This window comes from Legionella sp. (assembly GCF_049790535.1).
In the GTDB taxonomy this organism is placed as follows: Bacteria; Pseudomonadota; Gammaproteobacteria; order Legionellales; family Legionellaceae; genus Legionella.
In genome coordinates, this window is sequence record NZ_JBAQZB010000133.1 from 1 (window position 1) to 46,734 (window position 46,734).

Sequence of the window (46,734 nt, forward strand, 5' to 3'; positions counted from 1 at the left end):
ACTGGAGACACTGGTCCAACTGGAGACACTGGTCCAACTGGAGACACTGGTCCAACTGGAGACACTGGTCCAACTGGAGACACTGGTCCAACTGGAGACACTGGTCCAACTGGTCCAACTGGAGATACTGGTCCAACTGGTCCAACTGGAGATACTGGTCCAACTGGTCCAACTGGAGATACTGGTCCAACTGGGGGCACAGGCGCTCTTCGGATTGGTAGTCTAACAGAAGCTGATTGGAATGCTTTATGTACTACAGGAAACATCAAAGATAATTCTGGGTGTTTGACCACTCCTTCTGGTACAGCATGGAATAATATAAATGAAGTTTTAAATTTTTCTACAAATGCAGGACTTGATTTTATTTCCAATACTCCAGACTCTCTGTGGCTCAAGGAAATATTAGTTTCAGGAATGACAAATCAAGTAATTATAAGCATACCAGGTGCAATAAACGCAAAATGTACTTTTGTGTATATAAATGGAAGACCTATTGAACCGGATGTATCTGTAACTACCGGTCATAAAATGAGTTACGCAAATGGTATACCTAATTTCAGTGCGTTTAATATTTCAAGTGGTGATAGTGTAAATATTCAGGTAACGGAAGAAATGTCTAGTGAAATTAAGCCCTTGCCTTTGCCAGTTGTAGTGATGTGTGCTGGTCAAGCTAACGTGAACAACCAATGGAGTGCATTCACTTCTCCGGCTGATATAACTGTTTACTGGGATTAAAGACAAACATTTAGTATAAACCCTATAACAATAGGGTTTATACTTTAACCCTACTCAGTCATTTATAATGATGATATGTTTTAATGATTAAAATGAACTATTTTTTCCTATTATCCAAATTCAAGAACAAATACAAATTTCTAATTAAGTGCTTTATTTTAAATCAAGAGAATCCCGCAAATGAAGAACTCTAAAAACTTACCTGGCAAACCATTATTAGCTATTGCTTTAATGATTAAAAATGAATCTGTTTCGATTGAAGCTACTTTATTTTCTTTACTTCAAAATAATATTTCTCATATTTTCATTTTAGATACAGGTTCAACTGACGATACAGTAGAGCGCGTGCAAGCATTTTTCAAAAAGCATGACCTCCATGCTTATCTTGAGCAAGAACCCTTTATTGATTTTTCAACATCACGTAATCGTACTCTTGCACTGGCAAAACAAAAATTTCCCAATATTCCATTTTTTTTAATGCCCGATGCAGAATGGTATCTGTATAATGCAGTTGCACTATTAGATTTCTGTGCACAAGAAGTTCACACCACTACACCTCTTTATTTGATTGATATTAAAATGAATCATTCACATTTCTCCACAGCCCGATTATTTCGCGCTTCGAGTAATGTACAGTTTAAAGGAGTAGTTCATGAAGCTCCTGAAGCCCATACCTCAGCCAAAGTACCACACTTGACTTATTTTGAGGTTAAAGCTTCACCACAAGGTGTAGAAAAAAGTAATAAACGTTGGTTTAGAGACTTAGAGCTGTTGTCCGCAGAGCATAAAAAGAATCCTAATGATCCACGTACAGCATTTTATTTAGCGCAAACGTACGAGTGTTTAGGAGATTTTCAAAATGCTTATCGAATGTACCAACATAGAGAACAATTAAATGGTTGGGATGAAGAAAATTTTATGACTTTATATCGTCTAGGCTATTTAGCACAAAAAACTAATCACACTGACTCAATAATTAGTTGGGCTACCGCAATGAACTATTTTTTGAAAGCATTTGCACTAAGGCCTCATCGAATAGAACCTTTAGTTAAAATAGCTGAATATTACTGGCCGAGTAATATTCAAACATGTTATTTATTTATAAATTATGCATACAATATTCCTTACCCAAAAAATGATGTACTTTTTATAAATCGTGAAATGTATCAATACACACGCTATGAAATCATGAGCCGTTGTGCTTGGTATATGAAAGAATATAATTTAGGTGAACAGGCCACTCGACTAGCTCTTGATGTCCACCCCGATACAGCACACCTGCATAATAACTTAAAGCTGTACAAGCAAAAATTAGCTCTAAATCTAGAACCTATAAGCAATTCTACTCTCTTAGAACCAATAAACTGATTTTCTGTATCCGATGCTTATTTATTAATAAATAGCCCTTCGGGGCATCGAAGATGCAGAGTCACCACTTCAGGTAATTTATTGCAATTATGAATAAGCTGTAGTTGTAGCTGCTGATGGTTATGCAAGAGCGCTGAATTATAAAATACCTGGCCTTGCAATTGTAACATCTGGCCCTGGTGTGACTAATACCATAACCGCCACAGCATCGGCCTATTATGATTCAGTGCCACTGTATATTCTTGCCGGTCAAGTCAAAACCGCAGACATCAATAAATTTGGTATGCGCAGCTATGGGGCTCAAGAAGTTCCTCAGCTTAAGCTCATGGAAAACATCACTAAATGTGCATTTAGGTACAATGAAGATGAGATTAGTGACAGTAGTCTTGCCATAAATCTAGCCCAAGCGATAATAGATAGGAAAGGCCCAGTTTTTGTTGAGATACCATTAGATGTGCTACCAAGAAGCATTCTTAAATGAACGCACAGTAGGATGTATATCGTTAGATAATTAAACGTCCTCAAAAAGAACGCACTTAATCCAGATAAATATATAAAAAATTTCGACAAAACTGATAATTTACTGATAAAGTATGGGCTCTCATACTTGAAGGATCGTACGTAATGAACTCCTATTTAAAAGGCAATACTTATACAGTATATTGGCACTTCATACTATTTCTTTTTGCAATGGGTGTTGCTATTGCCTTCTTTTTCTATGGGAGTAGTATCCCTTATAATTTTAGGGTCAGGGGTGATGCAAATGAATATCTACGAATTGCCAGTAGATTTAGTTCATTAAAAGATGCGCTACATTATATAGCAGGATTTCCACTGGTTGATTTTTTATTTATCCATTATGGGCACACAAACTCTGCTATTACTTTAGTTAATCGCATCTGCTGGACATTATTCTTAGTTCACGAACTCACTATTGGATTATTGTGCTGGATTTTCTCGAAATTAAAACTTTTTCCCAAACACTCTCTGTATTATATGGTACTTTTTTTTCTTCTTGCTGCCTACCCTGCTTTGGTGATGCATACCACAACCCCACTGACTGATACATTTGGAATGGATCTACTATTACTTGTATTTATCGCGTTTGCTTTGATTGAATGTGGAACGATAAATCGATTTTTTATGATTGTTCTTTCGGGACTGATCGGTGGTTTATTACTAGGCTATGCAGTCTTAGTACGTCCAGTTTATTTGGTTGCGGCTATCAGCTTCCTTATAGCTTACTTTCTTATAATGTTAATGAATCGACATACATCAAGCGAATGTACTTTTTCCAATCGATTCCTCTTTGTTACAGTAGTTACCATAGCATTTAGTACCTTGCTTCTAACGATTCAATTCAATTGCCAGTCACAAAATAGCTCCTTATGTCAGGAGCATACTAAGGTGTTCCATTTGATAAACGATATTCAAGATGGCTTAGTAGGCTCACGTGTTTTATGGAATCTACAGGTACCCTCTCCTTCAACTGGGGTCCCAGTTCTTCCTGATCCATTTATGATTAAATATTTTTATTCCCGTTGTTCAATAGTTTCCGTGGTTGGGATAAGTGAACAAAGCTTAGTGGGCTGTTTGTTACATAATCCGTTTGCAAGCGTCGTATACCTGCTTAAAAAAAGCATTGGATTGTTTGATGCCTTTCGTTTGACACCTTATACTGAGTCAATGACCCCTAGTTCATATGTGGTAATTAGTCGTATATTTTCAAGTCTTACATTTGTTGGATTTCTACTTGCTCTCTTTAAAGGGCTGTACTCAGGTTGGCGATTGATTTTTTATCGTCAAACTGTATCCACTTTATTTGCCTCCGCCTGGATTTTTTGTCTGACTTTTTTCTCAATACATGTATTATTGCATATTGAAGAACGTTATATATTTCCCTGTATACCACTTTGTTTAACTGTATTACTTCTTCAAATACACTATTTGACTAACGCATCAATTAGTACCCGCCAGCGTTGGGGGCATTGCATTCTAGCCGCCTTACTTAGTTCGTTATTCTTTATGCAAATATTAAATTGGGACTCATTGTCTCGTTTTTATTAGGCCTTGCAGTATAGACAGCAATTGAAGAGAGTCTGCCCTAAATAAAAAAGCAGTTAATAAAGATTGTACCCAGTATCATGTGGTTGCTCGCCTGCGAATGTGATACTGATGTACAATCAATTTTTATAAAAATTTACCTCTGGTTACAGTGAATCTATTCCTCTTCAGAATCAGTAGTACCTAGCTCAACTGTTTTAGAGTGCTCTTCAGAAGTATCAACCGTGGCTGCAGTTTGTGGCTTATCTTTCCACTCTAACTTCACTCGACCTTGCTTATCAATACCAGCAACAAATACCTCAATTTCTTGACCTTCTTTTAAAACATCTTCTACTTTTTGTGCTCTATCATTACAAATTTGCGAGATATGCAGTAAGCCATCTTTTCCAGGTAACAAATTAATAAAAGCTCCAAAATCAACAATCTTACTAATTTTTCCTTGATAAGTTTGTCCCACTTCTAGCTCAGCAATTAATGCTTTAATTTGTTTTTGTGCCTCCTCCAAAGCTTCTATGTCAGGAGAGAATAATTGAACCACACCCGTATCATCGATATCTATAGAAACACCAGTACTTTCAATGAGTCCCTTAATAGTAGCACCACCTTTGCCAATGATTGTACGGATTTTATCTTCTGCAACCTTCATTTTAGTAATTCTTGGCGCATGTTTCGATAGCTCCTCTCGATGTTCAGCTAAAGCATTATTCATCACATCGAGAATATGAACACGTCCTGCTAAAGCTTGCTCCAAAGCTTGTTCCATAATTTCATTGGTGATGCCTGTGATCTTAATATCCATCTGTAATGCAGTAATACCCTGTTCCGTACCAGCAACTTTGAAATCCATATCACCTAAATGATCTTCATCACCTAAGATATCAGTCAATACTGAAAAACGATCACCTTCCTTAATCAAACCCATGGCAACACCGGCAACAGGTGCTTTTAAAGGAACGCCAGCATCCATCAGTGCTAAGCTGGTGCCGCAAACCGTTGCCATAGAACTGGAACCATTAGATTCAGTAATTTCAGACACTATACGCAATACATAAGGAAATTCTGTTACTTCAGGCAATACAGCAACTAAAGCTCGCTTCGCTAAACGACCATGACCTATTTCACGACGCTTTGGACTACCAACCATACCTGTTTCCCCAACAGAGTAAGGAGGAAAGTTATAATGCAACATAAAACGATCTTTGCTCTCACCATTAATACCATCCAGTATTTGTGCATCTCGTTCATTACCTAAGGTAGCAACCACAATAGCTTGGGTTTCGCCACGAGTAAACAAGCATGAGCCGTGAGTTCTTTCCAAAAATTTAGTCCGAATAGCAATAGGACGAACCGTTTTATGATCACGACCATCAATACGTGGTTCTCCATCAAGAATACGATTTCTAACTGTAGCGCGTTCTAAATCAACAAACATAGTATCAATAACTTCAGCTTTTAACTCATCATTTTCGACCAATAATGCAGCAATTGTTTGTTCTTTTAATTCACCCAGGCGTTGGTAACGCTTTTGTTTGTCTTTAATAAGATAAGCCGCTTCAATATCTTGTTTTGCACTATCAGCAACTCGCGCCTGTAATTGTGTATCCACCTCAGGTGCAGTCCACTCCCAACGAGTTTTACCTGCTGTCTCAGCTAATTCTTCAATGGCTTTAATTACGCTTTTCATCATTTCATGACCATACATAATGGCACCACGCATAATGTCCTCACTTAATTCCTTAGCTTCAGACTCAACCATTAAAATTGCATCTTTAGTCCCAGCAACAACTAAATCAAGCTTAGACTCTTCTAATGTCTTACGACTTGGATTTAATAAATAGACCCCTTCTTTATAACCAACACGGGCAGCACCAATTGGACCATTAAAAGGGACGCCCGAAATAGCCAAAGCAGCAGAAGCCCCGATCATTGCAATAATGTCTGGAGAAACCTCTGGGTTTAAAGAAAGAACAGTGGCAATAATTTGTACTTCATTTTTAAAATTGTCTGGAAATAAAGGGCGAATAGGACGGTCAATTAAACGAGAAATTAATGTTTCATTATCACTTGGTCTGCCTTCACGCTTGTTAAATCCACCTGGGATTTTACCTACGGCGTAAAACTTTTCCTGATAGTTTACAGTAAGCGGAAAAAATCCATTCTCTTCACCGCCATCTTTTTTACCAACTACAGTGACTAATACTTGGGTGCCATTCATACTTGCAAGTACTGCACCATCAGCTTGACGTGCAACTTCACCGGTTTCTAGGATTAGGGGATGGTCACCAAATGCTATTTCTTTTGTAATTTTAGCCACGAAATATTCCTCTTTATAATAATTATAACGAAAAAAAGGCGCAGAAAAGTGCGCCTTTTTTAAATATGGTCTGTATTAACACACCTTCAATAAGGTGCTTTAGCTCAACAATCAATAAGAATCTCTCAATTCTAACTTTTGAATTAAGGTTTGGTAGCGAGCATGATCTTTACTTTTTAAATATTTTAAAAGCTTACGACGCTTATTTACTAATTTTTGCAAACCAAGACGAGAGTGAAAATCTTTCTTGTGCTCTTTAAAGTGCTCAGTCAAATATTTGATACGACCAGTAATTAAAGAAACTTGAACTTCAGCTGACCCAGTATCTTTATCGGCACATTTGAATTCATTAACGATTGCTGCTTTATCTGCGCTATTTAGCGACATTGTACACTCCTGGAACTACTAAGTATTCATTTAAAGGCGGATATTCTACCAAGCCATAGTAAACGAAACAAGTGTTGTAAATTAAATTTGTGCAAAATAGTTGATATTTAAGCCGAACAATTACTCATTCTATCTAGAAGGCTCTGAATTAAAAGCTAATAATCTTTTTGCTTTTAAATCACCATTAGCATTAAGCACACCTAATCCAATAAATTGTGACCTCTCATCATAAAGACGTACGCAATCTAGCTTCTCTCCATTTACTTTATTACTAATTATTCTCCCTTGCCGAATAGTTAAAATTTCATCCTCTGTAAGAATTACTTGTTTTAAATAATTAACCACTCCATCCATAGGAATAAGACAGGCAATACGCTCCTCTAACGACATATTTTCTAACTCATTTAAAGTATACATCGGCATTTCATCTAATCCTGCAGTATAAAGTCGATGCAGACGAGAAACATGAGCACCTACTCCCAACGCTTTGCCAATATCTTCAACTAAATTGCGAATGTATGTTCCTTTACTGCAAGTCACTGTTAATGAAACCTGTATCCCGTCAAATGAATTTAATTGCAAATCTTTGATAACTATTTCACGCGCTGTGCGCTCAATTTCAATGCCTTCTCTTGCTAATCGATACAAAGGTATACCTTTGTATTTTAAGGCAGAAAACATCGATGGAATTTGTTTTATGTGACCTTTATAATTAACTAATACATCAGCTAATTGTAATGCAGAAATATTAAAGGTATCTGCATAAGCAATGACCTTTCCTGTTGAGTCTGAAGTATTTGTTTTAATACCTAATCTTCCTATGGTTTCATAACATTTATCCGCATCAAGCAAAAATTGACAAATCTTAGTTGCTTCACCAAAGCAAAGAGGTAACATTCCCGTAGCTAATGGGTCCAAACTACCTGTATGACCTGCTTTTTTGGCACCTAGCAAATTTTTTGCTTTTTGAAGTGCTTTATTGGAAGTCATCCCTTCAGATTTATTCAGTAATAAAACCCCATTGATTATTAGAGGTAACTGAGTTTTTTTCATTATCAAAAGAAGTTATTTAGAGGTTGGAGGATTAACCTCATTGATTAAACGACTTAAACGCTGACCGTATTCAATTGATTCATCATAAACAAAATGAAGTTGGGGTACAGTACGTAACGTAATACTGCGTGCCAAAACACTGCGTAAATAACTGGCTGCTGCATTTAAAATAGATGCAGCTTCTCTTTTATCGTCATTCAGTACTGTAAAATATATTTTTGCATGACCTAAGTCTGCAGCAACCTTCACTGCAGATAGAGTAACCAATCCATTTAAGCGCGGATCTTTAACTTCCTGAGGAATGATCTGAGCTAACTTTCGCTGAATCATTTCAGCAATTCTATCGGTACGTTTAAAATTTTGGCTCATATTATAAATCACGCTTTATTTCAACAATTTCATAGACTTCAATCAGATCACCAGGTTTCACATCATTGTAATTTTTTACTCCAATACCGCACTCAAAACCCTGACGTACCTCAACCACATCATCTTTGAATCGCCTTAATGACTCTAAAGTTCCTTCGTAGATAACAACATGCGCACGAAGTACACGAATTGGATTATTACGTTTAATTACGCCTTCAATTACCATGCACCCTGCAATAGCACCAATCTTAGGTGATTTGAATACGTCACGAACTTCAGCAATACCCACAATGTCTTCTTTAAATTGGGGGGTAAGCATGCCTGTTAATGCGCCTTTAATTTGATCCACAATATCATAAATAACACTGAAATAATGAAGCGCTACAGATTCTTGTTCGGCCAATCTCTTCGCACTTGCATCGGCTCTGACGTTAAAACCAATTAAAATCGCATTAGAAGCAATTGCTAAGTGAACATCTGATTCAGTGATACCACCAACGCCGTTGGAAATAACAACTACTTTAACTTCTTCATTAGAAAGTTTCACCAAGGCATCAGAAATTGCTTCAACAGAACCTTGTACATCTGCTTTAAGAACAATATTCAATACTTTAGATTCAGCAGCAGTCATATTTTCCATAATACCTTCCAATGAAGATTTTTGGCGTCTGGCCAGCTTCACATCACGGAATTTACCTTGGCGAAACAAAGCTACTTCACGTGCTTTTTTCTCATCTGGCACCACAACGGCATCGTCTCCTGCATGAGGGATTGCCGATAAACCAAGTACTTCTACAGGGATGGAAGGACCTGCACTGTCAACTAAATTGCCATTATCACCAACTAAGGCACGCACACGACCATACTGGAAACCAACCAGAATAATATCACCCTTATGTAAGGTTCCACTTTGAACTAATACAGTTGCAACTGGGCCCCGACCTTTATCTAGCCGCGACTCAATAACTACACCTTTAGCAGCACCATCAGTTAAAGCAGTTAATTCTAAAACTTCAGATTGTAATAATATGGCATCAAGGAGATCATCAACACCCAATCCTGATTTAGCAGAGATATTGATAAACATGGTGTCGCCACCCCATGCTTCAGGAATTACTTCGTGAACTGATAATTCGTTCATAACACGTTCTGGATCGGCATCAGGTTTATCTATTTTGTTAATTGCAACAATAATAGGCACACTTGCTGCTTTAGCATGTTGTATTGCTTCTATAGTTTGTGGTTTAACGCCATCATCTGCTGCGACAATCAAAATAACCAAATCGGTTACCTGAGCACCACGTGCTCGCATTGCTGTAAATGCTGCGTGGCCTGGAGTATCCAGGAATGTAATATCGCCTTTAGGTGTACTTACATGATAGGCACCAATATGCTGTGTAATACCGCCCGCTTCACTAGAAGCAACTTTAGTGCGGCGAATATAATCAAGCAAAGAAGTTTTACCATGATCTACATGGCCCATAATTGTTACTACAGGCGCACGTGATTCTGTATGAGTCCCTTTAGAAATTGCCTCACCCAATCCAACTTCAATGGCATCCTCTTTGATTATACGAGCTTTATGACCCATCTCTTCAACAACAATTACAGCTGTTTCCTGATCAATTACCTGATTAATAGTTGCCATAGCACCTAGGGTCATCATCATTTTAATGACTTCAGCAACCTTAACAGACATTCGTTTTGCCAATTCAGCAACGGTAATTGTTTCAGGAATTAATACTTCTCGAACGACCGGAGTTGTAGGTAATGCAAAACCATGTGTTAATGTTTCTTCTGCTTCTTTATACTTTTCTGATTTTTCTGAACCACGTCGTTTTTTAAATTTATTACGAGTGCCACGCCTATGCCCGTCTTGATCATCCTCTTCGCGATCATAATTAGATTGATATTTGGGTTTTTTCTTACCTTTTTTAAATTCTGATGATTCAGATTCTTTATTTACTTGTTCTACATTTTTCTTTTTACTTGGTTTTTCAGTTTTAGCTTCTTCTTTAACTGGGGGCACTGGAATTTCTTCAGAAGATGCAACATCATTTTTTTCAGTGTCTGTATCCTTAGTTTCTGCTGCTTCGCTTTCAATTTGAGAAGTTGCCTCCACATCAGCCAATTGCTGGGTTTCTGCACCTTCAGCAACAACCTCATTAGACTCAGGCATTGAGGGTTCTACTACGGGAATAACTGGCTCTTCAACCTCTGATTTTTCTGTAATGCTACTGCGTTTTACAAAAACTTTCTTTTTACGTACTTCAATATTAACTGTCTTGCCGCTGTAAACATCATTACCAACAGTCACCCGAGACAAACTTTTACGTCTTAAAGTTATTCTTTCAGGTGTAGCATGCACATCGCGCAAGGAGCTACCCTTTAAATGATTAAGTAAGATACGCTTTTGCTCTTCATTCACAGTCTGTTGATCATCAGTAAAAGATAATCCTGCTTCCTGTAACTGGTTCAATAAGCGTTCAACCGGAATACCAACGACCTGTGCTAATTGTTTAACCGTCACATCCGCCATATTTTAATCCCCTTTCAGCAGCCAATGATCTATTCATTACGAATGAACATAACTGCGTTTTGCAACATGTTATAATTTTATGTATCCATGGTTTTATAAAAACCATGGCTCTCTGGCTTTCATAATTAAAATGCCAGCTTTTTCTTTGGACATACCCTCAATTTCCAATAATTCATCCACAGATTGCTCAGCTAAATCTTCCATAGATGTAATCCCTTTTTCAGCTAATTTATTAGCCAATTCATTGGTCATGCCCTCCATACCTAATAAAGACTCATCCGGTGTACCGGACAATTCTTTTCCAGAAGATAAAGCCATAGTAAGTAAATTATCATTTACCCTATTTCTTAATTCTTCAACGATTTCATCGTCGAATTCTTCAATAGCTAATAACTCTTCTTTAGGTACATAAGCTATTTCTTCAAGAGAAGAAAAACCATGTGCTACAAGTAATGTAGCAATTTCTTCGTCTATTTCCAGTGCTGAGGTAAATAACTTAATAATTTTGCTTGATTCTTCTAAGTTCTTATTTTCGAACTCATCTTTAGTCATAACATTTAAAGTCCAGCCAGTTAATTGACTGGCTAAACGAACATTTTGTCCATTTCGGCCAATAGCTTGTGATAATTGATCTTTTTCGACAGCCAAGTCCATAGTATGCGTATCTTCATCAACAACAATCGAAGAAATATCAGCAGGAGCCATAGCATTAATTACTAATTGCGCAGGATTATCATCCCATAGAATAATATCAACACGCTCACCACCAAGCTCGCTTGACACAGCCTGAACTCGAGCACCGCGCATCCCCACACAAGCTCCTACTGGATCAATTCGGCCATCATTAGTTTTAACTGCAATTTTCGCTCTGTTTCCAGGCTCTCTAGCTGCTGCTTTAACGTCAATCACATTTTCGCCAATCTCTGGCACTTCAATACGAAATAGCTCAATAAGCATTTCATTGCGAATACGGCTAACAAATAATTGCGGGCCCCGCGCTTGAGGTGTTAATTCATACAAATAAGCACGAACCCTATCATTAGGTCGAAACATTTCATGAGGCAACATTTCTGTTTTTGGTAAAAATGCTTCTGCTTTTCCACCTAAATCAATAATTATATTATCGCGAGTAACTTTCTTAACAGTTCCATAAATTAATTGACCCAACTTATTTCTAAATTGATCAATAACTAATTCACGCTCTGCTTCTCTAACCTTTTGCATAATTACTTGGCGTGCAGCTTGTGCTTCTATTCGACCAAATTCAATAGACGGAACAGATTCTTCAAAACGCTCTCCTACAGTAATTGATGGATTACGTTCTTGCGCTTGTGCCAAAGTTAATTGGCGATCGGGGAACTCTACTTCATCATCATTCACTACTTCCCAGTATCTAAAGGTTTCATATTCACCTGTACGGGGATCTAATTTAATTCTTACACCAGTATCTAATCCGAAAATCTTGCGAGTAGCAGACTCCAATGCGGCCTGAATGGCAAGTATGATAACCTCTTTACTTACACCCCTTTCGTTTGATAACGCCTCAGCAACTAATAACAATTCTTTGCTCATTGTTCGCCTCTCTATACTGTCAAATATGCTTTCACAATATTTGAAAAAAGTAGTTCATGATCTTCGCCATTTATATTTAGTACAATAGAATTCTCGGATACTGAGACCATGGTACCTAACAACTTGCGTTTATTACTAACCGGCTTAAACGTTTTTACCTGGATAGATTGTCCAATATAACGCTCATATTGCCATCTTTTAAACAATGGCCTGGGTATACCAGGTGATGATACCTCTAAACTATAATTGCCAGGAATTGGGTCATCCACATCCAGCAACGCGCTAACTTGGTGACTTACTGCCTGACAGTCCTCAATTCCAATTCCTTCTGTTTTATCTATGTATATACGTAATAAAGAATGCTTACCTTGAGCAAGGTATTCACACCCCCATAGTTCATATCCCATATCATTAACAGTGGGAGATAACAGTTGTTCCAGTTCATCTTGAATCATAGTATTAGTAAGTAGTAATAAACGAAAAAAGGGCGCATACGCCCAAGTCAGTTAACTACACTTTGCGCAAAGTACCCTAAGTTAAACATAACCTAAGTCAAAACTGTTCAATCTATGCGAATCTCTATGCACTAAACTTCAAAGCTTTTCCAAGGTAATAAAAAACCCCATAAATGGGGTTTAAAAAAGTGGTAGCGGGGGCAGGATTTGAACCTACGACCTTCGGGTTATGAGCCCGACGAGCTACCAGGCTGCTCCACCCCGCGTCAACTGAAAGGAAGTATACTGATAGCCATCCAATTTAGCAAGCCTTTTCCCCAAAGTTTATTAATTAATTAGCAAATGCATCGATACAGCTCACAATCAAGGCTGCGGGAAAAATACCCAAATAAAGTAACGACAGACAATTCAATGATAATACTAAGGTATTTCCTTTGCTGATAATAACTGGCTCTGTCTGTATTGGTTTATCAAAGTACATTATTTTAACAATACGTAAATAATAGTAGGCACCAATAACGGTAAAAATTAAACCAAGTATGGCAACCCAGGTCATATGTACATCGACTAAAGATTTTAATACCATTAATTTAGTAAAGAAACCTACAGTGGGTGGGACCCCTGCCATAGAAAACATAATAATCAACATCATAAAAGCCAACCAAGGATTTCTTTTATTTAATCCTTTTAAATCCTCAACATTGTCAATTTCCATGCCATGACTTGATATTAAAACAATTAAGCCAAATGCAGCCGCTGAAGTAATTGAATACACTAAAATATAATATAATGCTGCGGAATAGCCGGCAGCATTTGCTGCCAAAATACCAAACAATGCATAACCAATGTGCGAGATTGCAGAATAAGCCAGTAAACGTTTAATGCTGGTTTGTACTAGTGCAAACAGATTACCTAAACCAGTGGAAAGGAGCGTAACAACCAAGAGAATTTGTTGCCATTGTGCACTGAGATCGACAAAACTAATGGTAAGAAATCTAAATGCCATCGCCAATGCAGCAATTTTTGGGGCAGCACTAATAAATAAAGTTACTGAAGTTGGAGCACCCTGATACACATCTGGGGCCCACATATGGAATGGCACAGCAGCTATTTTGAAGCAAACGCCCGCTAAAATAAAGACTAAAGCAAAAGCCAATAATGTACTTTCCTGTTGCCAGCTTGCAGCAATAGTGTTGCCCACTTCCAATAAGTCTAATTTTCCGGTAGCCCCATAAATCAGAGAAATACCATATAACAACATCGCTGTGGCAATTGAACCCATTACAAAATACTTCATTGCTGCTTCAGAGGCATCACTATCGGTGCGACGAATTGCAGTCATTGCATATACAGGTAATGACATTAACTCCACCCCCAGAAAAATCGTCAATAAAGAATGCGCTGAAACAAGGATCATCATACCTAAGGTAGAAAATAAGCCTAAGACATAATAATCACCTGAAGACATTTGACGCTCCTCAATGTAATTACGTGAATAAATAAAACTAAGTAACACGGTCAAATAAATAAAAAATTTCATTAAATGTGCCATATCATCGCTAATAAACAGTCCATTCAGCGTAATTACTTTATACATACCAATGTATAAGAAACTAGCGCAAGCAGCTAAAATCAAACCGACACAAGAGATGATAAAAACAATCAATTTATAGCGATGGGCCAAAAATAAATCAGCAAGCAATGCAAGGCTCACTGTGGCCAATATAACCATCTCTGGTAGCGCTACATGGATATTTTCAAATAATGCGATCATATTGATAAACCTTGCTCTATTACAATTTTGTTTGGCTGGCTAATGCCAGAGTATGACTTACTGTTTGATGAATATACTCTAGCAATGGATCCGGATAAACACCCATAGCAATCACCATCAACGCAAGTAAAACGTAGGCGCTCAATTCAAAAGCAGATAAATCCTTTAGTGCCGCAATTTTATCATTAGCTATTTTGCCGAAAATTACACGTTTGTACATCCAAAGGTTATAAACAGCTGCCGTAATTAAAGTACTTGCAGCCCAGAAGGTTACCCAGAAACCCGCCTTTATAGATCCCACAATTACCATGAACTCCCCGACAAAACCTGAGGTACCGGGGAGACCTGCGTTGGCCATACAAAACAGCATAAAAAACGAAGCAAATACAGGCATTGTATTTACTATACCGCCTAAATCTACCAAACGACGTGTGTGCATTCGATCATAAATGTAACCTACACCAGCAAACATCGCACTGGAAATAAACGCATGCGAAATCATCACCACAATCGCACCTTCCAAAATCAAACCGGCATTACTTAAACCCGTTTGCTGGGCTATAGCGAATAAGGCAAAACAACCTAGGGTAACAAACCCCATATGAGAAATTGATGAATAAGCAATTAAACGCTTCATATCCTTTTGAATAATCGCGACTAAAGCAATATAAACAACAGCGATCAAAGATAAGGCAATCATCACTCCTGCATATTGATTGCACGCATCAGGAACAATGGGTAAAGAAAAACGAATAAATCCATACGCACCAAGCTTTAATAAGATCGCTGCCAGAATAATTGAGCCTCCCGCTGGGGCTTCTGTATGAGCATCTGGTAACCATGTATGCACTGGAAACATGGGAATTTTAATTGCAAAACCAAGAAAAAAAGCAATAAAAATTAAGGTTTGTGCCGTCATGTTTAATTTAATCGCGTAAAAGGCTTCGATAGTAAATGTACCTGCGATATATCCCATGTACAAAAAGCTTGCCAGCATGAGTACTGAGCCTAAAAATGTGTACAAGAAAAATTTAATCGCAGCATAAACACGATTATCAGATCCCCAAATCCCAATAATCAGATACATTGGAATTAATGTTGCTTCCCAGAAAATGTAGAATAGAATTGCATCAAGAGCGGCAAACACACCAACTAATAATCCCTGCATAATCAGAAATGCAGCCAGGTATTGGGAAACTCTTTTTGTAATGCTGTTCCAGGTAGCCAATATCACTATTAAATTAGTGAAAATACTTAAAACAATTAATAGTAAAGACAATCCATCGATACCCAGACTGTAGCTGATACCTAGAGCCGGCATCCAAGAAAATTCCTCAAGGTACTGCATTCCTAATACCTTAGTATCAAAACCTGCAACCAATGGTACACAAAGTAGTAAACTAAGTATTACTGTAAATAAAGCCAAATAACGCGAAGTATTTGGGCTACGGTCATCTCCCGATAAAAGGACAAAAATACTACCTAATATCGGCAACCAAATTAGTAAATTGAGCAAATAATGCATACCCTCACCTTATATCAGCCTAGTACCAACCAGCATAAAAATCCTAGTAATCCAAACACCATTACTGCTGCATAATGATACAGATAACCACTTTGTAGGAGGCGACCTTTCATGGAAAACCATCGAATCAATCGACTACCACCATTAACTATCAACCCATCAATTAACATTTGATCGCCAACACCATAAAAAATCCTGCCAATACCTTTAGCACCCCTTGTAATGACAAAATTATTAAAGGCATCAAATCCATATTTATTAAGAAGTATCCTATAAATAATGGAACAATGATGTGCAAGGTACTGCGGAATTGATGGGATGGCAATATAGCAAATCCAGGCTATAAATACACCAACTAAGGTGAGCCAAAATGTCAACGAATAAAGCACATTAACCATACTTGCTAAAGGCGAAGTAATTTCATGCGCAAGCTCTGCTAGAACATTATGTTGCGGAAGAATAAATAGCGAAGAGCTTAATATCGTTGGCTTGGCAAACAACATGGGCATGTAGAGCACATAACCTAACATGAATGAAGGAATTGCTAGAAGTACCAATGGCAACCACACAACCCAAGGAGACTCATGAACGTGATCAAAGGTATGTTTATCCATACGTGGTGCGCCATGGAACGTCATAAAGAAGGATCGGAAGGTATACATTGCCGTAACCATTGCTCCAGTAACAACACAAAAATAGGCATAGCTGCTACCAGGAATTTCTGATAGATGCGCAGCTTCAATAATGGTGTCTTTTGAATAAAATCCAGCAAAGGGAGGAATAGCGCATAAGGCTAGACTTCCAATAATATAGGTGACATAAGTAATTGGCATTTTACTCCATAAACCACCCATTTTACGCATGTCTTGCTCATGATGCATCCCAATAATTACTGATCCTGCTCCAAGAAACAGTAATGCTTTAAAGCATGCGTGAGTCAAAAGGTGAAACATCCCTGCGCTGTAAGCGGACACACCCATTCCTACCATCATATACCCCAGTTGGGATAAGGTAGAATAGGCAATAACTCGTTTAATATCATTCATTACCAAAGCCAGAATGCCCGTAAAGAGTGCCCCAGTAGCGCCAATAACCAAAACCACGCTTAATGCAGGTGTAGATAATTCAATTAAAGGAGAAATCCTGGCAATCATAAACACCCCAGCAGTAACCATGGTTGCCGCATGGATTAATGCTGAAATTGGTGTAGGACCTTCCATTGATTCAGGTAACCATACATGCAAAGGAACCTGTGCTGATTTACCCATAGCACCCACATACAATGCCAAACAAATAACAGTCATCAGAGACCAGGGATGTCCATTGAATAATTCAATAGATTGACTACTTAAGTAGCTCGCGCTGTGAAATACCGAAGCGTAATCAAGACTTCCTGTATAGGAAAAAATTAAAGCTATACCAATAACAAAACCAAAATCTCCTACACGGTTAACAACAAAGGCTTTAAGGCTTCCTTCAATAGCAGATTCCTTTTGATACCAAAAACCAATTAATAAATATGAAACTAGACCCACTCCCTCCCAACCAAAAAACAATTGCAGGAAGTTGTTCGAACTAACCAGCATGAGCATCATGAAGGTAAATAAAGAAATATAACTAAAAAAACGTTGATAACCATCATCATCAGACATATAGCCAATACTGTAAATATGAACCAGTAACGACACGAAATTAACTACGAGCAGCATAACAACACTAAGCGGGTCAATTAAAAATCCCAGATTAAATTCATAAGGAATTAATGCACCACCAGTTGCCCAGTGATAAAGAACTGTACTTTCTGATGAGATTGAACCAGAAAAAAGCTGATAGGCAATATATATTGATGCAATAAAGGAGCTACTGACTCCCAAAATAGTAATGGTATGCGCGCCAACACGACCTATTTGATTGCGAAATAAGCCAGCAATTATAGAACCTGCAAGCGGAGCTAAAACTATTATAAGACAAAGTTGTTGTATACTCACAATGTTAACCTTTTAAATGATTCATTTTATCTACATCGATGTTGCCACGATTTCTGTAAAGCAACATGACTATGGCTAAGCCAATCGCCGCTTCCGCAGCAGCAACTGTTAAAATAAAAAAGACAAAAATCTGACCAGAAATTTCATTATAATAACGTGAAAATGCAATAAAATTAGTGTTAACTGCAAGTAACATTAATTCAATGCATACAAGGAGCAAAATGATATTTCTACGATTCAGCATCACTCCTATAAGGCCAAAGCCAAATAAAATCGCACCCAATATCAGGTAATTAGTAACTGGTATCATAGAATATTCCTCTATACTTATTTTTCTGCTTTCATACTGATTAATTCAACTCGATCACCACGACGAGTCATAATTTGTTGCTTAATATTTTGTCTCTTAGAATGCCTTGGAGCTCGATGTACTAAAGTAATTGCCGCAACAATAGCAACTAACAGTAGCACTGCTGCAAGCTCAAAAGCCAAGAAATAATCAGTATAAAGAACCCTACCCAATGCTTCTGTGTTTGATGGACCAACCATGATAGGTTCTGATTTAAGTGCAGAAATTGTTCCTTGCGTAAGCGAAGCGGATACAGAAGAATTTTTCATCTCAATATTGGCTTTAAACGTGCCAGATGGGATGGCAACCATTAAAAGTCCGGTAAGTAAAGCAACCAGAATTAAACCAAATGGTAAATAGCGTTTGAAATGGCTTTTCATTGATTCAGTATCAATATTGAGCATCATCACCACGAACAAAAACAAGGTCATCACTGCACCGACATAAACCAAAATCAGTATCAGTGCAAGAAATTCTGCTTCAGCTAAGATCCATAGTATGGAACTGGTAAAAAATGTAAATACAAGAAATAAAACGCAACGCACTGGATTATTTTGAGTAATAACCATTAATGCAGAGCCTACAGTCAAAACTGCAAAAACATAAAAAATAGTTTGAATTAATAAGTTATGCATCTCTTACCCCATTATCGATACTGTTTATCAGCAGCTCTATCTGCTGCAAGTCGTGGTTCCATTAAATCACCAAGAGCCAACAGCTTTTCTTTAGTCATAATGTTTTGGCCGCGCTGGCTGATATGATAATGCTGGATTGGGGTCACTACTATTGAGTCAACTGGACAAGATTCTTCACACAAACCACAATTAATGCATTTAAACACATCAATATCATAGCGTGTTGTACGTCGAGAGCCATCTTCGCATTGTGCTGATTCAATAGTAATCGCTAATGCAGGACAGACTGCTTCACATAACTTGCATGCAATACAACGCTCTTCACCATTAGGATAACGACGCAGCGCTAACAATCCTCTAAACCGAGGAGAAATAGGTGTCTGCTCTTCAGGGAATTGCACCGTTATTTTTTTCTTAAAGAAATACCTACCTGTTAACTTTAAACCTGATAATAATTCCAGTAACAAGAAACTTCGGACATAATATTTTATATTTTGATATACTTTTTTCATCGGCTTCTCTTTATAACCATCAAAACCAAGGTTTAACTTGAGCAACAACCATTAAAGCTGTCACTATAATCCAAACGATGGTCACCGGGATGAGTACTTTCCAACCTAAACGCATCAGCTGGTCATAACGATAACGTGGAAAAGTCGCTCTTACCCATAAATAAACAAAGAGGAAAAAGCTGATTTTCACGAGTAACCAAACAAAACCAGGTACTACAAAGAATATGTCTTCTAAAACAGGGAGCCCTTCAAATGGTGACATCCAACCGCCTAAGAACATAATACTAAGCATTACTGAAATAAGAATCATGCTTGCATATTCTGACAAGAAAAATAATGCGAAACCTATTCCGGAATATTCTACGTGAAATCCTGCTACAATCTCGGATTCACCTTCAGCCAAATCAAAGGGAGCTCTGTTTGTTTCAGCAATTCCAGCAATCCAAAACACTAAAAACAATGGAAGTAAAGGAAAAAACCACCAATGGATAATTCCACCTTTTTGCGAATTAACAATATCGGTAAGATTCATACTGCCTGCTGCTAATAAAACCCCTACTAAAGCAAACCCCATAGCAATTTCATAAGATACAGTTTGTGCCGTACTCCTTAATGCACCCAGCATGGCATATTTAGAGTTCGATGCCCAACCAGCAATGAGTACTCCATAAACACCTAAGGAACTCATCGCAAAAATGTAAAGAATACCCGCATTAATATTTGCCAATACAATCCCTTCTTGAAAAGGAATAACCGCCCAACCAGCTAGAGCCGGCACTAAAGCAAAAAGCGGTGCAACTATAAAAAGATATTTATTTGATCGCGTAGGAATAATAATTTCCTTGGTAATCAATTTAATCAAATCAGCAATGGGTTGCAGTAAACCCTTCACTCCGACCCGGTTAGGACCGATACGTACCTGAATGTAACCAATAACTTTACGCTCTGCATAAATTAAATAAGCAACACATAACAGTAACGGAACTACGATTACCAGTATTTTAAGAACAACCCAAATCAGTATACTAATATCATGCAGCATTTTTCTTACCTGCCTAGCGCTTAATAGTTATTGCAGCAAATGAATGGCCTAAATCAACTGTCTCAGGCATCGCGTTTGCTACCCATACAACATCTACCACAATGCGCTCATCACGTTTAATCGGCAATGTTATCTCAATATCTCCCTGAGATACAGTGGCAACTTCGTCTAATTGCAATCTATCTGCAGTTATTGGATTAATACGTATGCATGCTGAATCGGCTGCTGCGCACAGTTGTAACTCTTTAGCATTTCTGACAATTGCATCAATACGATAAAGCGGCCATTCACCTACCCTAATTAATGATTGCTTAATCTCAGGTAAACATTCAGGGTAGTAGGGGACATAACTTTGCTCCATTGCAATGGCCGTTATGTCTTTGATTTGCGAAAGAATATCTTCTGTTGACGTATACTCAAAATCTTTGCAATGAAACAAATTAGCAAGCACGCGTATCACTTTCCATGCAGGTCGTGATTCACCATAGGGCTTTAAAGCACCCTTCACTGTTTGCCAAGTATTATCCACATTAATATAAGTCCCCGAAGTTTCTGCATAAGGAGCAATAGGCAAAATCACATCTGCATAATCATGCATTGACTTATGCTGATAAGCAGACAGTAAGACAACAAATTCAGCTCCTAACATTGATTGTCTTGCTCCATAAGGATTAGCAAAATCAAAATTTGGCTCTACACCCATTAAAAAATAAGCTTTTAATTTGGCATTTAATGCAGCATGTACATCCAAACCTGGTTGAGGATCAGCCTTACCGGCAGTTGTTCTATGAGGTAGCATTCCTGCCATCCAGGCTCCAGCAGTATTTGCACCATGAGTGAGTCTAAGTACGTGAGCACCACTAAGTTTTTTAATTAAATAAATTAAAGTACGCATTAAGGAAGCATTGGGATGATTCTCACACAGAGCACCAGTAATTAGGCTAACATTTTTTTCCTTTAATGCTTTAGCAACCCTTTTTGTCTTTTGATCTACCTTTAGACCAATAAGTAATTTTTGTACCTCTTCTGGCAACAAAGTTATATTATCAGCCAAAGCCAACGTAAGTTTGGCTAATTGTATCGGCATTTCCAATGGAGAAATAATAAAACGTTCTTGCAAATCAAAATTATACTTATAGTCTACTGGATTAATTGCATAAATTTTTGCGCCATTACGAAATGCTTTGCGCACACGCACACCAGCTAAGGGTACTTCTCTATCGAGATTACAGCCAATCAGAATTATAGAATTTTGATTTTCTATCTCGGCATAACGCAATGAGCTTTGGGGCGTCGTTGTTTGATTCACCTGATCTTTGAAATCTGTCTGATGTAAGCGGTGATCCAAGTTATGTACGCCAATTTCACGCATCAATTTTTGCAATAAATACAATTCTTCTAAAGTGGAAGAGCTGGATGCAAAAGCAGCTACTTGTTCTCCCCCATGTTGCTTAATGACACGGCTTAAACCGGCAGCAGTAAATTTTAGTGCTGTTTCCCAGTCAACAATTTCCCACTGCCCATTACGTTTAATTTGTGGTTTATTCGCACGTGCATGACTTTTTAATCCTAAATAACTAAAACGATCTCTATCAGATAACCAGGTTTCGTTGATTGATTCATTCTCTTTAGGAACTGCGCGCATTAATTCATTGGTACGTGTATGCAAATAAACATTTGAGCCTAAACAATCATGAGGTGCTATGCTGTCATATTGCATCAATTCCCATGCCCTGGCAGTAAAGCGATAAGGTTTAGACGTTAAAGCACCTACTGGACATAAATCAATAATATTTCCTGAAACTTCTGATTTCATACTGTGCTGTACATAAGTTCCAATTTGCATGTCTTCACCACGACCTGTTGAACCTAACTCTCTTAGACCAGCAATTTCATCGCCAAAGCGTACGCATCGAGTACAATGAATACAACGGGTCATTTCAGTAGAAATAAGTACCCCTAGATCATCATCATTTACTGAACGCTTGGTTTCAGTATATTCAGAGTTACCCTCGCCAAAGCCCATAGAAACATCTTGCAGCTCACACTCGCCTCCTTGATCGCATATAGGACAATCTAATGGGTGATTAATCAGCAGAAACTCCATAACTACTTTTTGCGAATAAATTGCCTGTTCTGATTTAGTAAATACTTTCATCCCATTAGTAATAGGGGTAGCACAAGCGGGAACTGGCTTTCGACCATTTTCGACTTCAACCAAGCACATACGGCAATTAGCAGCTACAGAAAGTTTCTTGTGATAGCAAAAACGTGGGATGTGAATACCTGCGTCATCGGCAACTTCAATGATCATCTTACCGTTTTCTGCTTCAAATGTTTTACCGTCGATTTCAATAGTAGTTGTCATGGTTAGAACCTTCTAATTATGCTGCGACGATCGAGCGTTTATGCTTAATAAAGTAGTCAAATTCATTATAGAAATGCTTGACAAAGCTTTGTACAGGCCAAGCTGCTGCTTCACCTAATGCACAAATGGTACGCCCTTCAATTTTATCCGCCACATGGACTAATTTTTCTATATCGCCTGGCTCCCCGTGGCCCTCTTTAATTCGATGTAATAGTCGAACCAGCCATCCAGTACCTTCACGACAAGGAGTACATTGACCACAGGATTCATCCATATAAAATTCTGAAATTCGATATAAAGCGTCAACCATACACGTCGTTTCATCCATAATAATTACGGCACCAGATCCTAATCCTGAACCTGCTTTTTGAATACTGTCATAATCCATATCCAGTTCCATCATTACATCACCTGGGAGAACGGGCATGGAGGTGCCTCCAGGAATTACTGCTTTTATTTTGCGCCCTGCTAAAACGCCTCCAGCTAATTCAAGTAATGTCTTAAATGGTGTTCCAAGTGGAATTTCAAAATTACCCGGTGTGTTTACATGGCCACTCACGCTAAAACACTTGGTACCCCCATTATTTGGTTTACCTAGTTTTAAGAACCATTCCCCACCTTTTTCCATAATTACAGGCACAGAAGCAAACGTTTCCGTATTATTGATCGTTGTTGGCTTACCGTATAATCCATAGTTGGCGGGAAAGGGGGGTTTAAACCGTGGTTGACCTTTTTTTCCCTCTAAAGAATTAAGTAAAGCGGTTTCTTCACCGCAAATGTAGGCACCAGCACCCAGATGATTGTATAGATCAAAATCGATGCCAGAGTCTAAAATATTCTTGCCAAGAAAACCCGCAGCATAAGCTTCTTTTATTGCTGCCTCAGTACGTTCATAAGGCAACCAAAATTCACCGCGGATATAGTTGTAACCCACTGTTGAACCCATAACATAACCTGCAATAGCCATACCTTCGATCAGCTGATGAGGATTTAAAGCCAATATTTCTCTATCTTTACACGTTCCTGGTTCACCTTCATCTGAATTACATACCACGTATTTTTGCCCGGGAGAATTACGATTCATAAAACTCCACTTTAATCCGGTAGGAAAACCAGCACCACCGCGACCTCGTAAAGCAGAAGTTTTTAATTCATCAATAATTAATTGTGGAGAAGTCTGATTTTTTAGTATGTTTCTCCAGGCGCTATACCCACCAACACGTTCATAAGCAGATAGAGTCCAGGGCTCTGATAAATGAACTGTTCGATAACAAACTTGATTTAATTCGACCACCGCAAGCACCTCTATCTTTTATTGGTATTGTTCCAACACTTTATCTATGGATTCAGGAGTCAAATTTTCATGGTAATCTTTGTCCACCTGCATCATTGGTGCATTAACGCATGCCCCTAAACATTCCACAGATCTTAAAGTAAAACGTCCATCATCTGTGGTTTCACCTAATTTAATCCCTAATTTTTTTTGTAGATGCTCTACAACTCCAGCTGAATCACGTAACAAACATGATATATTAGTGCATACATTAACTAAATGCTTACCAACCGGTTTAAGCTCGTACATCGTATAAAAACTGGCTACTTCATATACTGCTATAGAAGGCATATCAAGATAATCAGCTACTGCATCCATTAATTCGGTAGTTAGATGATTATGCTCTTCTTGTACAATTCTTAAAGCACTCATCACTGCTGATTGTTTTTGATCTTCGGGATATTTAGCAATCCAATGATCTAGGTCTTGCATTTTTTTCGCCGGCATCAATTGATGTAATATTTTTGCTGAATTATCAGACATTTTAAAACCTTTATTAATTTAAATTACAATTTTTTTGTAATATCCTCATCATTGGAACTAAGCGAAATTAACGATCTATTTCACCAAACACTATATCCTGACTTGCTAAAATAGCGACGCCATCTGCAAGCATGTGTCCTCTTACCATTTCATCAAAGCTAGATAAGTGAGCAAATCCAGGAGCACGAATTTTCAGTCGATAAGGTTTATTGGCACCATCTGATACCATATAAATACCAAACTCACCTTTAGGTGCTTCTACAGCACTATAAGCTTCTCCTCTTGGCAAGCTGAACCCTTCTGTGAAGAGTTTAAAATGATGAATCATTGCCTCCATGTCGTGTTTCATTTCCACACGACGTGGCGGTGTAATTTTAGGATCATTAACGCGTACAGGGCCAGGATGTTTTCTTAGCCATTCAATACATTGTCTAATAATTCGATTTGATTGCCTTAATTCTTCAACGCGGACCAAATAACGATCATAACAATCGCCACTTTTACCTACCGGAATATCAAAGTCTACTCGGTCATAGGCAGCATAACTTTGTTTTTTTCGTAAATCCCAAGCAATTCCTGAACCACGCAGCATAGGTCCAGTATACCCCCATTGCAACGCGTTTTCTGGAGAGACAATACCTATATCTACAGTTCGCTGTTTCCAAATGCGATTATCTGTTAACAAAGTTTCATATTCATCGACACAGCGGGGGAAACGTTCTGTGAATGCCCATAGAAAATCAAGTAAGCCGCCACTACGGTCTACGTTAAGTTTTTCAACTTCTCGCTGACTATGCCATCGTGATGCTTTGTATTGAGGCATTGTATCTGGCAAATCTCGAGCGACACCACCTGGTCTATAGTAAGTTGCATGCATACGTGCTCCTGACACCGCTTCGTAGCAATCAAATAAGTCCTCACGTTCCCTAAAACAGTATAAAAATACAGTCATTGCACCAATATCTAGTGCCATAGCCCCCAACCACAAAAGGTGATTCAACACACGAGTTACTTCATCAAACATAGTACGAATGTACTGCGCGCGTAATGGTACCTCAATACCTAAAAGTTTCTCAATGACATTAACATAAGCATGTTCATTACACATCATGGAAACATAGTCTAATCTATCCATGTAACCAATATTGTGAATATAAGGTTTGGTTTCTGCTAATTTTTCAGTTGCTCGGTGTAACAAACCAATATGAGGATCAGCACGAACGATTGTCTCACCCTCAAGCTCTAGGACCAATCGCAAAACCCCGTGTGCTGCAGGGTGTTGGGGACCAAAATTTAACGTATAATTCTTTAATTCAATCATTATTTAGTTTTCTCATCAATAAGATAACGGTTATCAGTACGAATAACCTTAGGCACCAAAATTCTGGGCTCTATATCAACAGGGGCGTAAATAACTTTTTGTAATGTTGCATCATAATGCATTTCCACATGACCACTTAGAGGAAAATCTTTACGAAATGGATGTCCAATAAAACCATAATCGGTCAAAATACGTCTTAAATCTGGATGTCCGTCAAATAAAACACCATATAAATCATAAGCCTCACGCTCAAACCAATCAGCAACTTTCCATAAGTGGTGTACTGAGGGAACGATTAAATCTTTTTCATCAACAAAGATTTTGACACGTAAACGGTGATTTTTTTTAGTTGAAAGCAAATGATAAACTACTGCAAAACGAGGCTTGGTCATTGTATACGCTTTAGCTTCTTGACGCTCAACACCTCGAGAAAAGCCATTCTCTGTTGCAGAATCAGTTTCCCAATCATATTCACCATATAATAAATAATCTACCGCACAAAGGTCGATAAGTTGGTCAAAAGAAAATGCATCTTCATTACGCAGTTCCAACATTAATGTTTTTAAATTTGCAACGTCAGATTCAACAGTTACTTCATCGTATGCAATCGTCACATTATTCATATGACTTGCAAATTCAGTCTTTAGTTTTTTAACTAAATAATTATTTTTTGTCATCTAATCTGCACCTTTGATGATCTTATGCCTCTAATATATTTTTATGTCTGATTTTATTCTGCAATTGAATAATGCCATAAAGTAATGCTTCTGCTGTTGGCGGACAGCCGGGTACATAAACATCAACAGGAACAATACGATCACATCCACGAACAACAGAATAAGAATAGTGATAATATCCTCCACCATTCGCACAAGACCCCATGGAAACAACCCAGCGGGGTTCAGCCATCTGATCATAAACTTTGCGCAAAGCAGGCGCCATTTTGTTACATAAAGTACCAGCAACAATCATGACATCAGATTGACGAGGACTAGGCCGAAAAATAATTCCGAATCTATCCAAATCATAACGCGCGGCACCGACGTGCATCATTTCGACAGCACAACATGCCAAACCAAAAGTCATGGGCCACATAGAACCACTACGTGCCCATCCCACAAGTTTCTCAACCGAAGTCGTCACAAAACCATTTTTTTGCAATTCTGCAACCGCCATAGCTAGCCTCTAAGCAGTTAAATATTAATGAAAAAACCTCGCCACTCCTGCCTTGCCAGCCAAAACTTAATGAAAAACTCTCTGAATCAATATAAATTCACGAGAACACTCACTATGCCCAGGATAATAGGTGAGGAGCAACAATGAGTTCGTTCCTATTTTTACTTTCTTGGTCAAGATAGGTTGGTATTCTAGTACGCATGCAACAACAACCAACCTATTTCAATTCAAGCAAGCAAAAGGACTACAAACTCCCACATGATACATTTTATTCCCACTCTAAAGCGCCACGCTTCCATTCGTAAATAAAACCAATAACTAATAAACCAAGAAATAACATCATTCCCGCAAAACCCAACCATCCTATTTTGCGTAGGGCTAAAGCCCAGGGAAAGAAAAATGCTGTTTCTAAATCAAAAACTATAAAAAGTATAGCTACCAGATAAAATCGAACATCAAAAGGAATATGAGCATTTTCAAATGCATCAAATCCACATTCATAAGGTGCATTTTTTGCAGCATTAGGATTATGTTTTGAGAGCAAGGAACCGGCTCCTAACATCACTAGACCCAGTGCTAATCCGATAAGTATAAAAACAAGAACGGGTAAGTATTGAGATAGCATTATTTCACCTTGCACAGATTAATGGTGCCGAAGGCCGGACTCGAACCGGCACGGCTTTACGCCACCGCCCCCTCAAGACGGCGTGTCTACCAATTTCACCACTTCGGCAATTCTTTTATAGATCTATTGATATTTCTATTCTCTTGGAAAAAATGGACTAACTTCTGTGCCCCGATGCTAATGCATGTCACGCTTCGGTGCCCTAAAATCAGTCCATTTTAGCTCAAATTAGCGAAATATTCACAACTTCTAGTAATTGTTTTTTACTAAATTTATTCTTTCTTATCATCTGTAGTACTCTCAACAGGCACGGGAATTGAATTCACCGGTATGCTTATTTGTTGTTGAGGAGCGGCCTGTTGTTCTGCTTTTTGATATTGCACAGATACTAAATAAGACAACAAAAGGCTGGTAATGAAGAATGTCAGTGCCAAACCACCCGTTAATTTAAATAAAAAGCTTCCTGTTCCCTGACTACCAAATACAGTATTTGATGCACCAGAGCCAAAAGCGGCGCCAATATCAGCGCCTTTACCATGCTGAATAAGAACTAAGCCAATTAAGACCACAGCAACAATTACATGAATCATTAAAATCAATTGATACATTTGACAATTTCCATAAACTGTTTCGCATTCAACGATGCACCACCTACTAAACCACCATCTACGTCTGGCATGATAAAGAGAGCTCTTGCATTATCTTCGTTTACACTGCCACCATAGAGGATGGATAAATACTTCGCATCATTACTATTTATCTCTGCAATCAGTTTTCTAATGAACTGATGTACTTCTTGCGCTTGTTCTGGTGATGCAGTTTTACCTGTACCTATAGCCCAAACAGGTTCATAAGCCACAACACAATTTTGAAAACAATGTTTGTTATGTGTACTCACCGCCAGCAGTTGCCGAGCAATTACTTGCTCTGTTTGACCTTTTTGACGCTCGATTAGGGTTTCACCCACACAAAGAACGGGTATCATACCATGTTCTTTTACATGGTGGAATTTTTGTGCCACAAAATTTTCATCTTCATGGAATTTCTGTCTTCGTTCGGAATGACCAACTAAAACATAACGGCAATTAAAATCTTTTAACATTGGCGCGGATATTTCCCCAGTATATGCACCAAAATCTTTTACGAATACATTCTGAGCACCTATATTAATTTTACTCATTTCCAATAAATCATTTACCTGAGGAATGTAAATAGCAGGCGGCATTACAATAATCTGGGTAGTGTTGTCAAAATCCAGCATTTCTTTTATCTGATTAGTTAATTCAATTACTTGCTGGAGCTGACCATTCATTTTCCAGTTACCAGCAATTATTTTACTTCTCATATATTGCCCTCTTGCTCTCAACTGCGGACTATACCTAAACTTACACTTCATGTGTAGTTCTATTGTAATTTTTTTAAAAAACTATGATCGTATAACAATCATTCTGCTCTTTATATTTACAAATCTACGCCGCCTACGTAAGGTGATGCGGATTTTGAGCGTTATTTTACCTTTATAAGAGAATATAATTAACAATTAATTAAAAAAGCGTATAATTTACCCACATTGATTTTTAAATGTGGAAAAGTATGCCATACATTAATGTCTCTGAAACAAATTGTTTATATGTTGCGGTGGGTGAAGAAAAAGCTCGTTTTCAAAAACAATGTGAAATCGTTAAAAACTGGCAATCTTATAATCTAAGCGCTTTGAATTTGCTTGATTTACCTCAAGGTTTTTCTGCAAAAGATATTAAAAAAGCAAAATCGAAACTAGCTCTTCATTTTCATCCGGATAAGAATAACAATAGTACGTATTCAAAAGAAGCATTTCAGGTATTGATACATGCAGTGGAGTTTTTAACGTCTCAGCTGGATTCCAGCATCAATATCAGCAATAACCCATTCATACCCATAAAAGGGACTCTCTTAAAGCGCAGTGCTGCAGCGCACTCGTCAGCTGAAAAACAAGCATATTTGGACAAATTGAGCGAACTTAAGCAATCAGGCCTGATGGCGTACATAGATGAACAATTTTTTCGAAATACATTGACTACACATCCAGAATATTTGCCTTTGATAATTAATGAGCATAATTTGTTTCATGTTGTGTTAGATAAAGGAGGCTCTAGTGCTTTTTTTCAATGGCTCATCAATCAGAGATATGCTAAAGAAGCTCTATCAAAATCCAAAGATAATTATGATGTTTTTTCTTTTGCATTTAATGCCAATCGAAAGGATTGTTTACAGATCTTATTTGCAGTCTACGGCATAGAAGGATTTCACGCTTCTTCGATTGCATCTTCGTTATCATTATGTGTACTACTATTGGAAGAAGATGAAAAAACGTCTGAGACTTTTTGGTTTTTAATTAATGAGTTAAATTACATACCTAGAAATGGCTATATTGCGGTCAGTGTCCTTGATGCAGCATTGAGCAAGGTAAGTCTATCCACTTTTAAAAGAATATATGACAAATTTAAGCATCTGTTGTTAGAATTCAATCAGAACTACACCCATAACTCATTAATAAACAGAGTATTAACATTTAACTACTCTGATAACTACTCTGAAATAAAATTACAAAAAATGGCTGATGCGGGATTAATGCCGTATATAACAGACCCATTGTTCCAAAATGCAAACGAATTAAATTCATTTTTATCGAAAAAAGACTCTTACGGAGCCGTGATAATACTTCTTAATACAGAGCTGATTTCCGTAGAACAAATAGTACAATCATCATGGTTTACTGGCATTGATATAGACGCTTTATTGGGTCAAGCACTGCTAAAGAGGAATTCATCTGCTTTTCATGCTTGGTTAAAGAGTGTTGAATTTACGCCTGAGTATTTAAAATCTGAAAGGGGGCAAGCATATCTTCGCTTTATGCTCGAACACAGAATAGTATTTACGGAACAACAACTGACTGCTATTCAATCAACATTTGATACCTATTTTACAGATTTGACAGGAAAGCGAGTGCATTATACAAACCAGGATTATCGCCTCTTACCAATGACGACAGAAGCTTGGTTACCTCTCCTAATTAAATGCATAGGTAGAAGTCCCAACCCAATGGCATGGTTGAACAAAGTGTATGAACACGAGGTTAAAGTGGTCATTAGAGGCCATACTAGTTCCGTGAATGGTGGTTTTTCTTATCGTGCTAACAATACTGATTTCATTGCTTATGAGTACACTGAGACAATTTTAAGTTCATTTACCCCACTGCAATTTTTTATGCTTATGAATAAAATGCCATTAGCGCTTTTATTACTGTCACAAGGGGTAGATTGGAAACAAAATATTAGTGCCATCAAGCAAACTAGAATAAATAATCCTTCTCATTATGCATATAATCCTGACAAATTTATTCGCAATTCCGAAATTGAAATAAATCAATATGTAGAAAATCGCTGTGTAAAAATAATGTTATTTGATCCAGATACTGAGACTCAAGAACGAATTATTGATGCAAAAGACATTATATTTATTTATAAAAACGACCGAATCGAAATTGGATTTTGCAACACTGATTATAAATATGAACAAAAGGTTGTGTCTGGGGTGGCGAACATAATAGATGCAGTTGAACAGGCAAAACGTATAGGTAAGATAACAAATACAGTAGATCTGGATGCAATTGAAAGTTACCTGGCAGAATTAGGCGTTTGTTTATATAGTTCAAAATATATACAGTCAACGGTATTAGATTTTGTGAAATTAGAGATTCAAAAAATAGAGGAACACCGTCTCCTCGCAAATTCTCAGTATGATACTACTGGCAATGATGAGTACTATGATGACCTTAGCAAAGATGTTAAAGCAGCACTCAAACAAATCCAATTGCATGAAACAGAGTCATATCTTTATAAACGAACACTGGACGCTGATTACAAGACCAGGCTGTCATTTTTTGGTTTTTTTACGATCACCAATTTTGGTTTTTCGAAAAAAGAAAAAATTACTGCTGCACGTGCGTTGATCGATTTTTTACAAAATGGTACGCCTATTCCCACGTCTTGCAAACCTGCTTTATGTCAGGGTGAGTTAGGTAAGGTTGCTGCGTTGGTTGACATTGTATTTGAGCCAGATCATCCGCAGATGAACCCATAATAATGGGTATGAACCATAATGAAAACGACCCATGTAACGGACAAAAACAGTATGCCTTTAATAATGCTCCACGATGCGGGGCTATAACAATGCGTTCAAACATGAACTAATTACCGCAACGGTAAAGGCTTTAGAAAAGCTGTTAAAACTGCCATAGAAAGCAACACAATTAACTAAAGAATTTACTTAACAATTAAAGTAGTTACATTTTGACGTTGTAACTACTTATTATCTAAAGCTTAATATTTAAAAGGCATCATAGCTGCAACTGGCAAATGTTCCTGAGAATCCATTAAAACCTTATCAACATAAGAATGATGTAAAAAGTTTGCTCCAACCTTATAAAATGGGTGATCAATCACCTTAAGAATATCTTCTTTTTTCGGAGTATCTGCAATTAATAATGCATCAATAGCACGACGTGAAGCTTCATGTACTTCATCAAAGGAATGGTGTCCCTGAAAAACCATATGAGCAGCAATACAATTCGCTAATATTTGTAATTCATTAATAGAGGCCTCATCTGCTTGAATTAACTTAAAATGAATTAATGAAATTAAAAGTCGGCCAGTGCTTCCGGATATGCCTGCAACTAAAGGAGCTTTATCTCGTCTTGCTATTTTTTCTATCCAAGTTTCATTGGCCTTAGCAATTCTATCTACTGCTTCTAAATCTTCGATTGTTAAATCCAAAGGAATATCTAAATTAATCATTTTTTGTATTTGGTTAAGAAAGTGAGCTTCTGCCTGATCACGTGCCTCAACCTCAACTGTATCAATATGCTTTTCATAATTTTCTTTAGCAAAAAGATAATTCGTAAATATCAAGCGATAGCGTTCTATGGTAGTTATTTCTTTAAAAAGTGATTTGCCTGTAATTCGCGCTTCAGCTACGGATATTTCTTCGGATACTTGAGTTTCATCTATTAAATCACGGGAAGTAGCAAATAAACCAAAAGTAGTAGCATATTGTTTCTTCTTATCACCAACCTCAGTAAAAGATATACGACTTCCGTACTCGGCTACAGTAGGCATAATAATAGAAATTAACTGATTAAAAAACTCATTATGTTCACCAGCTAATTCTTGTACAAAAGCAGCGGAAATATCATACATAGACTTGAAATAATTAGTTAAACTCTGAATCGTTGTGCACTGGTTGATATCAGATAATAGTTCATTCATTTGGCATAGTACGGATAAAACTCCTACTTTGTTATTAAGAGTTTCCCACGATGTTTCCATTCTTATCCCATCGTATTGGCGTCCTTTATCTGAATGGTGCAGCATTAAATGAGTGATGGTTTGTTTTGACTTTTCATCTATAACACCAAGTTCATCAGCCTCTTCTACCTTTTGTATAAGAAGCTGTAAAATGTTTTTTGCAAGTTCGGATCCAAATTTATGAATCACTCTTTTTAAGACGTGATCACTTAGAAGATGATTCAATACGCTAATAGCTACAGCATTTTGTTCCTGAATTTTTTCTGGAATATTTTTCATTAAGGTATCTCTTGGTGTTTGAAATAAGTTCTTGGTGAGTAAATTTTATTATTTTTACCAGTAGTATTAAAATATAAAATTGCCTGTAATAAGGAAGACTTAATAAACAGTGTACCCTGAGGTGTATTCCGCAGGCACAAGAAGAAATTTTAATTTTACTAGAAGCCATACAGGATATAGCTTTCCTTAGTCTGTATATATTCCCTGGTATTATTTACTAATAAGATAAATTCTTGTCAATAAGGGTTATTTCCTCACACAATTGTTGCGCTTGTTGCATCACCACTGATTTATCAATCCCCTCAATCATGACTCGTAATAAAGGCTCAGTGCCTGATGGCCTAAGTAAAACTCTGCCCTTATCGCGTAAACTGGCTTCCAAATTTCTTACCACTTCAAGTACTTGTGAATTTTTTACTAATAATGGTGCTTGAGAAGTTTTTAAATTGACCAGAACTTGTGGAAGCAAGGTAATCCCTGCGCTTAATTGCTGCACGCTTTTTCCCTGCTTTATCATAATTGATAACACCTGTAACGCAGCAACAATACCGTCCCCTGTTGTTGTTTTATCAAGACAAACAATATGACCAGAAGTTTCACCACCAATTTTCCAATTTTTTTCGCGTAATGCTGCCAAAACATATCGATCACCAACATTGGAGCGCAGAAATGGGATACCTAAAGCTGTAATAGCCTTTTCTAAACCGTAGTTACTCATTACAGTACCTACTACACCGCCATGCAACACTCCACGCTCATATCGATCTTTAGCAATAATATAAAGGATTTTATCACCATCAATTAAATTACCTTGCGCATCAACTAAAATAACACGATCCCCATCACCATCAAGTCCAATGCCAATATCAGCACCAGTACTAAGAACTTTTTGTACTAAATGATCGGGTGAAGTAGAACCGCAATTCTGGTTAATATTAAATCCATCAGGTTTATTGCTAATAGAAGTTACCTGGGCACCAAGTTCTGCAAATACATTAGGAGCTATGTGATATGTTGCGCCATTAGCACAATCAACAACAATTTTTAAACCAGACAATCGAGTCAAAGAAGGAATAGTGGATTTACAAAACTCAATATAACGGCCACTGGCATCATCGATGCGTGTCGCTTTACCTAATTTTCCTGAAGGCACCGTTTGCATCTGATTATCCAACTCTGCCTCGATTTGCAGTTCAATATTATCAGGTAATTTACCACCTTCGGCAGAGAAAAATTTAATGCCATTATCTTCAAATAAATTATGAGATGCACTAATTACGATACCTGCATTTGCGCGCAGAGTTTGAGTCAAATAAGCGATGGCAGGTGTTGGCATAGGACCTAATAAGGCAACATCCACACCTGCAGCCGATAAACCTGCTTCTAGAGCAGATTCAAGCATATAGCCTGAGACTCGCGTATCTTTACCTATAACCACCTTTTTACGGTGCCCATTTCCCCCAAGTACGCGACCTACGGCCCAGCCTAATTTTAATACGAATTCTGGATTAATATCTGATAAACCGACATGCCCACGAATGCCATCGGTTCCAAAATATTTACGTTGAATCATCCTTATTACCTCTATTATTAAAGCTATTGAGCGTCTGTCGACACGCCTACTATCTTGGCCACAATGTCAACAGAGCCTAGCCTGACAAACCCTTTCGATTAGGGTTAATGCTTGATTTGTTTCATCGACATCATGCGTTCTTATGATTCCAACGCCTTTCAATGCGGCATAAACAGCCAATGCGATGCCTCCTATTAAGCGATCATTAACCTCTTTATTGAGTACAGCGCCAATCGTACTTTTACGTGAAACTCCTAGAAGAAGTGGCAATTTAAGTGTTGAAAAAAAATCCAGCTTATTTACCAAACATAAGTTATCTTCTACTCGTTTTCCAAAGCCGAAGCCTGGATCTAAAATTAAGTTTTTTTTATCAATGCCGGCATGAAGACAGGTTTCAATGCGTGTCACAAAAAATTTCATTACTTCGTTCAAAACCCCTTCAGAATAATGAGGATTTTGCTGCATAGTTTGTGGTTCACCTTGCATGTGCATTAAACAAACAGGAACAGCAAGTTTTGCAGCCATTGCTAGAGCACCCTGCTTTTCTAAAGCATTAATATCATTAATTACATTAGCCCCTGCATCGACAGCAGCTTCCATCACTTCAGGTTTATCAGTATCAATCGAAATACAGATATCTGAATTGGCGCGAAGGTGCTTTATAACTGGAATTACCCGGTCTAATTCAACCTCAGTTGGAACAGCTTTAGCACCAGGTTTAGATGATTGGCCGCCTACATCAATTAAATCAGCTCCTTGAGTTATTAAATGGAATCCGTGCTCACAAGCTCGTTCCATTGCAAAAAACTTACCACCATCAGAAAAAGAATCGGGAGTAACGTTTAAAATTCCCATAATTAAGGGTTTTTCAAAATGGCAATTTAAAGAGAGCTGACCTCGCTGTGTAAGCCAGCTCTTAAATTGTATTGAATTCATTTGCTGTTCTCGCTTTTATTATTTCTATACATTTTCAGGATTTTACAATTGCTTCTGAATCAGAAGATGGTGCAGGTGCATCATCAATCACCTCAACTTTATCCAAAGGCTTGGATGTTGTGCCCCAATCTGCTGGAGGAGAAGGTTCTTTTCCAGCCATGATATCCTGAATTTGTTTTGCATCAATGGTTTCATATTTAATTAAATTTTCCGCCATCAAATGCAATTTATCCATATTAGCCAGCAAAATTTCTTTCGCTCGTTGATAGTTTCTATCAATTATTGCACGTATTTCATCATCAATTTGCTGTGCAGTCCTATCTGACATTTCTTTATGTTTATTCATAGAACGACCTAAAAATACTTCCTCTTCTTCTTCACCAAAAGTCAGTGGACCAAGAGGAGATAATCCCCAGCTAGTAACCATTTTACGAGCTATTTCAGTGGAGCGCATAATGTCATTGGATGCACCTGTAGTAACACTTTCTGCACCAAAAATTAATTCTTCAGCAATTCGTCCGCCAAATAAACTAGACAGTTGACTTTCCAGACGACGCTTAGTATGGCTATAACGATCTTGTTCCGGTAAAAACATGGTGATCCCTAATGCACGCCCACGGGGAATAATAGACACTTTATATACAGGATCATGCTCTGGCACAGATAAACCCACAATAGCATGTCCTGCTTCATGGTAAGCAGTTAGTTTTTTCTCATTATCATCCATAACCATTGAACGACGTTCGGCACCCATCATAATTTTATCTTTGGCTTTATCCAATTCAGGCATACCAACTTTACGTTTATTTTCGCGTGCAGCAAATAAAGCCGCTTCATTTACCAGATTAGCTAAATCTGCGCCAGAGAATCCAGGAGTACCTCGAGCAATATCCATGATTTCAATATTGACATCTACAGGAACTTTTTGAAGATGAACCCTTAATATTTGCTCACGTCCACGGATGTCAGGTAAGGGAACAACAACTTGACGATCAAAACGACCAGGACGTAACAAGGCAGGGTCTAAAACATCAGGGCGGTTGGTGGCAGCAACTACGATAACCCCTTCATTCCCTTCAAAACCATCCATTTCAACCAATAATTGGTTTAATGTCTGCTCTCGCTCATCATGGCCACCACCTAGCCCCGCACCACGATGACGACCTACTGCATCGATTTCGTCAATAAAAATAATACAGGGAGCGTGTTTTTTAGCTTGTTCAAACATATCACGGACACGCGATGCACCAACCCCTACGAACATTTCCACGAAATCAGAACCTGAAATGGTAAAAAACGGCACCTTAGCTTCACCAGCAACTGCTCTTGCTAATAAAGTTTTACCCGTCCCAGGAGAACCAACCAATAATACTCCACGAGGAATACGTCCGCCTAGATTTTGGAATTTAGTTGGATCCCGTAGGAAATCAACCAACTCTTTTACCTCATCCTTAGCTTCATCCACACCGGCCACATCAGCAAAAGTCACTTTAACCTGATCTTCACCTAACAAACGAGCACGTGAACGACCAAAAGACATTGCACCACGGCCACCACCACCTTGCATTTGGCGCATAAAGAAGACCCAGACTCCGATTAAAAGTAACATTGGGAACCAATTAACAAACAAGTGTAAGAGGAAGCTTTCTTGTAGCTTTTCCTGACCACTCACTTCTACTTTGCTTTTTAATAACTCTCCTAACAATGCATTATCTTGCATCGGCATATAAGTTACAAAACGTTTATTATTTTTAGTTATTCCTTTGATGACTTTATCATCTTCGATGGTTACTGCATTGATCATACCTTGATCGACTTCTTTTAAAAATTGGCTGTAAGAAATTTTCTCGGCAACTGCGTTACGAGGTCCAAAATTACTGAAAACAGAGACCAGAACAATCGCAATGATCAGCCATAAAAATAAATTTTTTACCATGTCGTTCAAAGTATTAACCTCATTAGTTACGTAAAACTCTAATATTTATGAGTATCAACCCCGTGGGCAAACATCAGTAAAGAACTTCGTTCAGGAAATTCTTATCCGCCCTATGGGCACCACCTCCGAGGCCTGGCGCGAAGGAGGTAACATTTTCTAGGAAAACAAATTCTTAATCTATTAAAGTTACTATAGTTTATATCCCTTTGCCAGCAAATAGGTTTCTTTTGAGCGTGCGCGGGAGGCAGAGGGCTTTCGAATCACCACCTTATCAAAAGAGATTTTTGCATGTTTTACTAGTTCATCAAAACCCGAGCCATGAAAAATTTTAATTAACATGGAACCACCAGGTTTTAACATTTTTTCCGCAAAATCAAAAGCTAACTCCACCAAATACATTGCACGTGGAATATCAATTGCTGCGGTACCACTCATATTTGGGGCCATATCTGATAATAACAAGTCAACACTGCGCTCAGGAATTAAATCCATAAGTTCTTGCAGTACTTTATCGTCGCGAAAATCGCCAAGAATCACATCCACTTCAGGCAAAGCATCCATCGGGAGTATATCTAAAGCAATGATCCGACCACGGCCCTGTAGGCATTCAGAAACATACTGAGCCCAGCCGCCAGGGGCAGCACCCAAATCAACAACGGTCATCCCAGGCCTTAATAATGATTCTTTTTCATCTACTTCTTTTAATTTATACACAGCGCGGCTACGATAACCCTCCGCTTGTGCTTTTTTCACATAAACGTCATCAAAATGTTCCTGCAACCACCGTTTACTGCTTTTGGTGCGACTCATAAACTACTATTTATTGATCAATTTCGCCTATGATACTGAATTTCACTACCTTTTCCCAGCAAAACGTGCAATAATTTACCATTTAGTTTTTAAGGAATACCTTATAGTGAATACCTCGTTTAGACAATCTCTTAAAGCCCAGGCACATCATTTGAAACCCGTTGTACTTATAGGTGCCAAAGGATTAACGGAAGCCCTTTTTGCGGAAACGAATAATGCATTACTTGCGCATGAATTAATTAAAGTTAAAATTAATGGGGCGGAAAAAGAAGAACGAATCATCATGGCTCATGAATTATGCCAGCAGCTAAATGCTGAGTTAGTACAATTAATTGGCAATACAGCCATTATTTATCGCAAGAATGAAGAAATGTAATTTAACGCTTTTTTCCTATTTTTGCTAGGGTTCCAGAACATTAACACCTCTTTTGAAACCCCTTTAATAAGTCCAACTCACTTAGCGATTCTTATTAGGTAAGTAAGCATAAAATGAGTGCAATGTGCTATTCTTGAAAAAATGAATAACGTTTATCGAAGCTCATTATGTTTAACATCACAAACCAATTAAATGACAGGCAATTTAAAGAACTGGAACAATTAAAAACAATAAGTAAAAAAACTGATGGTAATATTCCTAATTTATACACGCACCTATTAATACAACCACGGCATTTATCCACCATTTTTCTCTATTATGAAAAAGAACAATTAATTGGTTTTTTAAGTATTTATTTTTTTTATGATGATGCTGTGGAAGTCTCATTACTAATCCACCCACAATGGCGTCATAGAGGAATAGCCAAGCAATTGTTACAAAATATCATCCCTCTTGTTTTAGAAAAAAATTATTTTAAGTTAATTTTTTCAAGCCCATCTTCTCTCAATGATCACTGGTTACCAGGCTTTGGTTTTTCTTATCAACACAGCGAATACTCCATGGAACGACATATTTTAAATCCTTTGCTGGATTATAAAAAGCAACTGACTTTTCGCAGAGCAACAATCGAAGACATTCCGCAACTTTGTATGCTGGACAAAGCATGTTTCAATAAATCGCCTGACGAGCTAGAACAGCGTTTTCAACACATACTAAACGAACGCGACTATCAGATTGAGCTTGCTTTTGAGAAAAATTATCTCATCGGTAAAGCACATCTGCGCTGGCAAAAACATGGAGCAACATTATCCGACATCGCTGTTTTTCCAGACAAACAAGGACAAGGTTTAGGTACCGCATTAATCACTCATTGCGTCAACTATGCCTTAAGTGAAGGCAAATCCGATCTGAACCTGGATGTAGAAACTCATAATCAAAAAGCGCTCGACCTTTACACACGGCTAGGCTTCCTGATGCAAAATGCATGCGATTATTGGCAGATTGAAATAAACCAATTATTAAAATGGCTAGAAAATTAATTAAGTTATAATAATAGAGTAGCCAATGTTGCGTCGCTATAGTCCCGCAAACAAGCCACAGGAAGAGTATAGGATGCTCAGCTTGCACGGATTAAGGTAAGACTAGTATAGATTCTTAATATGAGGATTCTCAATAAAAGTATCACATAACTTGTTGTAATTCCCCTGCTGTTAGCTTCCCAATAATAGCACTTGACAGAGTTTCAACCACACCTTTAGTATTAGCTTAAAAAAATGTGTTGATAAAAAGGGACAATGAATGAAAAAAAGGGTTGTAATCACCGGGATGGAAATAACTTCTTCGATAGGGACTGGGTTAGATAAATTCTGGAATGCCGCAAGTCACGGCCAATGTGGAATAAAACGTATACAAAACTATGATCCCGCCCCATACCCAACTCAAATAGGTGGTGAAATTACTGACCTCTCTCTAGAATATCTTCCTCAATTCACTAAAAGCAAACGTTACCCTCGTGCTGCTCAATATGCCCTTTATTGTGCCCACCATGCCATACATCAAGCAGGTCTTACGACCAAGGAGTTATTTCTGGCAGGAACTTATATAGGTACAGGGATGGGCGGCTATTCTGAAGCAGAAGGCATATTTAAGATAATGTATTCTGATCAAAGTTGGAAAAAACTCCCAGCGCTTAGTATCATCAGATCTATGCCCAATTCAATTGCAAATCATATTGCTATTGAATTTGGTATTGGTGGACCTAATTCGACGATATCTAATGCATGTATTTCCTCCGCTGAAGCTATAGGAACAGCTTATCAACAAATTGCTCAAGGTAAATTATCTACCGTTCTTTGTGGTGGAACTGATTCCTTAATCTGGGAATCCGTTATGGCGACTTGGTGTAAACTTAAAGTCCTGTCCACCAATAATGAAAACCCTACCAAAGCCTGTCGCCCGTTTGATCTGAACCGCAATGGCATGATCATTGCCGATGGAGCGGGAATTATAATTCTTGAAGAATTACAACAGGCAAAAGCACGTGGTGCTACTATTTATGCTGAAATCATTGGTTTTGGTGCCAGTTGTGATGCATTTCATGTTACGGCCCCCAACACGCAAGGACAAACACGTGCTATTTTTTCGGCTTTGGATGACGCCAAGTTGTCAGCTAATGACATCCATTATATTAATGCTCATGGTACCGGAACTCAATTAAATGACAGTACAGAAACGGAAACCATTAAATCAGTTTTTGGTGCTCGAGCCTATGACATTCCAGTAACCGCCCAAAAAGCCATGACTGGCCATACTATAGGTGCTGCAGGTGCTATGGAGATTATCGCCACTGCGCTTAGTTTACGCCATGATTTACTTTTACCTACAATTAATTTGGATACTCCCGATCCTGTCTGTGATCTGGATTATGTGGGCAATACAGCGCGCAACAAAACCATTGATATTGCTTTATCAAATCATTTTGCCTTTGGCGGTGCTAACGCAGCTTTAGTGTTAAGAAAATATATAAAGTGAAAAAATTTCACATCGTTCAACTTAAACCAGGAATTGTCTTTAAGCTTTTGAACTCAATCCGTACTTTTTTCAACTTAAACTCGAAAATGAGCTATAAGGGGTATATAATCTGCCTATTTTGCAAATTTTTAAAGGCTAATAAATGAGTGTTTCACTTGGCGATATAGCGCATTTGATCAAAGGGATAATTATAGGTGATAACGCAACTAAAATTTCTGGTTTGTCTCCCATTGAGGACATTACTTCCGGAACTTTAGTGTTCGCAGACAATGATAAAAACCTCAAATTAGCTGAAGCATCCCCGGCAGCAGCAATTTTAGTAAACAAAAACACCTCTGTTTCTGAAAAACCATTAATACAAGTATCCCATCCATTAAGAGCATTTATTTCCTTACTCCATTATTTTCATCCTACCCCTCAAATCCCCCCAAGCATCCATCCAACTGCCGTAATTGGGGAAAGGGTACATTTAGGAGAACAGGTATTCATAGGACCCTATGTAGTAATTGAAGCAGGCAGCATTATTGGCAATCACTGCATCCTTAAAAGTCATATTCACATTGGTCGCGAAGTTACTCTTGGTGAAAATACAACAATTTATCCTCATGTAACTGTATATGATCACTGCCAAATTGGTTCCAGAGTAACAATTCACGCATCGACAGTAATTGGCTCTGATGGCTTTGGCTACACTTTTGTTGATGGTCAACACCACAAAGTGCCCCATGTAGGACGCGTCGTTATTCATGATGATGTTGAAATTGGCGCTAATACAGCAATCGATCGTGCAACCATGGGCGAGACTATTATTGGTGAAGGAACTAAAATTGATAACCTGGTGCAAGTAGCTCATTCAGTAAAATTAGGAAAACACAATATCCTTTGTGGGTTCACTGGTATCGCCGGCAGTACCACGACAGGAAATCATGTGATTTTTGCAGCAAACGTTGGTGTTAGCGATCATGTTCGCATCGATAATGGTGTCATATTAGGAGCCCGCGCTGGTGTACCACCCAATAAACATCTTACCGAAAAAACTATTTATTTTGGTAACCCTGCGCGTCCCAAAGAAATTGCCCTCAAGCATGAGTTTGCGGTCAATCGTATTCCTTTAATGCGCAAAAATATCAAAACTCTTTCTGAACAAGTCGCATTACTGAACGAACAATTATCCAAAATCGAGGGCAAATAATGATACAAGCACCGTTGATCCTCATTGATGGTTCCTCCTATTTTTTCCGTGCATTTCATGCGCTACCTCCCTTAACTAATTCCAAGGGACAACCCACAGGGGCTGTTTATGGAGTAGCTAACATGATAAAAAAATTGATTAAAGAGTATCAGCCTGAACAGTTAGCTGTAGTCTTCGATGCCAAAGGAAAGACTTTTAGAGAGGAATGGTATCCAGAATATAAAGCGCACAGACCACCTATGCCGCAAGAGTTAAGCTCGCAATTTCAACCTTTAATACAATTACTGGAAACGATGGGGTTACCTTTATTAATCGTTGAAGGAGTAGAAGCGGATGATGTCATTGGCACTCTGGCAAAACAAGCCACTGAACAAGGAATTCCAGTTCTAATCTCTACTGGCGATAAAGACATGGCTCAACTTGTCAATGAACAAGTTACATTAATCAATACCATGAACAATTACACGATGGATATTGCCGGGGTTAAAGAAAAATTTGGGGTCGAACCTGCGCAAATCATTGATTATCTAACGCTGGTTGGTGATACCTCAGACAATATTCCTGGGGTAACTAAATGTGGTCCTAAAACAGCCGTTAAGTGGCTAAGCGAACATCAGTCTTTGGATAATTTATTAGAAAATGCTCATGAAATCTCTGGTAAAATTGGGGATTATTTGCGCGCAAGTATCCCACAGCTGCCACTATCTAAAAAATTAGTAACAATTAAAACTGATTTGCAGTTGCCTTTAAATCTGGATGAATTACGTCCTAAAGAAGTTGTAAAAGAACAATTAATTGCTTTAATTCGAGAGTTCGAATTTAAAAATTGGCTTAAAGAATTATTAACACAAGCAGAGAGTCAGGAAAAATTAGCTGTAGAAATACAGAATACAGAGGTTTTCTATGAGCTTATCACTACTCAGAAGCAACTGAGTAATTGGTTGAATCAGTTGGCACATTGCCAAGAATTGTGTATTGATACTGAAACCACCAGTTTGGACATCATGATGGCGGAAATTGTTGGGCTTTCTTTAGCTATTGAAGAGAAAAAAGCTGCTTACATTCCGTTTACCCATACTGATGGTACTTTGCAATTAGTACGTGAAGAAGTACTTAGCGCATTAAAACCTATTTTAGAAAATCCAACGATAAAAAAAATAGGGCAAAACATTAAGTACGATTATTCAATGCTTAAAAAGTATGGGATTACATTACAAGGCGTTGCCTATGATACCATGCTGGAATCGTATGTACTTAATAGTGGTGCTGGTCGTCATGATATGGATACCCTATCCTTAAAATATTTGGGACATAAAACCATCACCTTTGAAGAGATTGCCGGTAAAGGAGCCAAACAACTACGTTTCGATCAGATTCCCGTAGATAAAGCAAGCATCTATGCAGCAGAAGATGCGGACATCACTCTGCAATTACATCACACTTTATACCCAATGCTGTCCGAATCGTTACATCATGTTTTTAGTGACATTGAAATGCCCTTAATCCCTGTGCTTGCTGATATGGAGCTGCATGGAGTTTTAATTGACGCAGATACTTTGAGCGCTCACGGTAATCGCTTAAAAGAACGAATTAGGCTTCTTGAAGAAGAGGCCATACAGTTAGCCGGAAGACCATTTAATCTAAGTTCACCAAAGCAATTGCAAGAATTACTTTTTGAAGAACACAAAATTCCAGTCATTGCAAAAACACCTACTGGACAACCTTCTACTGCAGAATCAGTCTTACAGGAGTTAGCATTTGACTACCGCCTTGCAGCCGTAATCCTTGAGCACCGTGGTTTAACCAAACTGGTTTCAACCTATATTGATGCCTTGCCTAAAAAAATTAATGCGCACACTGGAAGAGTACATACCTCTTATAACCAAGCTATAGCAGCAACGGGCCGACTGTCCTCGACGGAACCCAACCTACAAAATATTCCGATACGCAATGAAGAAGGCAGACTAATTCGTACCGCATTCATTGCTCCTCCTGGCAAGGTGATTTTAGCGGCAGATTATTCACAAATTGAATTACGTATTATGGCGCATTTATCCCAGGATGAAAACTTACTTACAGCCTTTGCCAACGGTTGGGACATTCATACAGCAACTGCAAGTGAAATTTTTCAAGTATCTCTTGAAGAAGTAACTTTGGAACAACGTCGAAGAGCAAAGGCTGTAAATTTTGGTTTAATTTATGGAATGTCCGCTTTTGGTTTAGCGAAACAACTTGGTGTGGAGCGCCAAGATGCCCAGCGCTATATTGATACTTATTTCCAACGTTACCCCAAGGTTTTAAAATACATGAACCAAACTCGACAACAAGCACATCAACAAGGTTATGTAGAAACCTTATTTGGACGACGATTGTATTTACCTGAAATAAATTCCCGTAATCTGATGCGCCAAAAAGCAGCAGAACGAACTGCAATTAATGCACCAATGCAAGGTACCGCTGCAGACATTATTAAAAAAGCGATGATTGCTATTGCCAAATGGCAAAACTCTCAAGAAAATCTCCACGCACGAATGCTTATGCAAGTACATGATGAGTTGGTTTTTGAAGTGTCTGCTCAAGAAATTGAATCCAGTACACAAAAAATCCGCCAATTGATGGAACATCCAGTTGAACTTTCCGTGCCACTACTTGTCTCTATAGGTACAGGTACGAATTGGGATGCAGCTCATGGTTAATTGCCTACATTGTAAGTATAGATTTCGCTAAAAACCACTAGGCACTCTTCCGAGCACAAGAGAGGAAGTCTTTTTTGTAGGATGAATAAAAAATTTTCTTTTTTCCTGTGCTCTTCTAAACCTCAATGTCATGTGGCAACAATCGTCTGTTTGCACGAAAATAAGATATTGGTGAGCATTCCAATAAATCAGATAATTTTTCCATATAAATACAGGCAAAACGATCAACTTGATAAGCAAAATAACTTTCCTCTGCTCCGGTACGAAATATACGTCCCCATTTAAGATTAAAAAAGGCTCGTTGTTCTTTGATTAATTGGGTCAAGTGTGCATCAATCTTGCTAATTTGTACTTGTAGCCCTTGAAGTTCTTCATTATATTGTTTTGAGCACTCATCAATACTCTGAGTATGTAAATGTACGTATTGATCCTCCAGATTTTTTTTAACTTTCATGGCCTCACTAATCTGCTTTTCTATGGGCAATGCCTGCATTTGCGCCGCAATTTCTTCACCAAGTTCTTCAACTACTAATGCCGTGCGCCAATTACAATCTTTTTTCAGGCGCACAATGTCACCATAAATGTGATCCCCAATGTAAAGAATTTCATCACCACGTACTTTTAAGTCTTCAGTAAACTTTTTTGCATTACCTCCTTGATAAGCACCTGGCACTATGGGCCCAATAATATTACTCATCGTACCATTGACAGGGTTTACTGATAAAAAACGAAGATTGTCATAAAAAAAGCGGGGTTTGTTCGCTAAAGTAATAACAAACTCGAATAAATCGCGCCAAGTTTCTCCCTTTTTTAAGAACGGATTAATCGCATACTCTAATAAAAGTTTCGTATAGGAATATTCTGAATTAGTTAAAATAAATATTTTTTTGCCATGATAAATAAAATGCTTCAGTCCGTCCACCAAAGCACGTTCTTTAATTACATAATCGGATAGATTTTTAATAATAATTGTTTTTAAACTACCATCTGAGTGAACTTTATCCACACAAAATTGCACATCCTGAGCAATTAATTGATAATCAGGAATCTGATCGTTCATATCATCTTTCAG

Annotated in this window: 38 protein-coding genes, 2 tRNA genes and 1 pseudogene; 10 read left to right on the plus strand and 31 right to left on the minus strand. The window is 38.0% G+C overall.

Features of this window, described 5'->3' with window-relative positions:
* From WA877_RS08825 to WA877_RS08840, 4 genes and pseudogenes are all read left to right on the plus strand, one after another.
* Positions 1–735 (plus strand): hypothetical protein (locus tag WA877_RS08825; RefSeq protein WP_425170550.1); only part of this gene is annotated, 735 nt, incomplete at its 5' end.
* Between the two features lie 180 nt (positions 736–915).
* Positions 916–2,103, plus strand: a complete 1,188-nt coding sequence (locus tag WA877_RS08830; protein ID WP_425170551.1) for a tetratricopeptide repeat-containing glycosyltransferase — start codon at positions 916–918, stop codon at positions 2,101–2,103.
* A 112-nt stretch (positions 2,104–2,215) separates the two neighbouring features.
* Positions 2,216–2,584, plus strand: a pseudogene (locus tag WA877_RS08835) (thiamine pyrophosphate-binding protein); the annotation flags it as partial.
* A 143-nt stretch (positions 2,585–2,727) separates the two neighbouring features.
* Positions 2,728–4,170 (plus strand): hypothetical protein, encoded by a 1,443-nt coding sequence (locus tag WA877_RS08840; protein ID WP_425170552.1) that lies wholly within the window; start codon positions 2,728–2,730, stop codon positions 4,168–4,170.
* Between the two features lie 154 nt (positions 4,171–4,324).
* On the opposite strand, the gene pnp is transcribed toward WA877_RS08840, so the two are convergent.
* From pnp to tpiA, 25 genes are all read right to left on the minus strand, one after another.
* Positions 4,325–6,481: a polyribonucleotide nucleotidyltransferase gene (gene pnp, locus WA877_RS08845; RefSeq protein WP_425170553.1), complete on the minus strand. Its 2,157-nt coding sequence runs from the start codon at positions 6,479–6,481 to the stop codon at positions 4,325–4,327.
* Between the two features lie 111 nt (positions 6,482–6,592).
* Positions 6,593–6,868 (minus strand): 30S ribosomal protein S15, encoded by a 276-nt coding sequence (gene rpsO, locus WA877_RS08850; RefSeq protein ID WP_425170554.1) that lies wholly within the window; start codon positions 6,866–6,868, stop codon positions 6,593–6,595.
* A 129-nt stretch (positions 6,869–6,997) separates the two neighbouring features.
* Positions 6,998–7,921, minus strand: a complete 924-nt coding sequence (truB, locus tag WA877_RS08855; protein WP_425170555.1) for a tRNA pseudouridine(55) synthase TruB — start codon at positions 7,919–7,921, stop codon at positions 6,998–7,000.
* A gap of 12 nt (positions 7,922–7,933) precedes the next feature.
* A complete protein-coding gene (gene rbfA / locus WA877_RS08860) occupies positions 7,934–8,290 on the minus strand; it encodes a 30S ribosome-binding factor RbfA (RefSeq protein WP_425170556.1) in 357 nt (118 codons plus the stop codon).
* Between the two features lies 1 nt (position 8,291).
* Positions 8,292–10,829 (minus strand): translation initiation factor IF-2, encoded by a 2,538-nt coding sequence (infB, locus tag WA877_RS08865; protein ID WP_425170557.1) that lies wholly within the window; start codon positions 10,827–10,829, stop codon positions 8,292–8,294.
* Positions 10,830–10,922: 93 nt separating this feature from the next.
* A complete protein-coding gene (gene nusA / locus WA877_RS08870) occupies positions 10,923–12,401 on the minus strand; it encodes a transcription termination factor NusA (RefSeq protein ID WP_425170558.1) in 1,479 nt (492 codons plus the stop codon).
* An 11-nt stretch (positions 12,402–12,412) separates the two neighbouring features.
* A complete protein-coding gene (gene rimP, locus WA877_RS08875; RefSeq protein ID WP_425170559.1) occupies positions 12,413–12,856 on the minus strand; it encodes a ribosome maturation factor RimP in 444 nt (147 codons plus the stop codon).
* A 189-nt stretch (positions 12,857–13,045) separates the two neighbouring features.
* A tRNA-Met gene (locus tag WA877_RS08880) sits at positions 13,046–13,122 on the minus strand.
* Positions 13,123–13,187: 65 nt separating this feature from the next.
* Complete coding sequence (nuoN, locus tag WA877_RS08885; RefSeq protein ID WP_425170560.1) at positions 13,188–14,630, minus strand: NADH-quinone oxidoreductase subunit NuoN; 1,443 nt, start codon at positions 14,628–14,630, stop codon at positions 13,188–13,190.
* A 19-nt stretch (positions 14,631–14,649) separates the two neighbouring features.
* On the minus strand, positions 14,650–16,155 hold the full coding sequence (locus WA877_RS08890) for a complex I subunit 4 family protein (RefSeq protein ID WP_425170561.1): 1,506 nt from the start codon (positions 16,153–16,155) through the stop codon (positions 14,650–14,652).
* A 14-nt stretch (positions 16,156–16,169) separates the two neighbouring features.
* Positions 16,170–18,143: an NADH-quinone oxidoreductase subunit L gene (gene nuoL / locus WA877_RS08895; protein WP_425170562.1), complete on the minus strand. Its 1,974-nt coding sequence runs from the start codon at positions 18,141–18,143 to the stop codon at positions 16,170–16,172.
* Between the two features lie 4 nt (positions 18,144–18,147).
* Positions 18,148–18,453, minus strand: coding sequence for an NADH-quinone oxidoreductase subunit NuoK (nuoK, locus tag WA877_RS08900; protein ID WP_425170563.1), 306 nt, complete (start codon positions 18,451–18,453; stop codon positions 18,148–18,150).
* A gap of 17 nt (positions 18,454–18,470) precedes the next feature.
* The gene (locus WA877_RS08905; protein ID WP_425170564.1) at positions 18,471–19,127 is read right to left on the minus strand and encodes an NADH-quinone oxidoreductase subunit J; all 657 of its coding nucleotides are present in this window, start codon (positions 19,125–19,127) and stop codon (positions 18,471–18,473) included.
* Between the two features lie 11 nt (positions 19,128–19,138).
* Positions 19,139–19,639, minus strand: a complete 501-nt coding sequence (gene nuoI, locus WA877_RS08910; RefSeq protein WP_425170565.1) for an NADH-quinone oxidoreductase subunit NuoI — start codon at positions 19,637–19,639, stop codon at positions 19,139–19,141.
* Between the two features lie 19 nt (positions 19,640–19,658).
* On the minus strand, positions 19,659–20,681 hold the full coding sequence (gene nuoH, locus WA877_RS08915) for an NADH-quinone oxidoreductase subunit NuoH (RefSeq protein ID WP_425170566.1): 1,023 nt from the start codon (positions 20,679–20,681) through the stop codon (positions 19,659–19,661).
* 13 nt (positions 20,682–20,694) lie between these two features.
* Positions 20,695–23,049 (minus strand): NADH-quinone oxidoreductase subunit NuoG, encoded by a 2,355-nt coding sequence (gene nuoG, locus WA877_RS08920; protein ID WP_425170567.1) that lies wholly within the window; start codon positions 23,047–23,049, stop codon positions 20,695–20,697.
* Positions 23,050–23,065: 16 nt separating this feature from the next.
* Positions 23,066–24,343, minus strand: a complete 1,278-nt coding sequence (nuoF, locus tag WA877_RS08925) for an NADH-quinone oxidoreductase subunit NuoF (protein WP_425170568.1) — start codon at positions 24,341–24,343, stop codon at positions 23,066–23,068.
* An 18-nt stretch (positions 24,344–24,361) separates the two neighbouring features.
* Positions 24,362–24,865 carry an NADH-quinone oxidoreductase subunit NuoE gene (gene nuoE, locus WA877_RS08930; protein ID WP_425170569.1) on the minus strand — a complete coding sequence of 168 codons (504 nt, stop codon included), beginning with the start codon at positions 24,863–24,865 and terminating at the stop codon, positions 24,362–24,364.
* A 67-nt stretch (positions 24,866–24,932) separates the two neighbouring features.
* Complete coding sequence (locus WA877_RS08935) at positions 24,933–26,186, minus strand: NADH-quinone oxidoreductase subunit D (RefSeq protein WP_425170570.1); 1,254 nt, start codon at positions 26,184–26,186, stop codon at positions 24,933–24,935.
* The gene (locus WA877_RS08940; RefSeq protein WP_425170571.1) at positions 26,186–26,863 is read right to left on the minus strand and encodes an NADH-quinone oxidoreductase subunit C; all 678 of its coding nucleotides are present in this window, start codon (positions 26,861–26,863) and stop codon (positions 26,186–26,188) included. The genes WA877_RS08935 and WA877_RS08940 overlap by 1 nt, the downstream gene beginning before the upstream one ends.
* Positions 26,864–26,885: 22 nt before the next feature.
* Positions 26,886–27,362 (minus strand): NuoB/complex I 20 kDa subunit family protein, encoded by a 477-nt coding sequence (locus WA877_RS08945; RefSeq protein WP_425170572.1) that lies wholly within the window; start codon positions 27,360–27,362, stop codon positions 26,886–26,888.
* A 268-nt stretch (positions 27,363–27,630) separates the two neighbouring features.
* Entirely contained in the window at positions 27,631–27,987 is a 357-nt protein-coding gene (locus tag WA877_RS08950; protein ID WP_425170573.1) for an NADH-quinone oxidoreductase subunit A, read from the minus strand.
* 22 nt (positions 27,988–28,009) lie between these two features.
* Positions 28,010–28,095, minus strand: a tRNA-Leu gene (locus WA877_RS08955).
* Between the two features lie 164 nt (positions 28,096–28,259).
* Entirely contained in the window at positions 28,260–28,595 is a 336-nt protein-coding gene (secG, locus tag WA877_RS08960) for a preprotein translocase subunit SecG (RefSeq protein WP_425170574.1), read from the minus strand.
* Positions 28,583–29,332 (minus strand): triose-phosphate isomerase, encoded by a 750-nt coding sequence (gene tpiA / locus WA877_RS08965; protein WP_425170575.1) that lies wholly within the window; start codon positions 29,330–29,332, stop codon positions 28,583–28,585. The genes secG and tpiA overlap by 13 nt, the downstream gene beginning before the upstream one ends.
* 248 nt (positions 29,333–29,580) lie before the next feature.
* On the opposite strand from tpiA, the gene WA877_RS08970 reads away from it, so the two are divergent.
* Positions 29,581–32,109: a DnaJ domain-containing protein gene (locus WA877_RS08970; RefSeq protein ID WP_425170576.1), complete on the plus strand. Its 2,529-nt coding sequence runs from the start codon at positions 29,581–29,583 to the stop codon at positions 32,107–32,109.
* A 239-nt stretch (positions 32,110–32,348) separates the two neighbouring features.
* Here the strand turns inward: WA877_RS08970 and WA877_RS08975 are convergent, their stop codons facing one another.
* The 5 genes from WA877_RS08975 to rlmE form a co-directional block, all read right to left on the minus strand.
* Entirely contained in the window at positions 32,349–33,611 is a 1,263-nt protein-coding gene (locus tag WA877_RS08975; RefSeq protein ID WP_425170577.1) for a hypothetical protein, read from the minus strand.
* Between the two features lie 217 nt (positions 33,612–33,828).
* Entirely contained in the window at positions 33,829–35,184 is a 1,356-nt protein-coding gene (gene glmM, locus WA877_RS08980; RefSeq protein WP_425170578.1) for a phosphoglucosamine mutase, read from the minus strand.
* Positions 35,185–35,250: 66 nt separating this feature from the next.
* Positions 35,251–36,120 carry a dihydropteroate synthase gene (gene folP / locus WA877_RS08985; protein ID WP_425170579.1) on the minus strand — a complete coding sequence of 290 codons (870 nt, stop codon included), beginning with the start codon at positions 36,118–36,120 and terminating at the stop codon, positions 35,251–35,253.
* Positions 36,121–36,154: 34 nt separating this feature from the next.
* Positions 36,155–38,056, minus strand: a complete 1,902-nt coding sequence (ftsH, locus tag WA877_RS08990) for an ATP-dependent zinc metalloprotease FtsH (RefSeq protein ID WP_425170586.1) — start codon at positions 38,054–38,056, stop codon at positions 36,155–36,157.
* A 189-nt stretch (positions 38,057–38,245) separates the two neighbouring features.
* Complete coding sequence (gene rlmE / locus WA877_RS08995; protein ID WP_425170580.1) at positions 38,246–38,866, minus strand: 23S rRNA (uridine(2552)-2'-O)-methyltransferase RlmE; 621 nt, start codon at positions 38,864–38,866, stop codon at positions 38,246–38,248.
* A 106-nt stretch (positions 38,867–38,972) separates the two neighbouring features.
* Here rlmE and yhbY point away from each other — a divergent pair, with 106 nt between their 5' ends.
* The 5 genes from yhbY to polA all read left to right on the plus strand — a co-directional run bounded on the left by yhbY (position 38,973) and on the right by polA (position 45,662).
* Positions 38,973–39,242 carry a ribosome assembly RNA-binding protein YhbY gene (yhbY, locus tag WA877_RS09000; RefSeq protein ID WP_425170581.1) on the plus strand — a complete coding sequence of 90 codons (270 nt, stop codon included), beginning with the start codon at positions 38,973–38,975 and terminating at the stop codon, positions 39,240–39,242.
* Between the two features lie 167 nt (positions 39,243–39,409).
* Complete coding sequence (locus tag WA877_RS09005; protein WP_425170582.1) at positions 39,410–40,282, plus strand: GNAT family N-acetyltransferase; 873 nt, start codon at positions 39,410–39,412, stop codon at positions 40,280–40,282.
* 259 nt (positions 40,283–40,541) lie between these two features.
* Entirely contained in the window at positions 40,542–41,774 is a 1,233-nt protein-coding gene (locus WA877_RS09010; protein WP_425170583.1) for a beta-ketoacyl-[acyl-carrier-protein] synthase family protein, read from the plus strand.
* A gap of 142 nt (positions 41,775–41,916) precedes the next feature.
* Positions 41,917–42,966 (plus strand): UDP-3-O-(3-hydroxymyristoyl)glucosamine N-acyltransferase, encoded by a 1,050-nt coding sequence (lpxD, locus tag WA877_RS09015; RefSeq protein WP_425170584.1) that lies wholly within the window; start codon positions 41,917–41,919, stop codon positions 42,964–42,966.
* Between the two features lie 2 nt (positions 42,967–42,968).
* The gene (gene polA, locus WA877_RS09020; protein WP_425170587.1) at positions 42,969–45,662 is read left to right on the plus strand and encodes a DNA polymerase I; all 2,694 of its coding nucleotides are present in this window, start codon (positions 42,969–42,971) and stop codon (positions 45,660–45,662) included.
* Positions 45,663–45,777: 115 nt separating this feature from the next.
* Here the strand turns inward: polA and WA877_RS09025 are convergent.
* Positions 45,778–46,734 (minus strand): 5'-nucleotidase domain-containing protein (locus WA877_RS09025; protein WP_425170585.1); only part of this gene is annotated, 957 nt, incomplete at its 5' end.

Bases quoted from the DNA above. Each gene is read 5' to 3' on its own strand.
- WA877_RS08830 (WP_425170551.1), top strand. From the start codon at position 916: ATGAAGAACTCTAAAAACTTACCTGGCAAACCATTATTAGCTATTGCT.
- WA877_RS08840 (WP_425170552.1), top strand. From the start codon at position 2,728: ATGAACTCCTATTTAAAAGGCAATACTTATACAGTATATTGGCACTTC.
- rpsO (WP_425170554.1), bottom strand. From the start codon at position 6,868: ATGTCGCTAAATAGCGCAGATAAAGCAGCAATCGTTAATGAATTCAAA.
- truB (WP_425170555.1), bottom strand. From the start codon at position 7,921: ATGAAAAAAACTCAGTTACCTCTAATAATCAATGGGGTTTTATTACTG.
- rbfA (WP_425170556.1), bottom strand. From the start codon at position 8,290: ATGAGCCAAAATTTTAAACGTACCGATAGAATTGCTGAAATGATTCAG.
- infB (WP_425170557.1), bottom strand. From the start codon at position 10,829: ATGGCGGATGTGACGGTTAAACAATTAGCACAGGTCGTTGGTATTCCG.
- nusA (WP_425170558.1), bottom strand. From the start codon at position 12,401: ATGAGCAAAGAATTGTTATTAGTTGCTGAGGCGTTATCAAACGAAAGG.
- rimP (WP_425170559.1), bottom strand. From the start codon at position 12,856: ATGATTCAAGATGAACTGGAACAACTGTTATCTCCCACTGTTAATGAT.
- nuoN (WP_425170560.1), bottom strand. From the start codon at position 14,630: ATGATCGCATTATTTGAAAATATCCATGTAGCGCTACCAGAGATGGTT.
- WA877_RS08890 (WP_425170561.1), bottom strand. From the start codon at position 16,155: ATGCATTATTTGCTCAATTTACTAATTTGGTTGCCGATATTAGGTAGT.
- nuoK (WP_425170563.1), bottom strand. From the start codon at position 18,453: ATGATACCAGTTACTAATTACCTGATATTGGGTGCGATTTTATTTGGC.
- WA877_RS08905 (WP_425170564.1), bottom strand. From the start codon at position 19,127: ATGCATAACTTATTAATTCAAACTATTTTTTATGTTTTTGCAGTTTTG.
- nuoI (WP_425170565.1), bottom strand. From the start codon at position 19,639: ATGAAAAAAGTATATCAAAATATAAAATATTATGTCCGAAGTTTCTTG.
- nuoH (WP_425170566.1), bottom strand. From the start codon at position 20,681: ATGCTGCATGATATTAGTATACTGATTTGGGTTGTTCTTAAAATACTG.
- nuoG (WP_425170567.1), bottom strand. From the start codon at position 23,049: ATGACAACTACTATTGAAATCGACGGTAAAACATTTGAAGCAGAAAAC.
- nuoE (WP_425170569.1), bottom strand. From the start codon at position 24,865: ATGTCTGATAATTCAGCAAAAATATTACATCAATTGATGCCGGCGAAA.
- WA877_RS08935 (WP_425170570.1), bottom strand. From the start codon at position 26,186: ATGATTGAATTAAAGAATTATACGTTAAATTTTGGTCCCCAACACCCT.
- WA877_RS08940 (WP_425170571.1), bottom strand. From the start codon at position 26,863: ATGACAAAAAATAATTATTTAGTTAAAAAACTAAAGACTGAATTTGCA.
- WA877_RS08945 (WP_425170572.1), bottom strand. From the start codon at position 27,362: ATGGCGGTTGCAGAATTGCAAAAAAATGGTTTTGTGACGACTTCGGTT.
- WA877_RS08950 (WP_425170573.1), bottom strand. From the start codon at position 27,987: ATGCTATCTCAATACTTACCCGTTCTTGTTTTTATACTTATCGGATTA.
- secG (WP_425170574.1), bottom strand. From the start codon at position 28,595: ATGTATCAATTGATTTTAATGATTCATGTAATTGTTGCTGTGGTCTTA.
- tpiA (WP_425170575.1), bottom strand. From the start codon at position 29,332: ATGAGAAGTAAAATAATTGCTGGTAACTGGAAAATGAATGGTCAGCTC.
- WA877_RS08970 (WP_425170576.1), top strand. From the start codon at position 29,581: ATGCCATACATTAATGTCTCTGAAACAAATTGTTTATATGTTGCGGTG.
- WA877_RS08975 (WP_425170577.1), bottom strand. From the start codon at position 33,611: ATGAAAAATATTCCAGAAAAAATTCAGGAACAAAATGCTGTAGCTATT.
- glmM (WP_425170578.1), bottom strand. From the start codon at position 35,184: ATGATTCAACGTAAATATTTTGGAACCGATGGCATTCGTGGGCATGTC.
- folP (WP_425170579.1), bottom strand. From the start codon at position 36,120: ATGAATTCAATACAATTTAAGAGCTGGCTTACACAGCGAGGTCAGCTC.
- ftsH (WP_425170586.1), bottom strand. From the start codon at position 38,056: ATGGTAAAAAATTTATTTTTATGGCTGATCATTGCGATTGTTCTGGTC.
- rlmE (WP_425170580.1), bottom strand. From the start codon at position 38,866: ATGAGTCGCACCAAAAGCAGTAAACGGTGGTTGCAGGAACATTTTGAT.
- WA877_RS09005 (WP_425170582.1), top strand. From the start codon at position 39,410: ATGTTTAACATCACAAACCAATTAAATGACAGGCAATTTAAAGAACTG.
- WA877_RS09010 (WP_425170583.1), top strand. From the start codon at position 40,542: ATGAAAAAAAGGGTTGTAATCACCGGGATGGAAATAACTTCTTCGATA.
- lpxD (WP_425170584.1), top strand. From the start codon at position 41,917: ATGAGTGTTTCACTTGGCGATATAGCGCATTTGATCAAAGGGATAATT.